Genomic DNA, 55263 nt, shown 5'->3' with positions numbered 1-55263 from the left:
CCGCTCCTCGCCGCCACCCGGCAGGGCTCCACCGAGCTCGCCCGCCTGCTGCTGGAGGCGGGCGCCGACCCGGACGCGCAGGACGGCATCCGCGACTCGGCGTTCCTCTACGCGGGCGCGGAGGGGCTGGACGACATCCTGCGGCTCACCCTCGAGCACGGCGCGGACGTGACGAGCACCAACCGGTACGGCGGCACCGCGCTCATCCCCGCGAGCGAGCACGGGCACGTCACCACGGTGCGCATCCTGCTGGACGCCGGCGTGCCGGTCGACCACGTCAACGACCTGTCGTGGACGGCGCTGCACGAGGCGATCGTCCTCGGCGACGGGTCCGCGGACCAGGTCGAGGTGGTGCGCCTCCTGCTCGACGCCGGGGCCGACGCCACCGTCCGCGACGGGCAGGGCGTGCTCCCGCGCGACCTGGCTTCGGAGCGCGGGTACGACGCGATCGTCGCGGAGCTCGACCGGCCGCGCTGACCCCGCTCCCCCGAGGGGCGCCCGCTCAGGCCCGGGCGACGATCGCGTCGGCGAACGCGTCGAGCGTGGCGGCCGTGCCGGAGTGCTGCATCCACAGGGACGGCTCGGCGAGCTCGAGCTCGATGACCATCGGCGTGCCGTCGTCGCCGGTCACGAGGTCCACGCGGGCGTAGAGGAACGGCTGCTCGCCGCCGACCTGCTCGCGCGCGACCGCGAGCGCCTTCTCCGCGACGTCGACCTGCTCGGCGGACGCGACCGCGGGCTCCATCCGCTCGGCGGCGTAGAGCGCCTCGCTGGCCTCCGCCGGCCCCGTGAGCAGCGCGTGCTTGCGCACCGCGTGCCGCAGCTCGCCGTCCACGAAGACGAGCCCGGTCTCCCCCGTGGTGTCCACCGACGTGACGTACGGCTGGATCATCACCGCGCGTCCCCGGTCGAGCAGGTCCACCGCGTGCTTGATCGCGAGGGCCCGCGACTGCGCCGAGACCGGCTGGTAGCGGCCCGCGTCCTGGGCACCGGCGCTGACCACCGGCTTCACGACGAAGTCGCCGAAGGCGGGCATGCGCGTGTGCACCGCGCGCTTCGACAGGTGCCGGTCGGGGTCGAGCCAGATCGTGGGGATGACGGGCACGCCCGCCTCCTCGAGGGAGCGCAGGTAGCCCTTGTCGGTGTTCCAGGCGAGCACGTCGGCCGGGTTCTCCAGGCGCGGCACCTGCCGGGCCCAGTCGAGGAACTCGTCGCGGCGCGGCGAGTAGTCCCAGGTGGAGCGCACGACGACGAGGTCGTAGACCGACCAGTCCACGTCCGGGTCGTCCCACACGACGGCCTCGGCCACCACGCCGCGGTCGGTGAGCGTCGCGAGGAGGGGGCGGTCGTCGCTGTCGAGGCGGGGCAGGGCGGAGCAGGTGGCGAGGCCGATGCGCGTCGTGGTCACGCGCCGAGCCTAGTCGGCGGCGGCCGCCGTGCCCGCCGTGCCACCCGTGCCGTCGGTGGGCGCCGCGGCGTCCGCGGCACGGCGCAGGCCGCCGAGGATGCCGGCCGCGGTGAGGGAGCCGACGACGGTCCCGTCGGCGTCGGCCACCGGCACCCGCCCCTGGGACGACGTCGGCAGCGCCGCCACGGCCTCGAACGCGTCGGCCAGGCTGGCGCCGAGGGGAACGGCCGGCGGCGTGGGCTGCACGACGAGGGAGGCGTCCTCCAGGTCCGCGCGCTGCACGGCGGCGAGCGCGAGCATCCGCTGGTGCGCGCCGGCGCCGACGAAGTCCCGCACGCGGTCGGTCGCGGGGTGGGCGAGGACGGTCAGCGGGGACGCGACCTGCTCCAGGTGCCCGCCGCGGGAGAGCACGGCCACCCGGTCGCCCAGGCGCACCGCCTCGTCGACGTCGTGCGTCACCAGCACCACGGTGGAGCCGACCTCCGCGAGGATGCGGGACACCTGGTTCTGCAGGTCCCGGCGCCGCTCCGGGTCGACGGCGCCGAACGGCTCGTCCATGAGGAGCACGGGCGGGTCGGTGGCCAGCGCCCGGGCCACGCCGACCCGCTGCCGCTCGCCGCCCGAGAGCTGGTGCGGGTAGCGCCGGCCGTACTGCTCCGCAGGGAGGCCGACGAGCCCGAGCACCTCGTCCACGCGGTCGCGCACGCGCTGCCGCTCCCAGCCGAGCAGCCGCGGCACGGTCGCGACGTTCGCGGCGACCGTGCGATGCGGCAGCAGGCCGACGTCCTGGATGACGTAGCCCGTGCGGCGCCGCAGCGCCACGGGGTCCATCTGCGTGACGTCCTCCCCGTCCACCAGCACGCGTCCCGACGTGAGCTCCACGAGGCGGTTGATCATCCGCAGCGTGGTCGACTTGCCGCACCCCGACGGGCCGACCAGGGCGAGCACCTCCCCGGGCTCCACGGTGAGGCTCAGCCCCTCGACCGCGACCGTGCCGTCCGGGTAGGCCTTGCGGACGGCGTCGAGCTCGATGCCGGCGGACAGCCGGGCGGGCGACCGGGTGGGCACTGTGGCGGGGGCGGGCATGGCTGCGAGGCTATCGAGGGCGTCCCACACCCCGGCCCGCGGCGCGCCGGGGCGGTGCCCGGCCCGGCGTCGGGGGCTGCCGCTACGGTCGAGCCCATGGTCACCGCCGCCGCCACCGCCGCGGACAACCCGTGGTTCTCCTGGTCGTACGTGACCGAGAACGCCGACGTGCTGTGGGCGCGCACCACCGAGCACGCGCTGCTGACGATCGAGGCGGTCGCCATCGCCGCTCTGGTCGCGATCCCCCTGGGGCTGCTCGCGTCGCGGGTGCGCTGGCTCGCGGGCCCCCTGCTCGGCACCGCCTCGATCCTCTACACGGTGCCGTCGCTCGCGCTCTTCGCGATCCTCGCGCCGATCATGGGGATCGGCCGGCAGCCGGTGCTGCTCGGCCTCGTGCTGTACGCGCTGCTCGTCATCCTGCGCAACACGGTGACCGGGCTCGACGGCGTGGACCCGGCCGCCGTGGACGCGGCCCGCGGCGTCGGGCACGGACCGCTGCAGGTGCTGGCGCGGGTGCGGCTGCCGAACGCCCTGCCGAGCATCGTGGCCGGGCTCCGCCTGGCGACCGTCACCACAGTCGCCCTCGTCACGGTGGGCGTCGTGGTGGGCTACGGCGGCCTCGGCCAGCTGATGTTCCAGGGCTTCCGCAACAACTTCTACCGGGCGGAGATCATGACGGCGACGATCGCCTGCGTGCTGCTCGCCCTCGTCCTCGACCTGCTGCTGTGGGCCGCGGGACGAGCACTCACCCCCTGGCTGCGCGGGAGGTCCGCATGAGCGCCTTGGCACCACCCTTCGTCGCGGCGGAGGGCACGGGCGTCGTCGGCGAGGCGATCACCTACCTCAACGACCCGCTGAGCTGGACGGGGCCGGGCGGCATCCTCGAGCTCGGCCGCGAGCACCTGGCCCTCACGGCGGCGGCGGTGCTCGTCGCCGCCGTGGTGGCACTGCCCGTGGGCGCGTGGCTGGGCCACGGCCGCCGCGGCGGCGGCGTCACCGTCTGGCTCACCAACGCCAGCCGCGCCGTCCCGACCCTCGGCATCATCCTGCTGCTCGCCACGGCGGGGCTGTTCGGCGACGGCGCCACCGTCGTGGCCGCGGCCCTGTTCGCCGTCCCCGTGCTGCTCGTCAACACCTACGAGGGCGTGCGCGGGGCCGACCCGTCGGCGCGCGACGCCGCGGTGGGCCTCGGCATGCCCGGCCGGCAGGTGCTCACCCGGGTGGAGCTCCCGCTCGCCACCGCCCTCGTCGCGGCGGGGGTGCGTACCGCCGTCGTGCAGGTCAGCGCCACCGTGCCGCTCGCCGCGCTCGCCGGCGGCGGCGGGCTCGGGCAGATCATCGCGCTCGGGATGGGCACCCAGCGCTACGGGCAGGTCCTCGCGGGCGGCATCCTCGTCGCCGCCCTCGCCCTCGTGCTCGACGGCGTGTTCGCCGTGGTGCAACGCCTCGTCACTCCCGCGCCCCTGCGGGCCGCTGCCCGGCGCTGAGCAGGCCGATCCACCACAAACCGGTTGCCACCACCGGACCCCCGCGGTCGAATAGGGCGGTTCCCCTCATCTCCACCCGCACCACCCACGCCGGTCCCCTCCCACGGACGGAGAGCACGATGACCCCCCACCGCACCACCACTCTGCGCCGCACGACGGCCGCCCTGGCCGCCGTCGTCGGCGCCGCCGGGCTGCTCGCCGCCTGCGGCGACCCCGGCTCGGCCGGGGGCGGCGGATCCACGTCCGCCGCCTCGGGCGACACCGCCGCGGCCACCTGCGAGGCCGTCCCGGGCGACGCGCTCGTGGTGCTCGAGGACGACAAGAAGCTGCAGACCGTCGACAACATCATCCCGGCCGTCAACGCGGACCTCGCGTCCCAGGCGCCCGACCTGATCCCGCTGCTCGACACCGTGTCGGCCGCGCTCGACACCGACACCCTCATCGGGCTCAACAAGGCGGTCGACATCGACCGCAAGACGTCGGAGGACGTCGCCGCCCAGTTCGTCGAGGACGCCGGGCTCGCCGCCGACGACGCGTCGCAGGGCGAGGGCGTCACGGTCGCGATCGGCGCGGCGGACTTCGCCGAGAGCGCCACGCTGGGCAACATCTACGCCGACGTGCTCACGAGCGCGGGCTACGACGCGACCGTCACCACCATCGGCAACCGCGAGACCTACCTGCCGGCCCTGCTGGAGGGCAAGCAGGTGCAGATGGTGCCCGAGTACGTCGGCACCCTCACGGAGTTCCTCAACAAGGACGCCAACGGGGCCGACGCCGAGCCGAAGGCGAGCGGCGACCTGGACGCGACCGTGGCCGCGCTCACCGAGCTCGGCGACGCGGCGGGCCTGACGTTCGGCACGCCGTCCCCGGCGCAGGACCAGAACGCGTTCGCCGTCACGCAGGCGTTCGCCGAGGAGCACTCCCTCACCACGCTCAGCGACCTCGCCGAGGCCTGCGGCGGGCTCGTGCTCGGCGCCGGGCCCGAGTGCACGGAGCGGCCGTTCTGCCAGCCGGGCCTCGAGGAGACGTACGGCCTGACGTTCTCCGAGTTCCGCTCCCTGGACGCGGGCGGCCCGCTCACCAAGGCGGCGCTGCAGAAGGGCGAGATCACCCTCGGCCTGGTCTTCAGCTCGGACGGCTCCCTGTCGACCTCGGCAGGCTGACGGTTCCGAGACGGACGAAGGGCCCCGAGCGAGCTCGGGGCCCTTCGTCGTGCCGGGGTGCCGTCAGTGCTTGGCGACGGCCTTCTCGGCGCCGGCGCCGGTGAGCGAGCGGACCTCCATCTCGGCGAACTTCTCCGGGTGCGGCTTCTCCTTCGACAGGAAGGTGCCGACGATCCCGAGCAGGAAGCCCAGCGGGATGGACACGAGGCCCGGGTTCGTCAGCGGGAAGACGTCGAAGTCCGCCGACGGGAACATCGCCTTCTCGTTCCCGGACACCGTGGGCGACAGGACGATCAGCACGATGCAGGAGATCAGGCCGCCGTAGATGCTCCACAGCGCGCCCGAGGTGTTGAACCGCTTCCAGAACAGCGAGAACACGATCGTCGGCAGGTTGGCCGACGCCGCCACCGCGAACGCGAGCGCCACGAGGAACGCGACGTTCTGGTTCTGGGCGAAGATGCCGCCCACGATGGCGATGATGCCGATCACGACCACGGTCCACCGGGCGATCCGCACCTCGGAGTCGGGCTTGACGTCCCCCTTCTTGATGACGTTCGCGTAGATGTCGTGGGAGAAGCTCGCCGCCGCGGTGATCGTCAGCCCGGCCACCACGGCCAGGATCGTCGCGAAGGCGACCGCGGAGATGAGCCCGAGCAGGATCTCGCCGCCCAGGGCGAAGGCCAGCAGCGGTGCCGCCGAGTTCACCCCCCCGGGGGCGTTGTTGATCGCCTCCGGCCCCACCAGCGCGCCCGCGCCGTAGCCGAGCACCAGCGTGAACAGGTAGAAGATGCCGATCAGCCAGATCGCCCAGACCACCGAGCGCCGCGCCTCCTTGGCCGTCGGCACGGTGTAGAAGCGCATGAGCACGTGGGGCAGGCCCGCGGTGCCGAGCACCAGGGCGAGCGCGAGCGACAGGAAGCTCAGCTTGGACGTGCCGTCCACGCCGTACTGCTTGCCCGGCTCGAGCAGCGCCTGGCCGCCCGGACCGGCAGCCTCCACGGCGCCCCCGAGCAGGTCGGACAGGTTGAAGCCGAACTTGGCCAGCACCCAGACGGTCATGATGGCGGCGCCCGCGATGAGCAGCACGGCCTTGATGATCTGCACCCAGGTGGTGCCCTTCATCCCGCCGACCAGCACGTAGAGGATCATCAGCGCGCCGACCACGGCGATGACGAGGCTCTGCCCGGCTCGGCTGTCGACGCCCAGCAGCAGCGCGACGAGGCCGCCGGCGCCGGCCATCTGGGCGAGCAGGTAGAAGAAGACCACGAGCAGGGTCGCGAGGGCGGCCGCCATCCGCACCGGGCGCTGACGCAGCCGGAAGGAGAGCACGTCGGCCATCGTGAACTTGCCGGTGTTGCGCAGCAGCTCCGCCACCAGCAGGAGCGCCACGAGCCACGCGACGAGGAAGCCGATCGAGTAGAGGAAGCCGTCGTAGCCGTTGAGCGCGATGGCGCCGCAGATGCCGAGGAACGACGCGGCCGACAGGTAGTCGCCCGCGATGGCGGTGCCGTTCTGCGGGCCGGTGAAGTTGCGGCCGCCGGCGTAGAAGTCGGCGGCGGACTTGTTCTGCCGGGAGGCCCGGAACACGATCACCAGGGTGACCAGGACGAACGCCCCGAAGATGCCGATGTTCACCCAGGGGTTGCCGATGTCCGTGGCCTCGGCGGCGGAGACGACGGGGGTCCCCGCGAGGGTCTGGGTCACGATGCCACTCACAGCTCGCCCTCCTCGATCTCACGGCGCAGCGCGTCGGCCCGCGCGTCGAACTTCTTGTTCGCCCAGCGGGCGTAGAGCATGGTGATGACGAACGTGGAGACGAACTGCCCGAGCCCGAACAGCAGCCCCACCGTGATGTTGCTGTCGCCCAGCCGGATGCTCATGAAGTCGTGGGCGTAGTTTGCGAGCAGGACGTAGACGAAGTACCAGACGAGGAACAGCGCCGTCATCGGGAACACGAAGTTCCGGAAGGCGCGCCGCAGCCCCTGGAACTCGTCCGACCGCTGCACCCGTTGGTACTCGGTCTCTCCCGGTGGCGGCCCCGCGGTGGACAGGTCGCTCATGATGCCTCCGTTGGCTCAGGCGTCCGACGGGGCCACGCTGCCCCGTTCGAGAACGTTTCGCGTGGCACACCTTGCTAGAGCCGAGCCGTGTGGCGCAAGTCACTTCCCGGGCGCGTCCGCAGGTCGGCGGCGCGTCGGTCCGGGAGCCGGGCTCAGCGGCGCACGTACTCCAGGTCGGTCGCGCCCCGGCCCGCGGCGGAGCCCTTCTTCTCGAAGCTCGTGAGCACGCGCCCCTCGAAGCGCGGCGCGCGCTCCCCGGGCCCGTGGGCGTTGCGGAAGGCGTCGGAGGCCTCGAGCACCTCGAGCATCTGGTCGGCGTAGTGCGACCAGTCGGTGGCGAGCCGCCACACCCCGCCGGGCCGCAGCACGCGGGCGACCACCTCGGCGAACGCCGGCGTGACGAGCCGCCGCTTCTGGTGCCGGGACTTGTGCCACGGGTCGGGGAAGAAGACCCACAGCTCGTCGACCGACGCCTCCGGCAGCGCCGTGGCCAGCAGCTCCGCGGCGTCCGCCTGGACCAGCCGGAGGTTGTCGAGCTCGTTGCCGGGCGCGCCGCCGTCCCGTCCGGGGTCGGCACCCGCGTGCCCGGCGCGCACGATCGTCTGGGCCAGGCCAGGCGTGTACACCTCGACGGCGAGGTGGTCGCGCTCGGGGTGCGCGGCGGCCGCCGCGACGATCGCCTCGCCCTGCCCGGACCCGATCTCCACGACCAGCGGGGCGGTGCGGCCGAAGACCCGCGCCGGGTCGAACGTCCAGGACGGGTCGACGGACGTCACCGCGGCACCGCGCGGCACGTCGACGAGGTACCGGTCGCGTCGGGTGTCCCACGCCTTGCCCTGCGCGGTCGTGAGGCGCGCGCTGCGCCGCACGAAGCTCACGGGCTGGCGGCGGTAGCGCGGGTCGACGGGCTCGGACGTCACGGGATCAGGCACGCCCCCAGGGTAAGCGGGGCACCGGGCGCCCAGAATCAGGCACCCAGAATCAGGCACCCAGAATCAGGCACCGAGTGTCAGGCGCCGGTGCTCAGGAGCTGAGCTCCACGAGCGCGAGCAACGCCGTGCCGTACGCCTCGGCGGGGTCGGCCGCCGTGAAGGTCCGCGCCTCGCCGAGCAGCTCCACCTCGACGTCGTAGCGCTCCGCCCCGCCCTGCTCCCCCGCGCCCGGCGTGGTGCGGGTCAGCCCCCGGAAGGTGGAGCGCAGCAGGTCGCGCAGCTGGTCCTCGCGCGGCAGCCACAGCGCGTCCTCGATGGCCACCGAGTCGAGCGCCCACTCGGTGGTGCCGTTGAACCCGAGGATGGTGCCGGTCGGATAGTCGTGCGCCTCGATCGTCATCGTGCTGACGGTGAACACCTCGGCGGACAGGTCGGCGGCGTCGATGCGGAACCTGTCGCCGTCGGCGGGGCGCCACACCAGCCCCGCGTCGCGCAGCCGGGCCGCAAGCTCGGTGGAGATCATCGCCCCATCCTGGCCCCTCACCCGAGACCGAGCACGCGCTGCACGAACCAGACGAGCCCCACGACGGCGACGGCGGCGGCGACCACCGCCGTGACCCACCGCCCCGCCCGCGGCGCCCGCCGACGCAGCAGCACCAGCAGCGGGAAGAGCACGGCGATGATGCCGAGCTGCACCGCCTCGATGCCCACGTTGAAGACGAGCAACGACCCGAGCAGCCCCCACGACCAGGGCTCGTCGAGGCCCAGCGCGCCCGCGAAGCCCAGCCCGTGCACGAGGCCGAAGGCGAACACGACGGCGATCCGGGTGACGTCGGACCTCGACAGGTCGTGCCAGCGCCGCCAGACCTGCCGACGTGGCTCGGTCGCGACGTCGCCCAGCACCTCGAGCCGCGGCGGCGCGCCCGGCCGCACGGCCCAGAGGTGCCCGGCGGCCACGGCGGCGATCGAGAGCGCGATGACCGGCTCGACCACCGCGCCGGGCGCGCTCACGGCGCCGGTCGCCGCGAGGAGGAACGTCACGGAGTGCGCGACGGTGAACGACGTCGCCACCAGGACGACGTCGCGCAGGCGACGGGAACCGACGATCAGGGCCAGCAGGAAGAGCAGGTGGTCGGGGCCGAGCAGCAGGTGCTCCGCGCCGAGCACGAAGAACTCCCCCAGCCGGTGCCACGTGCCCTGCCCGCCCGTCGTGACGGTCGGGTGGGCCGGCGTGAGCACCGCCGAGCCCGCCTCGCCGTCGAGGTCGTAGGTCACCATCGTCTCGGTGGTGTGCACGAACGACTCGGCGTCCGGGAAGAGGGCGCTGAACAGCGTGTGCGTCCCGGGGCGTCCGCCGTCCCCGGCGGGGCACGCGTAGTCGAGCGCGACCGTGGCGTAGGCCTTCCCGCCCCGGTCGCCGACCGTGGGGGCCGCCGCGAGCGCCGGGGCGCAGAGGTCGTCGCCCGCCGCCACCTGGAACCGCTCCGTGACGTAGGAGGCGACCTCGTCGGCGTGCTCGGCGAGCTGGGCCACCTGCGCTGCCGGGCCGCGCGCGTCATAGGCCTCGGCCGTGAGCCACGCGGACTTCATGAGCAGGTCGTACTCGAGGTCGAGCTCGACGTGCACGTCGGTGTCATCGCCCGCCGTGACCCGCGCGTACGCGTCGGTCGTGGCGTCGTGGGCCACGGCCGGGCCGGCCGCGACGACCGTGCCGACGACCGTGCCCACGACGGTGAGCCCGAGGACCGCCAGGACGGCGCCGCGACGCGACGCCGTCCTGGCCGGGGTGGTGGACGTCACCGCTTGCCGCCCCGGGTGGTGAAGAAGGCCGGCTCGGCGGCGGCGACGCCGGCGCCGCGCGTGGTGGCCGTGACGATCCACGCGTACTGCCTGTCCCGCTCGAGCCGGTCCCAGCGGACGGACGCGACGTCCCCCGAGGCCACGGCCTTCGTCCCGATCACCCGCGTCGGGGCGTAGACCGCGAGCGAGTCGGTGACCAGCGACGTGGTGCGGGTGGTGAGGTCCACGGGAAGCACCATGTTGTCGGCCGTCGAGTCGTACCTGGCCAGCGGGTCCCACTCGTCGGCCCCGAAGTCGTCGAGGAACGGCGAGTAGGTGTCGACGCTCATCTCGGCCCGGGCGACGTCGAACTGCAGCAACCGGAAGTACGAGGCGCCGAACCGCAGCCGCTCGGCCGGGTCGTAGCCGCCGATCGTGCCGAGGCCCACCCGCTCGGCGGGCACCGTGAAGGCCTGGTAGTCCGCGAGCAGCTCCACCACGCCGTTCGCGATCTCGCCGACCGGCTTCACGTTGGTCGTGACGCCGTGCACGTGCCCGGCCAGCACGAGGAACACGTTGTCGTTCGGCTCGACCACGTACTTGTACAGCGGCGAGCCGTCCGGGGCGGCGAAGCCCGCGTTCCGGCCGTCCTTCTGCGTGCTGGCGGCGAGGTACGCGTGGGTCATGAGGATGCCGTTGCGGTCGGGGTACCGCTCGAAGATCCCGTCGGCCCACTCGGCCTCCTCGCGGGTGACGCCGTACCCCATGCCGACGGCGACGAAGTCCAGCCCGCCCGCGGAGAACAGGACGTAGTGGTTGGAATTGTCGCCCTCGCGCCAGGAGCGGTACTCGGCGTCCTCCCAGGACTCGGCCGCGGCCTCGTACCGGTCGGGGCCGAAGTACTGGTTGTACAGGTCGGCGCCGCCGTCCGCCCCGGACCAGTTGTCGTGGTTGCCCGCGACGGCGGAGTTGGGGATGCCGTCGATCTTCGCCTGCTGACGCGAGGAGACCTCGAACTCGCCCGTGACCTGGTCCCGCATGGCGTCGTCCTGCGGCTCACGGATGTTGTTCTCGATGAGGTCACCGGTGTGCGAGACGAACGAGATCTTGCGCTCGTCGGCGTTCGCGGCGATCCACTCGGTCACGCCCGCGTACGCGGACTCCCAGATCTCCCGCTCCTCGGCGGTCTCCTGCTCGACCGCGCCCTCGGACAGGTACTGGGTGTCCGTCAGGTGCGCGATGGAGAAGTCGAAGTCCGCGGGGTCGGCGAAGCCCTCGGGGCCGGCGTCGAGGTCGTCGGCGAACGGGTCGGTGGCCGTCACCATGACGTGCACGACGCCGCGGTCGCGGTGCTCCGGACCGGCCGGCGCCACCAGCACCGTGTCGCCGTCGGCGGAGCCGCGCGACGCCGCGAGCGCGTCCCACGCCTTCGCCTTCGTGTCCCACACCAGCAGCGAGACCTCGCGCGCCGGGTCGGCCGTGCCGCTCCAGCGCACCACCGGGTGCTCCTCGCGGGACTTCACGCGGACGTCGAACCGCTGGTAGGCGACGGCGTCGGCCTGCGGGGAGGCGAGGGTCTTCCCGTCGCCGGCCGCCAGGCCCTTCGCGGACGCCTTCTTCGCGCCGCGGGGGTCGAGCTCCGTCGGGACCGCGTCGGCCGTGCCCTGCCGGACCTCGCCCGGCAGCAGCACGTCCGCCTGGGCGAACGTCGCCGTGACGGTGCCGTCGTCCGGGCCGGCGACACGCGCCGACAGCGTCACCGGAGAGTCGACGTCGGTCGTGCCGCCGGCGGGGGCGAGGTCGGTCGGGACGTCGGGCACTCCGGCGCTCGTGAAGGTGATCTCGCGCGTCGCCGTGTTGCCGAGCGAGTCCGCGGTCGCCACCTCGAGGGTGTGCTCGCCCGCGGTCAGCCCCGGGCCGACCGGAGCGCCCAGCGCGACGGCCTCGCCGTCGAGCGTGACCTCCGCGTCCCCGACCACCCCGTGCGCGTCGTCGAGCTCCACCGCGAGCGGCACGGCGGATGTGATCCGCGCGCCGTCGGCCGGGGCGGACGACGCGACCCGCGGCGCCGAGTTGTCCGTCTCCAGGACGCGCGTGGCGGTCTCGCCGGTGGTGGACACCGCCGCGAGCTCGTGCTCCCCGTCCTTCAGGTCCGCGGTGTCCACGTCCGCGCGCACGCCGCGCGCCGGGGCGTCCACCAGGAAGTGCAGGTCGACCTGGCGGAAGGAGTTGAGGTTCGAGCCGCAGGTGCCGTCGCCGAGCCCGTACGACCCCGCCGCGTTCTGCTGCTGCGCCGTGCCGTCCGCCGGCGTCAGGACGACGTCGGAGACGGTGAAGTCGTCGAGGTTGCAGTCGTTCGCGAACGCGCCCGCGACCACGTCGATCTCGTTCCAGCCGGGCAGGAGCCACTCGTTCGGGAACGTGATCTCCCCGCGCCCGCCGACGATGGTCTGGTCGATGCGGCGCTCGATGCCGTTGATCCGCAGCGCGTTGGTCGCGGAGCCGTCGAGCGAGTTGGACCCGACGACGAACGAGACCGTGGCCTCGCCGTGCCCCAGGGCGGGGAACGCGGTCACGCCGGGCGCGTCGATCGTCCACACCAGCTCGACCTTCGCCAGCGCGGTGCCGGACGAGCCGCAGCTCCCGTCGCCCATGGCGTAGGAGGCCTGCAGGTCGGCCGGCGGGGTGACCGTGCCGTCCGCGAGGCTCAGCGCCAGGCCCGACGCCGTGAAGTCGTCGAGGTTCGCCCCGCACGACGCGGAGACGTCGCCCGCCACCAGCGCGATCGTGTTCTCGCCCGGGTGCAGCAGGCGGTTCGGCACGCCCACCTGGACCCGCTCGGAGACGAGGTCGCGGCCGCCGTCGCCGCGCAGGTCGAGCCGGGTGCCGTTGACGAGCAGGTGGTTCTGGTAGCGCGTCTCGATCGCGTTCGTGCCGACGTCGAACGAGAACACCGACACCCCGTCGCCGAGGGTCGTCGGGCCGGCGGCGGGCTCGCCGTCGACCGTCAGCGCGGCGGTGCCGCCGTCGCCGTCGGCGGGTGCGGACGCCGTGACGCTCTGCACCCCGCGCGTGAGCGTCCCGTCCTCCGGGGCAAGCGCCGGTGCGCCGACCGGGGAGTTGTTCACGCGCACCGTGTGGGTGGCGGTGGCCCCCGAGCGGGTCGTCGCGACCACCTCGTGCGCGCCGTTGGCGAGCGTCGTCGTGTCGACGTCGGTGGCGAGCCCCGTGGTCGCACCCGGCGCGGACCCGACCTCGAACGTCGCCGTCGCCTCCTTGACGGAGGAGGTGTTGCTGCCGCAGGAGCCGTCGCCCATCGAGTAGCCGAAGGAGTTCCCGGCGTCACCGGCGGTCTCGCCGAGCAGCTCGAGCTGCAGCTCCGAGATCACGAAGTCGTCGAAGTTCACGCCGCACGACGAGTCCAGGCCGCCCGCGTGGACCTCGACCGTGTTGGTGCCCTGGACGAGCCACTCGTTCGGCACGGGGACGGAGACGCGCTCCGACACCCAGGTGCGGTCCTGCTCGACGCGGTGGCCGTTGACCACGAGGTAGTTGCCGAACGCGACGTCCGCGGAGTTGCTCCCGACGTCGAACGTCAGGGCGGACGTGCCCGTCGTCGCCTGGAGGCCGGGCAGGTCCGCGCCGTCCACGGTGATCCGGCCGACCGGGTCGCCCGCGGTGGTCGGGTCGGCCGCGAACCGCACCGTGCCCTCGACGTGGGCGCCGTCCTCCGGGGCCAGCGTGGGCGCCGTGCCGGGCTTCCCGGGCTTGCCCGGCTTCTTCCCGCGCTCCGCGGGCGCGCCCTCCGGCCAGCCGGGGAAGCCGGGGAACCGGTCGGCCGCCGCCGTCGCGACCAGGTCGGGTGTCTCGGGAGCCGCCGTGGCGGGCGCGACGCCGGCGCCGGGGAGCGCCAGCGCCGCGGCCACCAGACCGGCGGCGAGGGTGGACGCCCGTAGGCGTCGCGAGGGGTTCGGCCGCATCAGCGTGCCGTCCTTCCTGTCGTCGATGAGGGAAGGGCGCTCCCGCCAGGCAGCCCGGGCTCACCCGGGACCACAGCGTGGCGGCGGCGGGTGAACTCCCCGGTGCGTGCCGGGGGCGACCGGGAGAACTCTGGACGACCACTGGACGCCACCTGCTCCGGGCACGACGAAGCCCCGCCCGGCGCTGCCGGACGGGGCTTGGTGGTGCGCCATCAGGGACTCGAACCCCGAACCCGCTGATTAAGAGTCAGCTGCTCTGCCAATTGAGCTAATGGCGCGTGGCCAGAGGACGCCCGCAGGCTCGCACCAGGAGGTCCTCACGCGACGAGGTCCCCGCGGTACGGGGACCTCGTGCTGGTGCGCCATCAGGGACTCGAACCCCGAACCCGCTGATTAAGAGTCAGCTGCTCTGCCAATTGAGCTAATGGCGCTGGCGGGGTGAAACATTACCAGCCGTGCGGGGCTGCAGAGAAACCGTCGCAGCCGGTCAGCGCTGTGACCTGCACGACAGGTCATCGGAACGCCTGGTGGCCGGTCAGGTGCCGGCCCAGGATCAGGGTGTGCACCTCGTCGGTGCCCTCGTACGTGCGCACCGCCTCGAGGTTCGCGGCGTGCCGCATCGGCGAGTGCTCCAGGGTGATGCCGTCGCCCCCGAGCACGGTGCGGGCGGTCCGGGCGACCTCGATCGCGGACCGCACGTTCGCCAGCTTGCCGGCCGAGATCTGGTGCGGCTCCAGCCGCCCGTCGTCCTTGAGCCGCCCGAGCCGCAGCGCCAGGAGCTGCGCCCGGGACACCTCCAGGGCCATGTCGACCAGCTTCGCCTGCGTGAGCTGGAACGCCGCGAGCGGGCGGCCGAACTGGACCCGTTCCCCCGCGTGCCGCAGGGCGGCGTCGAGGCTGTCGCGCGCGGCCCCGGCCGCGCCCCACGCGATGCCGTAGCGCGCCTCCGCCAAGCAGGCGAACGGCCCGGCCAGGCCGGGGTGCTCCGGCAGGACGGCGTCGGCGGGCAGCCGGACGTCGTCGAGCACGACGTCGCACTGGACCGACGCACGCAGCGACAGCTTCGGCTCGATGGGCGTCGCGACGAAGCCGGGCGTCGTCGTCGGGACGAGGAAGCCGCGCACCCGCGGCCGCGCCTCCTCGACGCCCTCGGTCGGGTCGGAGGCACGCGCCCACACCACGGCGACGTCGGCGACCGACGCGAGCCCGATCCACCGCTTGCGTCCCGACAGCACCCACCCGTCGCCGACGCGCGCCGCCGTCGTCGTCATCGAGGCGGGGTCGGAGCCGGCGCCGGGCTCGGTGAGCGCGAAGCACCCGATCGTCTCGCCCGCCGCCATCCCCGGCAGCCAGCGCTCCCGCTGCGCGGGCGACCCGTGCTTCGCGATCGCGGTCATCGCGAGCGAGCCCTGCACCGAGACGAAGGTGCGGATCCCGGAGTCCCCCGCCTCCAGCTCCGCCATCGCCAGGCCGTACTCGACCGCCGACCGGCCCGCGCAGCCGTGGCCGTGCAGGTGCATGCCGAGCAGCCCCGCCTCGGCGAGGCGGGGCACCAGGTCGAGCGGGAACACGCCGTCCGCGAACCAGCGCGCGACGTGCGGGCGGACGTGCTCGTCGACCAGCGCCCGCACCCGGTCGCGGGTCTCGCGCTCGGTCGGGCTGAGCTCGTCGTCGAGCGCCAGCAGGTCCAGGGGGTCACCCGTCATGACGTCACTGTGGCAGACGCCACCGTGCCAGCGGCGAACGTCAGAGGTACAGGCCGGTCGCGCCGCCCTCGTCCTCGGTCTCCGTGACGCCGTGCACGTCGCGCTCGCGCAGCAGCACGTAGTCCGTGCCGCCGAGGTCCACCTCGGCCCGGTCCTCCGGGTCGTAGAGCACGCGGTCGCCCACGGCGACCTGGCGCACGTGCTCGCCCTTGGCCACCACCTGCGCCCACGCGAGGCGCTTGGCCCCTGCCGCGGTCGCGGGGATCACGAGGCCCGCCGTCGACTGCCGCTCGGCCGAGTCCACCTCCGGCTGCACCAGCAGGCGGTCGTGCAGCATGCGGATGGGCAGCGGCTTGCTGTCGGGCGTGGTGCGGGGCGCGCGGTCGGTCACGGGCTCCACGCTAGACGACCCGGGCGTCTAGGCTCGACGCCGAGCGCGCGCCCGCGAACCTGCCGCGAACCCTGTGGCCGCGCACTGCACGACCCCGACACCTTGGAGCACCCGTGACCCGTCTCGCCGTCGGCGACGCCGCCCCCGCCCTCGAGCTGCCCGCCGTCCTGCCCGACCCCGACGGCACCGGCCGCACCACCGGCACGTTCTCCCTGGCCGAGGCGCTCGCCGAGCCCGGCCGCCAGGGCGTCGTCGTGTACTTCTACCCCGCCGCGATGACTCCGGGCTGCACCACCGAGGCGTGCGACTTCCGCGACTCCCTCGCCTCCCTGCAGGGCGCCGGCTACGCCGTCGTCGGCGTCTCGCCGGACGGCGTCGACAAGCTCGCGACGTTCGCCGAGCGCGACGCCCTGACCTTCCCCCTCCTCGCCGACACCGAGCACGAGGCGCTCGAGGCCTGGGGCGCGTGGGGGGAGAAGAAGAACTACGGCAAGACGTACGTGGGCGTCATCCGCTCCACGGTCGTCGTCGACCCGGAGGGCAAGGTCGCCGTCGCGCAGTACAACGTCAAGGCCACCGGCCACGTCGCCCGGGTGCGCAAGACGCTCGGCCTGGACTGAGCGAGCGGCCGCGGGCAGCCGCCGCGCCCTCAGGACGCGAGCACGGCGCTCGGGGGCGGGACGGGCTTGCCGAGCCGGACGACGCCGTCCACGGCATCGCCCTGCCGCGCGAACCCCTCGCTCTCGTAGAGCCTGAGGTTGCGCTCGCTGCGCGCGCCGGTGCTCAGCACCACCCGCTCGTACCCCGGCGCGAGGCCGGCCTGAGCGCGACGCAGCAGCCATCGCCCGACGCCGGCGCCGCGCACGTCGGGCGCCACGGCGAGGCGGCCGACGTGCGCCTCCGTGCCCTCGCGCCGGGTGCGGACCATCCCGAGCAGCCGCCCGTCGCGCCACAGCCCCGTGACGTCCCAGTCCGACAGCCAGCGCCGCACGTCGCCGAGGGTCTCGTGCAGCGGCGCCAGCGCGAGGGTGTCGTTGGCCAGCGCCTCCTCGACCCAGCAGCAGCGCTGGAGCACCACCACCTCCGCCGCGTCGCGGGGCGTCAGGCGCCGGACGTACGAGCCCGGGACCGGGCCCTCGTCGGCCCCGTCGGCCGCCGCCTCGCGCAGCGGACGCAGGGCCTGCGCCAGCCGGGCGACCTCGTGCAGCACGCGGGGGGCCGCGCCGTCCCACCGCGCGTCGGGCCGGACGCGTCCGTCCTCGACGGCGTCGCCGATCCGGAGCGCGACGGTCGCCCCGGCCGGTACGAGCCGCAGCGTGGTCACGACCTGCTTGGCATGCTGGACGGAGCGGGTCCCGGCCGACGTGTTTCCGTAGCTGACGAAGCCGATCGGCTTCCACGCCCACTCCCGGCCCAGGTAGTCCAGCGCGTTCTTGAGCGTGGCCGGCATGCCGAAGTTGTACTCGGGCGTCACCACGACGAAGCCGTCCACCGCATCCACCAGCGCACTCCACCTCCGGGTGTGCGCCTCCCGGTAGACGCCCGACGACGGGTGCTGCTCCTCGTCGAGGAGGGGCAGGGCGAGATCCGCGAGCGACACGGGGACCAGCTCGACGCCGAGGCGCGCCGCGTCCGGTGCGACGGTGCGGCCGAACCACTCCGCGACCGCCGGACCCAGGGCCCCGGGCCGGGTGCTGCAGGTGAGGAGCATGACGCGCACAGGATTCGTTGACACGTTGATGAACGTAGATCCTAGAATGATGACATGTCAACGACTTCGCGTGACACGCGGCCCGGGTCGGCCGCGCCCTGGCTCGACGAGCACCAGGAACGCGCCTGGCGGGCCTTCCGGCGGATGACGACCTCCGTCCGCGCGGGCACCGCGCGAGACCTCGCCGACACCGGCCTCTCGGAGCCCGACTACGAGGTGCTGAGCACGCTCGTCGAGCGCCCCGGGACCACCAGCACCCTGCACGAGCAGGCCGCGAAGATGGGGTGGTCGCGCAGCAGGTTGTCGCGGCACTCGAGCCGCATGGAGGTCCGTGGGCTCATCGCCCGGGCACCCGACCCCGCGGACGGCCGAGGCTGCCTGCTCGTCCTCACGGCGGCCGGGCGCGAGGCGCTGCGCGCCGCGACGCCGACCCACCTGGAGTCCGTCCGCCGACGGTTCGCCGACCGCCTCGACGCGGACGACCTGCGCGACCTGCTGCGCATCGCGGACAAGCTCGGTGACAGGTCTGAGGAGGCCGCTCCCCTCGACGGCTGACCGCGTCGGGCGGGCCCGGTGCCGGAGACGGGAGTCGAACCCGCACGCCCTGGGGCACGGCGATCTAAACGCCGCATGTCTGCCTGTTCCATCACTCCGGCTTGGCGCGCGTCAGTCTAGGCGAACGACGACGGCCGCCCCGGATCTCTGCGGGGCGGCCGTCGCGGGTGCTGCGGCGATCAGGCCTGGGGCGAACCGTTGTTCGCGGCGGCGATCTGGGCGCGGACCTCGTCCATGTCGAGGCCCTTGACGGCGTCCACGACCTGCTTGAGCGCAGGCGCGGGCAGCGCGCCGGCCTGGTTGAAGACGAGCACACCCTCGCGGAACGCCATGAGCGTCGGGATGGCGCTCACACCCGCGGCGGCGGCGATGCGCTGGTTCGCCTCGGTGTCGAGCTTCGCGTGCACGACGTCCGTGTTCTCCTCGGACGAGGCCTCGAAGACGGGGCCGAACTGCTTGCACGGGCCGCACCACTCGGCCCAGAAGTCGACCAGCACGATGTCGTTGTCGGTGACGGTCTTCTCGAACGTGTCGTCGGTGAGCTCGACGGTGGCCATGGGTGTCCTTCCGATGGGGGTCTCCTCGGCACAGCATCGGCGCCGCCCCCAGTATTCCCGTCACGGCCTGCCCGCGCGCTGGCCCGCCGTCCGGGCTGGTAGAAACGACATGTGACGGACACGGCCGAGTTCCCCCCCGACGACGAGTTCTATCCCGACGAGTCGCAGCCCGCGGGCTGGCTCACGCCGGAGGACCTCGCCGCCGTGCGGGCGCAGCTCCCGCTGGTCTACGTCGACGCCGTGCCCGTGCGCGTGGACGACTCGGGCGACGTGGTCGCCGTCGGGCTGCTGCTGCGCGTCACCCCGCTCGGCACCATGACGCGCGCGCTCGTCTCCGGACGCGTGCTGTACCACGAGCGGGTGCGCGACGCCCTGCTGCGGCACATCGAGAAGGACCTCGGGCCGGTCGCGCTGCCGCAGGTCCCGGCGTCGCCGCAGCCGTTCACGGTGGCGGAGTACTTCCCCACGCCCGGTATCACGCCGTACCACGACCCCCGCCAGCACGCCGTCTCCCTGGCGTACGTCGTACCGGTGACGGGCGACTGCCGCCCGCAGCAGGACGCGCTCGACCTCGCGTGGCTCACCCCCGAGGAGGCGTGCAGCGACACCGTGCAGGCGGAGATGATCCACGGGCAGGGCACGATCGTGAAGCAGGCGATGGCCTGGGTGGGTCGCCTGTCGTGAGCCGGCGGGCGGCGGGCGCCGCGCACCTGCTCGTCGCTGTCTCCGCGCTCGGCGGAGTGCTCATGGAGCTCGTCGTCGCGCTGGTCGACGGGCCGGGCGCGGCAGGCACCACGGCCGAGCGGCTCGTCCGGCTGTTCTCGTACTTCACGATCCTGTCGAACGTCGGCATCGGCGTCGTGTCCGTGCTCCTCGCCGTCGACCCGACCCGCGACGGCCGTCTGCTGCGCGTCGCGCACCTCGACGCCCTGCTGTGCATCGTCGTCACCGGCATCGTCTACAACACCGTCCTGGCGGGCACGGTGGAGGGCCTCACGCAGGCGGGCCAGCTGTCCAACGTGCTGCTGCACGTGGCGTCCCCCGTGCTCGCGGTGGTCGTGTGGCTGCTCGCCGGCCCGCGGCCGCGGGTGGACGCGCGGACGGTGGGCTGGTCCGTCGTCGGGCCGCTCGCCTGGATCGCGTACACCTTCGTGCGCGGCGGGATGGTCGGCTGGTACCCGTACCCCTTCCTCGACGTGGGCGCGCTGGGCCTCGCGCGGGCGCTCGTCAACGCGGGCCTCGTCGCGGCGATGTTCCTCCTGCTCGCGCTCGTCGCGCGCTGGGCGGACCGGCGGCTGCCCGCCGCGCCGGGCGGGCGATGAGTTCCCGGTCCCGCGCTGGCCCCACCCCGGGCGGACCGGGTCAGGCCCCCAGGTCCAGCACGGGCCAGTCCGCCAGGTCCGCGCGCATCCGCCGGTCGTGGGTGGCGACGACGACGGCGGCGGGGGTGGCGACCAGGGCCCGGGTCAGCTCGTCCACGAGGTCCACGGACAGGTGGTTCGTCGGCTCGTCGAGCAGCAGCAGGTGCGGCGCGTGCAGCAGCGCCCGCGCGAGCTCGAACCGGCGCCGCTGCCCGGCCGACAGCTCCGCCAGCGGCCGCTCGAGGTCCTCCTCGCTCAGCAGCCCCAGCGCCGCCACCGGCACGACGTGCTCCGGGTCCAGCTCGCCGCGCTCCAGCAGCCCGAGCGCCTCGGCGGCGTAGGCGTCGAATCCGGTCTGCGGCGCGTCCTCGCCCCGCGTGGCGCCGGGGGGACGCGCGGGCGCCGCCTCCTGGACCACGACGCCCAGCCGGGCGCCGGGCGTGACCGAGCGGGTGCCGCGGGCCAGCGCCATCCGGCCCGCGAGCGCCGCGAGCAGCGTCGACTTCCCCGTCCCGTTCGGCCCGACGACCAGCAGCCGGCCCGACGGCGGCACCGCGACGCGGGTGCCGGGCAGGTCGAGCCGCACGCCGCCGTCGTCGGCCAGCACCCGCGGCGAGCGCAGCTCGACCAGGGGAGCGCCCGGGTCCCACCCCGGCGACATCGACGGCAGGTCCGGGAACGTGAGTCGCGCTGGCGGCACGGGGACCTCGACGGCCTCGGCCTCGAGCTTCTCGATCAGCCGGTCGGCGGCCTTGACGTGGATGCGGGCCCGCGTCGCGCGGCGGTGCTTCTGCGACCCCTTGGGCGGCCGCCACTCGTCGGACAGCCCCTCGTACGACGCGTCCAGCCGCTCGGCGAGCACGCGGGCGCGCTCCTGCTCCGCGCGGTAGCGCTGCCGCCACCGGTGCAGGGCCTGGTTCTTCGCGAACCGGTACGCGAGGTAGCCCGGCTGCCCGTACAGGACGGGCTTGCCGTCCATCGACGGGTCGAGGTCGAGGATGGCGGTCGCGACGTCGTCGAGCAGCTCGCGGTCGTGCGTCACGACCACCACGCCGCCCTGCCACGCGACCAGCTCGCCGGTGAGGAACTCGATCGCGGAGTCGTCGAGGTGGTTGGTGGGCTCGTCGAGGAGCAGGAGGTCGGCGCGCTCCGCGAGCCGGCACGCGAGGCGCACCCGGTACCGCTGCCCCACGGACAGGGTGTCGAGGCGCCGGTCGGGGTCGCGCACCGCGCCGAGGCGGGTGAGCGCGACGTCGACCCGCCGGTCCGCGTCCCACGCGGCCAGGTGCTCGGCACGGGCCAGCAGCCCGGACAGGCGGCGAAGGTCCCCGGTCTCGTGGTCGAACGACGCGGCCTCCTTCTCGATCTCGGCCGCGAGCGCACGCAGGTCGGCGAGCGTGCGCCGCACGAGGTCGCCCACCGTCTCCCCCGACGTCGTCGCGAGCTCCTGCTCCACCAGCGCGACGCTCCCCTTGCGCCGGAGCTCTCCGCGGCCCGGCCTGAGGTCGCCGGCCAGGAGGTGCAGCAGGGTCGACTTGCCGGACCCGTTCTCCCCCACGACGCCGAGGCGGGTGCCGTCGGAGACGCGGATGCTCACGCCGTCGAGCACCGGTCGGCCGGGGTAGGCGAACGCGAGGTCCGTGGCGGTGAGCTGCACCGGACAACCCTACGTGCGGCTCGCATAGGGTGGCCGCATGACTTCCCCCGCTTCCGAGGCCGCCACGCCTGATGTCACCCTCCGCGCCGACGGTCGCACGCCCTCCCAGCTCCGCCCCGTCACGATCACGCGCGGCTGGACCCAGAACGCCGAGGGCTCCGTGCTGGTGGAGTTCGGCAGCACCCGCGTGCTGTGCACGGCCTCGTTCACCGAGGGCGTGCCGCGCTGGAAGAAGGGGTCCGGCGAGGGCTGGGTCACCGCGGAGTACGCGATGCTCCCCCGCGCGACGAACGAGCGCAGCCAGCGCGAGTCGGTCAAGGGCAAGATCGGCGGCCGCACGCACGAGATCTCCCGCCTCATCGGCCGCGCGCTGCGCGCCGTCGTCGACGTCTCCGCCCTCGGCGAGAACACGATCGTCCTCGACTGCGACGTCCTCCAGGCCGACGGCGGCACCCGCACCGCGGCCATCACGGGCGCGTACGTCGCGCTCGCCGACGCCGTCGCGTGGGGCACCCGCCACGGCCACGTCACCGGCGGCAAGAAGGTCCTCACGGACTCCGTCGCGGCCGTCAGCGTCGGCATCATCGACGGCAGCCCGATGCTCGACCTGCCCTACGTCGAGGACGTGCGGGCCGAGACGGACATGAACGTCGTGACGACGGGCTCGGGCACGTTCGTCGAGGTGCAGGGCACCGCCGAGCACGCGCCGTTCGACCGCGCCGAGCTCGACGCCCTCCTCGACCTCGCCGTCGCCGGCACCGCCGAGCTCACCGAGCTCCAGCGCGCCGCGCTGGCGCAGGAGCTGTGACGATGCCCGACGCGACCGTGACCGTCCCCGCCGGCGCCCGCCTCGTGCTGGCCACGCACAACCGCGGCAAGCTCACCGAGCTGCGCGCGATCCTGCGCGACCAGCCCGGCCTGGACGCCCTGCCCGACGAGGCCGTGGTGTCGGCGGCCGACGTCGGCGCCCCCGAGCCGGTCGAGGACGGCGTGTCGTTCGTCGAGAACGCGCTGATCAAGGCCCGCGCGCTGGCCGCGGCGACCGGCCTGCCCGCCGTCGCGGACGACTCCGGCCTCAGCGTGGACGTCATGGGCGGCGCGCCCGGCATCTTCTCCGCCCGCTGGTCGGGAAGTCACGGCGACGACGAGGCGAACCTCCGGCTCCTCCTCGCCCAGCTGGGCGACGTGCACGACGAGCACCGCGCGGCGGCGTTCGTGTGCGCGGCCGCGCTCGTGACCCCGGACGGCCGCGAGGAGGTGTGCCTCGGCGAGATGCCCGGCACCCTCGTGCGCGCCCCGCGCGGGAGCAACGGCTTCGGCTACGACCCGATCCACGTGCCCGTCGAGCAGGCCCCGGCCGCCGACGGCACGCCCGGCGCGCGCACGTCGTCCGAGCTCACCCCGGCGGAGAAGAACGCCATCAGCCACCGCGGCAAGGCGTTCCGCGCCCTCGCGCCGGCGGTCGCCGAGGCCCTCGCCTGACCACCTGCCCGTTGTGAGCGTGATTTTGGCCCTGTTTCGAGTCCGAAACAGGGCCAAGATCACGCTCACAACGATCAGGGAGTGGTGCCTCGGCGGGCGGCGAGGGACGCGAGGGCGCGCCAGCCCAGCATCGTCACGCCCAGGAAGACGGCGGTGACGATCGCGAAGGACACCTCGACGCCGCCGATGCCGAGCACCGGCCGCAGCACCAGGCCCAGCACGACCGTGGCGAACCACACGGCCACGCCGGTGGGCCAGACCTGCGCGGGGGCGCGCCAGGCGCGCGTCGCGAGCCAGCCGACGGCGAGGCCGACGACGAACGGCAGCCCGACCAGCGCGACGTGCCCGACGCCTGCGGTGTCGTGGCTGAGCGTGCCGACCACGGTGAACACGAGCACGCACACGAGGTCGCAGACGGCGGCGGGCCAGGCGGGCCGTGCCGTCGGGGTCGTCGGGGAGGCGGGGGCCGGGGCAGCGTTCACGGGGCCGAGGCTACCGCTCACAGCGCGTGCACCCCGCCGGCCGTCGCCACGGCGACCGGTCCGTCGTAGGCCGACCGGGCCTCGGCGATCGCGACGTCCGGCGCGTTCCACACCGGCAGGTGGGTGAGCAGCAGGCTCCGCACCCCGGCGGCCGCGGCGGCCTCGCCCGCCCGCAGGCCGGTGAGGTGGATGCCGCGCTCGACGCCGTCGTCGCGCCCCTCCTGGAAGGCCGCCTCGCACAGGAACAGGTCGGCGCCGCGGGCGCCCTCGACGAGGCCGTCGCACGCGTCGGTGTCCCCCGAGTAGACGAGCGTGACCCGCTCCCCCGGGCGCACCGACGACGGCCCCGTCACGCGGATGCCGTACGCCTCGACCGGGTGGTACACCGCGAACGGCTCCAGCTCGAACGGGCCGACCTGCACCGGCGTCCCCGGCTGCCAGGCGCGGACGTCGTACTCGCCGTCCATCGACTCCCCCGCGGCCAGGCCGTACATCGCCGCCGCGCGGTCCGCGGTCGTGCTCGGCCCGAGCACCGGCAGCCGGCGCCCGACGCCCGTGCGGGTGCCGCCCCGCTCCGGGTGGTACCGCAGGTACACGTACAGCCCGGACAGGTCCGCGCAGTGGTCGGGGTGCAGGTGGGACAGCGCGACGGCGTCCAGGTCGAGCGGGTCGACGTGCCGCTGCAGGGCGCCGAGCGCCCCGTTGCCGAGGTCGAGCACGACGTTCCAGTCGCGCTCGCCGTCGTGCGCCTGCAGCAGGTAGGCGGACGCGGGTGACGCCGGCCCGGGGAAGGACCCCGAGACCCCCACGGTGACGAGCCTCATGCGGCCTCCACCAGGGTCACCTCCGGCCCCAGGAACCGGCGTGCGAGCCGCTCGAACGGCTCGGTGTCCCCGGTGGCCAGGAACCGGTGCACGGGCGGGGCCGCGTCGGGCGAGCGCTCCAGCCCGTGCTGCACGAGGTTGCGGTACACGTCCTTCGCCGTCTCCTCGGCGCTGGACACGAGCGTGACGTCCTCGCCCATCACGTAGGAGACGGCGCCCGCCAGCAGCGGGTAGTGCGTGCACCCCAGGACGAGCGTGTCCACGCCCGCGGCCTTCACCGGGTCGAGGTAGCGGTGAGCGACCTCCAGGACCTCGGGCCCGGACGTCAGCCCGCGCTCGACGAGCGGCACGAAGTCCGGGCACGCCTGCGTGGTGATCTCCAGCCCCGGCGTCACGTGGAAGGCGTCGTCGTACGCGCGGGAGTCGATGGTGGTCTTCGTGCCGATGACGCCGATGCGGCCCGTCCGGGACGTGAGCACCGCCCGTCGCGCGGCGGGCCGGATCACCTCGACGACGGGGATGCCGCGCCGCACGGTGTACCGCTCGCGGGCGTCGGGCAGCGCCACCGCGGTGGCGGAGTTGCAGGCGATGACCAGCATCTTCACGCCCTCGTCGACCAGCCGGTCCATCACCGCGAGCGCCATCGCGCGCACGGCAGCGAGCGGCTTCGGCCCGTACGGGCTGTTCGCCGTGTCCCCCAGGTAGAGCACCTGCTCGTGGGGAAGCTGGTCGAGGATGGAGCGCGCGACGGTCAGCCCGCCGACGCCGCTGTCGAAGATCCCGATGGGGGCGTCGTTCACGCGAGGAAGCCTAGTCGCGACGGACCGTCACGACCCCGAGGAGTGAGCGGCGACACGGCGTGGCGCCCGCCACAGCGATGCTCCCGCCTGCGCTGATACGCCGTCCGCCACCCGCGCCGTCAGGCCTCCGCGCGCCCCGCCCTCAGCTCCGCGAGCATCTCGTCGACCAGCGACTCCTGCGCGAACCCGGCGGCCACGAACACCCCGCCCCAGTAGCGGCGCTCGCGGCCCGACAACCCGACCCGCTCCCAGCCGGCGTACTCGTCCGGGGCGTCGTCGGTGTCCTCGTCCGGTTCGTCGTCCGCATCGTCGGTGTCGTCGACGTCGTCGTCGATGCCGGCCAGGACGTCGTCGTGCAGCGTCTCGACGTCCGCGTCGTCGACCAGCCCCAGCCGCTCCGCCAGCACGAGCCGCACGTCGGTGAGCGCGCCCGCGAACTCCTGCGCGGACTCGCGCGGCACGACGAGCTCCGCCCCGTCGCGCGGGTCGTCCGGCAGCTCGTCCGGGGAGTCGATCGCGTCGGCGAACGCGACGAGCCGGGCCACCTTCCCGGCCGCGAGGTCCGTCTGCGTCAGGTGCCGGAACTCGGCGGCGACGTCGGCGTCCTCGTCGTGCGCGTCGGGCAGCAGGCGCTGCACCGCCGGGTCCTGCGGCACCCGCGCGACGCCCGTGAACGCGACGCCGTCGCCGACCTCGATCCCGGGCTCCAGGCCCGACTCCGCGCGCACCAGCTCCGCGACGTCCCGCGCGACGCGCCCGAGCACCTCCCGCTCGACGTCGTCCCACCGGGCGACGTAGCCCGCCGGCGCGGACCGGAACGGCGTCATGCCGCACCCCCGTCGTGGCCGGAGGCGCCGCCGGCGCCGCCGTCCGAGGCGCCCGACTGCCGCAGCGTGGCCCACAGCCCGAACCCGTGCATCGCCTGCACGTCGACCTCCATGCGCTCGCGCGGCCCGGACGACACCACGGCGCGCCCGTCGTGGTGCACCTGCAGCATCAGCTTCTGCGCCTTCGCCGGCGGGTAGCCGAAGTAGCTCTCGAAGACGTAGCTCACGTACGACATGAGGTTCACCGGGTCGTTCCACACGATCGTCACCCAGGGGTCCGCGACGGCGGCCGCCGCGTCCTCCCGGGTGTCGACCTGGGTGTCCCCCGCCGCCTCGGTCGCCGCGGCCGCTGTCGCGAGCCTCGCGCCCCTCGTCGTCTGCCCGTTCACGCGCCCAGCGTAGGCACAGCCGTCCACCGGTCGTCGACCGTCCGCCTGGCGGGCTTCACCCTGCCGGACCAGCGCGGGAGCCCTACCGTGTCCCCATGACCGACGAGCCCCGGGGCGGCGCCGCCCCGTCGCTGCAGGCCGTCCCGGCCGCCCCGCTCCCGTCCGTCCGCCCGTCGGTCGCCCTCCTCACCGACCGGTACGAGCTGACGATGCTGCAGGCGGCCCTCGCGGACGGCACCGCCCACCGCCACTGCGTGTTCGAGGTGTTCACGCGGCGGCTGCCGGCCGGGCGGCGGTACGGGGTCCTCGCGGGCACCGGGCGCATCCTCGAGGCGCTCGCGCACTTCCGCTTCGGCGACGCCGAGCTCGCCTACCTCGAACGCGCCGGCGTCGTCGACGACCGGACCCTCGACTTCCTGCGCGGCTACCGCTTCACGGGCACGATCCAGGGCTACGCGGAGGGCGAGATCTTCTTCCCGGGCTCGCCGGTGCTGCAGGTCGAGGGCACGTTCGCCGAGGCCGTGCTGCTCGAGACGCTGATCCTGTCGATCCTCAACTACGACTCCGCCATCGCGTCGGCCGCGTCGCGGATGACCAGCGCCGCCGTGGACCGCCCCGTGCTCGAGATGGGCTCGCGCCGCGCGCACGAGCAGGCGGCCGTGGCGGCCGCGCGCGCCGCCGTCGTCGGCGGCTTCACGGGCACGTCGAACCTCGAGGCGGGCATGCGGTACGGCCTCGACACCATCGGCACCGCGGCGCACGCGTTCACGCTCCTGCACGACGACGAGCGCTCGGCGTTCGACTCCCAGATCGCGTCGCTCGGGTCGGGCACCACCCTGCTGGTCGACACCTACGACGTCCGGCGCGGCGTGGAGAACGCCGTCGCCGCGGGCGGGACGTCGCTCGGCGCGGTCCGCCTCGACTCGGGCGACCTCGGCGTCCTCGCCGTCGAGGTGCGCCGCCAGCTCGACGAGCTGGGCGCCACCGGCACGAAGATCGTCGTGACGTCCGACCTCGACGAGCACGCGATCGCCGGGCTCGCGGCGATGCCCGTGGACGTGTACGGGGTCGGGACGTCGCTCGTCACGGGCTCCGGCGCGCCCACCTGCGGCATGGTCTACAAGCTCGTCGCGCGCGCCGACCCGTCCGGGGTGCTGCAGCCGGTGGCGAAGGCGTCCACGCACAAGACGAGCCAGGGCGGTCGCAAGGGGGCGGCGCGGCGCTACGGGCCCGACGGGCGCGCGGTCGAGGAGGTCCTCGTCACCGGCCCGGACGACCTCGTCGTGTCCTGGTCCCCCGAGGACGGCGGACAGGTCGGCGAGACCGCCGACGGCGAGCGCCCCGACCTGCGCAGCCTGCTCGTGCCGCTCGTCGTGGACGGCGCCGTCGACTCACGCTGGGTGGGTGCCTACGGCGTGCAGAACGCGGCCCGCCACCACCTCCAGGCGCGCGCGGAGCTGCCGCGCGGCGGCCGCCGGCTGTCCGCCGGCGACCCGGCCATCCCCACCGTGGACCTCGTCCTGCGCTAGAGGTGGGGTGCGGCTATCGCTTCCCGACGAACCAGCCCCGCACCATCTCGACGCGCGCGGCGAGCTGGTCGGCCGTGGCCAGAGGGACCTCGGGCCCGCCGCACCGGCGACGCAGCTCGTTGTGCACGGAGCCGTGCGGGGTGCTGCTCTTGCGCGCCCACGCGGACACCAGCTTGGACAGCTCCTTGCGCAGGTCGGCGGCCCGGCGGTGCTCCGCCTCCGACTGCTCGAGCGCGGCCTCCGACGCTGTCGCGCCGCCGCGCCCGCGCACCTGCTGCGCCTGCCGCTGCCGCAGCAGCGTGGTGACCTGGTCGGCCTCGAGCAGGCCCGGCAGGCCGAGGAAGTCGAGCTCCTCCGCGGAGCCGACGTCCGCGCCCGTGCCGAACTCGCCGCCGTCGAACAGGACCCGGTCGAACGAGGCCTGCGCCTCGAGCGCCTCGAAGGAGCCGAGGAGCTCCCCCGACGCCTTCTCCTCCTTGTTCGCCGCCGCGAGGAGCGCCGCCTCGGGGTCGTACTCGATCCCCTGCTCCTCGGCGGTCTTGGGGCGGTCGAGCGCGTGGTCGCGCTCGAGCTCCATGCCGTTGGCCAGCTCGAGCAGCAGCGGCACGCTCGGCAGGAACACGGACGCCGTCTCGCCGCGCTTGCGGGCCCGCACGAAGCGGCCGACCGCCTGCGCGAAGAACAGGGGCGTCGAGGTGCTGGTCGCGTACACGCCCACCGCCAGGCGCGGCACGTCCACGCCCTCGGACACCATGCGCACGGCGACCATCCACCGCGAGTCGCCCTGCGCGAACTCGTCGATGCGGGCGCTGGCGCCGTCGTCGTCGGACAGGACAACGGTCGGGCTCTGACCGGTGAGCCGGGCCAGGTGGCCCGCGTAGGCGCGCGCGTCCGTCTGGTCGGTCGCGATGACGAGGCCGCCGGCGTCGGGGACGGCGCGGCGCATCTCCGTGAGCCGCTTGTCGGCCCCGGCGAGCACCGACGGGATCCACTCGCCGTTCGGGTCCAGCGCGGTGCGCCACGCCTGGGCGTGCATGTCCTTCGTCATCGCCTCGCCGAGGCGGGCGCTGACCTCGTCGCCGGCCTTGGTGCGCCAGCGCATGTTGCCCGAGTACGTCATGAACAGCACGGGCCGCACGACGTGGTCGCGCAGCGCGTCGCCGTAGCCGTACGTGTAGTCGGCCTTGGACCGGCGGATCCCCTCGCGGTCCTCCTCGTACGTGACGAACGGGATCGGCGCGGTGTCCGACCGGAACGGCGTGCCGGTCAGCGCCAGACGGCGCGTGGCGTCCTCGAACGCCTCGCGGACGGCCTCGCCCCAGCTCAGGGCGTCGCCGCCGTGGTGCACCTCGTCGAGGATGACGAGCGTGCGCGCCGCCTCGGTCCGGGCGCGGTGCAGCGCCGGCTTGGCCGCGACCTGCGCGTACGTCAGGGCGACGCCGTCGTAGTGCGAGCCGTGCCGGCCCTGGCTGTTCTTGAACGACGGGTCGATCCGGATGCCGACGCGCGCGGCGGCGTCCGCCCACTGGTGCTTGAGGTGCTCGGTCGGCGCGACGACGGTCACGCGGCGCACGATGCCCGCCTCGAGCAGCTCCGTGGCCACGCGCAGGGCGAACGTCGTCTTGCCGGCTCCGGGCGTCGCGACCGCGAGGAAGTCCCGCGGGTCGCGGCGCCGGTACAGGTCGAGCGCCTCGGCCTGCCAGGCACGCAGGTTGGACGCCGTGCCCCAGGGCGCGCGGCGCGGGAACGCCGGGCTGAGGTGCGACGCCGCGGACGACGACGGCGACTGCGGCAGCGGCTTGACCGGTTCCGCAGCGGCGGCGAACAGATCAGGGGTGGACTCGGGCTCGGGAAGCGGCTGCGCGCTCACTTGCCGGAGTCGCCCTCGCCGCCCTCGCCGTCCTGCGGGTCGCGGAGGCCGTCGTAGATCTCCTTGCAGACCGGGCAGACCGGGAACTTCGACGGGTCACGACCCGGCACCCACACCTTGCCGCAGAGCGCGATCACGGGCTTGCCCGACAGGGCCGACTCCATGATCTTCTCCTTGCGCACGTAGTGCGCGAAGCGCTCGTGGTCGCCCGGCTCCGCGGCCTGCTCGCGGGTGTCGGGGCGCTCCAGCACGCTGGTGCCGGCCCCGGTGTCCTGCGAGGGGTCGGCGGGCGGGGTGGAGAGGGGATCGCTCATGCCGGGCAGTCTACGACGGACCCCCCGACGCTCCCCCGCCCCGCCGGCCCCCGTGCCGCGGATCCGGGCACGGATCACAGGCCCTGCCAACCAGGCTTGGAGGCGAACGTCTGGCGGTAGTAGTCGCCGAGCTGGAGCCGGGAGGCGGCCGCGTCGTCGACCAGCACCGTGGCGTGCGGGTGCAGCTGCATCACGGTGCCGGGCCACATCGCGGAGATCGGGCCCTCCACCAGCTGGTGCACCGCCTCGGCCTTCTGCCGCCCGGTGGCCAGCAGCACCAGGTGCCGTGCCTGCATGATCGTGCCCAGCCCCTGGGTGAGGCAGTGGGTGGGCACCTGCTCCACGTCGTCGTCGAAGAACCGCGCGTTGTCCACGCGAGTCTGCGCCGTGAGCGTCTTGATGCGCGTGCGCGACGCCAGCGAGGACCCCGGCTCGTTGAACGCGATGTGGCCGTCCGTGCCGATCCCCAGGATCTGCAGGTCCACCCCGCCCGCGTCCTCGATCGCCCGCTCGTACGCGGCGCACGCCGCCGGGATGTCCTCCGCGAGGCCGTCCGGCCCCGACACCTGCTCCGCGGGCCACCCGACCCGCGAGGCGATCTCCGTCTCGATCACGTTGCGGTACCGCTGCGGGTGCCCCGCGTCCAGGCCCACGTACTCGTCCAGCATGAAGCCCCGGGCCTCGGCGAACGACAGCCCATCCTCGCGGTGACGACGCGCGAGCTCGTCGTACACCCTCAACGGGCTCGACCCCGTCGCCAGCCCCAGCACCGTGCCCGGGTTGCGGCGCAGCAGCGCCTCGATCGCGTCGGCCGCCAGCACGGCCAGCTCCTCCGCGGGGGCGATCACGACTTCCATGGGGGCTCCAGTCTCTCGGGGGCGGGATGAGGTCCATCATCCCGTCGTCGTGCCGTCATCGTGCGTGGTCCGTGCGCGGTCCGTGCGCGGTCCGCGCCGGTGCCCGCGGACGGGTCAGTCCTCGGCCACCGCCGGCGTGTTGAGCATCGGCGTGAGGCGCGCGTCGAACTCCTGCGCGAGGGTCGCGACGTCACCGCCGTCGGCGATGCGGCCGAACAGGTCCTCGTACACCCCGGCGTCCTCGATCGAGGCCCACCCGGGCGCAGGCGGGGTGAGCTTCGACGCGGCGGCGGTGCGGACCATGAGCCGGCCGTACCTGTCGCCCTTCATGAGCTCCTGGGCGTCCTCGTTCGCGGGCCCGAGCCCGGCGGCGGCGAGCTTCTCCTGGTATTCGTCGGAGAAGACGACGCGCAGCACGTCCTCGGCCAGGTCGGGGCTCGGCGACGTGGCCGAGACCGCGATGTTCGACCCGCCGGCGAAGACGGGTGCCGGGCCGCCGTCCAGGCCGGGCAGGGCGAAGATGCCGAACGTGTCGGTGTCCTTCATCCCGTCGCGCACCAGCTCGCCCTCGTCGTTGCGCACGAGGTGGCCGATCGACCACCGCGCCCACGCGGGAGCCATGATCGTGGCGGCGGCGGGCGGCGCCTCCTCGACACCGTCGTTGAGGAAGTCCCAGTACTCGACGTCCTTCTCCGTGGACGGCAGGTACGACGCGTTCTCGTACACGTCCTGCCACATCTCGAGGCCCTCGACGGTCTTCGGGTCGGACAGGGTCGAGACCCAGCCGTCGCCCTCCTTCACCGCGAGGTCTCCGCCGGCGGCGAACACCCAGGAGATGCCGTTGCGCCAGTCCTGGCCGCCCATCGCGAACCCGGCGTGGTCGTCGTCCGTGAGCGCCTTGACGGACTCGCCGAACTCGGCCAGCGTCGTCGGCTTCTCGAGCCCCGCCGCGCCCCACACGTCCTTGCGGTAGAAGACGTACCGCGAGCCGAAGTAGTACGGCAGCGCGTAGTGGCGGCCGTCGACCGACCCCGCGTCGACGAACGACTGCAGCAGCTTGTCCCCGCCCAGCTCGTCGTACAGCTCCGGCGAGATCTCGCGGAACGCGCCCGTGGTGGTGAACGTCGGGGACTGCGTGTTGCCGATCTCGACGACGTCCGGCGTGGTGGCCGGGTCCTCCAGCGCCTCGGTGAGGTCGGCGACGAGGTCGCCCCACTCCTGCTGCTCGATCGTCAGGGTGGCGCCCGGGTGCTCGTCCTCGAACTTCTGCACGAGGAACTCGCGGAGCTCCGGCGTCGTGTCCTCGCCGACCAGCCACATCGTGAGGTCCTTGTCCGGCGCTGCCGGCTCCGCCCCCGTGCCGAGCACGGAGCACCCGGTCAGCGCGACCGTGAGCAGGCCCGCGGTCACGGCCGCGGCGATGGCCCCGGTCCGGCGCGCGGTCACGACGCCACCCCGTTCAGCGGGGCACGGCCGGCGACCGTGCGCCCCACGACGGCGGCGCCGACGGCGCCCACGGGCACGCGGCCCGGGGCCAGCCGGACGCGGTCGGCCAGGTGCAGCGAGCCGAGGAACCCGGAGTCCCGCGACTCGCGGACCAGCGCGGCGCGCACGGCGTCGAGGAGAGGCTCGCCGAGCTGCGCGACGCCGCCGCCCAGCACGACGTGCTGGACGTCTACCGTGAGGACCAGCATGCGCACGGCCGCGGCCACGGCCGAGGCGTAGGCGTCGCGCGCCTCGAGCGCCGCGGGGACGCCGCGCTCCGCCGCTTCGAACAGCTCCACCGGCGCGGGGCGGCCGGTGCGGACCGGCCAGAGCCGGGCGACGGCCGTCCCGGACGCGTACAGCTCGAGGCAGCCGCGCTGCCCGCACGGGCACACGGGGCCGGACGGGTCCACCGGTACGTGCCCGATCTCGCCGGCCGCGCCGCCGAAGCCGCGCCGCAGCTCGCCGTCGAGCACGAGGCCCGCGGCCAGGCCCGTACCGAGCGCGAGGAACGCGAGGTCGACCCGCGCCCGCGGCGTGCCCGCCGCGGCGGCCTCCAGGTGCGCGGCGCCGAGCGCCGCCACGTTGAGGTCGTTCTCCAGCCCGACGGGGATGCCGCCGAGCTCGTCGCCCAGCAGCCGGGCGAGCGCCAGCGGCGAGGCGTCCACGCCCACGTTCACGGCGTGCCGCACCGTCCCGGCGGCCGGGTCGACGAGACCGGGCATGCCCACGCCCACGCCGACGACGTCCGCGAGCTCGACGCCGGCCTGCCGCGCGACGCCGCGCACGGCGCGGGCCGCGCCCGCGACGACGCCGGCGGGGCCGCGCTCGGTGGCCAGCCGGGCCTGCGCCACGGTGGCGCCGGCAGCGTCCAGCAGGACGGCGAGGGTCTTGGTCCCGCCGATGTCGAGACCGACGGTGGGGCCCGCGGGGCCCGGCGGGTTCAGGGGTGTGGCGTCGTCCACGTCAGCCCTTCACCGCCCCGGCGACCAGGCCGGACGTCATCCGGCCCTGCACGAAGAGGAAGAAGACGATCACCGGCACGGCGATGAGCGTCGAGGCCGCCATGACCTCGCCCCAGTCGATGCCGCGGTTCGCCGACGCCGACAGGAAGCTGCGCAGCCAGATCGGCAGCGTCTGCCGGCTCTCGGCCGGGAGGATCACGAGCGCCGTCGTGAACTCGTTCCACGCCTGCAGGAACGCGTACACCCCGGACGCCACGAGTCCCGGCGCGAGCAGGGGGAACGTGATCCGCAGGAAGGCCTTGGTGCGTGAGAGGCCGTCGACCATGGCCGCCTCCTCGAGCTCGGCCGGGATGCCGGCGACGAAGCCGCGCAGCATCCAGATCGTGAACGGCACGAGCATCGCGGTGTACAGGACCGAGATGCCGAGCACCGAGTTGAGGCCGAGCACGGGCGCGCTCGCGCCGACGGTCGACAGCATCTTGTACTGGGCGATGAACAGGCCCTCGGCGGGCAGCATCTGGATGAACAGCACCGCCAGCACGAAGCTGGTCCGCCCGCGGAAACGCCACCGGCTGATCGCGAGGGCGGCGAGGAAGGCGAAGGCCAGGACGAGCACGATCGTCACGAGCGTGACCATGAGGCTCATCCGCAGCGCGCCGCCGAAGCCGGAGCCTGTCAGGACGCTGCCGAAGTTCGCGAGGGTGAAGTGCGTGGGCAGGAAGCTCGGCGTGTCCGCCCGCAGCCGCGCGTCGGGCGTCACGGCCGACAGCAGCATCCAGTAGACGGGGAACGCCCACACGAGGGACAGGACAACGCCCAGGGCGCCCAGCAGGATCTTGCCGACCCGCGGTCGGGGGCGGCGCGCCACCGCGGCGGCGTCGCGCACGGCGGGCGCGGCGGCCGGCGCCGCCACCCCGGTTCCGGTCTCGGTCGCGGCGGTCACGCGGCGTCCTCCTTCATGAGGCTGCGCACGTACGGCGCGGCGAGCAGCACCGTGAGCAGCAGGACGAAGATCGAGACGGCGGCGGCGCCGGAGAAGTCCTGGCTGCCGATGCCGAGCTCGTAGATGAAGTTGCCCAGCAGGTTCGTCTCGGAGATCGGGGCGCCGGCGTCCTGCAGCAGGCGGATCTGCGCGAACACGCGCAGGTCCCAGATGATCTGCAGCAGCAGCACGATGGCGAGCACCGGGCGCACCAGCGGCAGCAGGATGTGGCGCAGGATCTGCGCGGGGCTGGCGCCGTCGAGCCGGGCGGCCTCGAGGACCTCCTCGGAGACCTGCGTGAGGCCGGCGTACAGCGACATCGCCACGAACGGCACCGACATCCACACGATGACCAGGGTCGCGACGACGAAGAACGTCAGCGGCTGCGCGAGCCAGGCGTAGCCCTGGTACTGGTCGAGGCCGATCTGCACGAGCAGCCAGTTGACGACGCCGGCGCGGTAGTCGAACAGCCACCGGAAGACGGTCACCGCGGCCACGAGCGGCGTCGCCCAGGCCAGCAGGAGCACGACCTGCATGGTGATGCGCACCGCGCCGTGCACCGCCTTCATGAGCAGCGCGAGGCCGAGCCCGATGGCCACCGTGAGGAACGCGTTCACGAGGCAGAAGATCAGGGAGCGCGTCACGACGGGCAGCAGCCGCTCGTCGGAGAAGATCCGCGCGTAGTTGTCCAGCCCGGCGAAGGTGGGGGGCGCGCCGAACTGCTGCATCATCCCGTATTCCTGCAGCGAGGTCACGACCTGCCAGTACACGGGGTAACCGAGACCGACGAGGAGGATCAGCACCGCGGGGAGCAGCAGGAGGTAGGGGGTGGCCGGCTGGCGCCGACGGCGGATCGCGATGGTGGACGCGGGTGTCGCGATGGTCATGCGGTCCTCCTTCCCGGTGGTCGTGGATGACGGGCGGAGCGGTGGAGCTGGTGGGGGGACCAGCGAGGTGGCACCGCTCCGCCCGTCAGGGGTGGGGCTGAAGGGGTCAGCCCGCCTGGCCGTTGAGCATCGGCGTGAGCTTCTCGTCGTACTGCTTGGCGAGAGCCGTCACGTCACCGCCCTCGGCGATCTTCTGGAAGAGCTCCTCGTAGACCGAGGCGCCCTCCACGGCGGCCCAGCCGGGTGCGGCCGGGGTGAGCTTCGACGCCTCGGCGGTCGCCACGGCGACCTCGCCGAACTTGTCCGGGTTGCCGTCGGCGTCCACGGTCATGAGCTTGTTGAAGTCCGTGTTGGCCGGGCCCAGGCCCGCCTTGGCGAGCATCGTCTGGTACTCGTCCGAGTAGATGATCCGCAGCAGGTTCTCGGCGAGCTCCGGGTGCTGCGACTTCGCGGACACCGCGACGTTCGAGCCACCGGCGAACACGGGGGCCACGCCGCCGTCGACGCCGGGCAGGGCGAAGATGTCGAACTTCTTGTCGTCCGCCATGCCGTCGCGCACCTCCTTGCCGTCGTCACCCTTCGTCAGGTCGCCGATGGACCAGCGGGCCCAGCCCGGCGCCATGATGGTCGCGCCCTCGGGCGCGCCGCCGTCGGTGCCGTCGTTGATGAAGTCCCAGTACGCCTCGTCCTTGGCCGTCGCCGGCAGGTTCGACGCGTTCTCGAAGACGTCCTGCCACTGCTCGAGGCCCTTGACCGTGTTCGGGTCGGACAGCGTGGAGGTCCACTGGTCGCCGTCCTTGACGGCGAGCTCGCCGTCGTTCGCGAAGACCCAGGAGATGCCGTTGCGCCAGTCCTGCCCGCCCATCGCAAACCCGGACTGCTTCTTGGAGGTGAGCTCCTTGACCGAGTCGCCGAACTCCTCCAGCGTCTTGGGGACCTCGAGGCCGGCCTTCTGCCAGATGTCCTTGCGGTAGAACATGTAGCGCGAGCCGTAGTAGTAGGGCAGCGCGTACTTGGTCTCGTCGATCGAGCCCGCGTCGACGAACGACTGCAGCAGCTTGTCGCCGCCCAGCTCGTCGTACAGCTCCGGCGAGATCTCGCGGAACGCGCCCGCGTAGGTGAACGTCGGCGCCTGCGTGTTGCCGATCTCGACGACGTCCGGGGTGTTGGCGGCGTCGGGCAGCGCGGTCGTGAGCTTGGTGACCAGGTCGGTCCAGTCCTGCTCCTCGATCGTCAGCGTCGAGCCGGGGTTCTCCTCGGCGAACGTGTCGACCAGGTACTTGCGCAGGTCGTCGTTGGTGTCGGCGCCGGCGAGCCACAGGGTGATGTCGCCGGCCTCGGGGGTGCCGCCGGACTCGCCGGTCCCCTCGTCGTCGGCGGGCGCGCACGCGGCGAGCGCGAGCGCCAGGGTCAGGCTCGTCGCCACGCCGGTGGCGACCACACGGGTCCTCTTCACTGGGGATTCCTCTCGATCTTTCTGGGGTCGATCCGAGCACCGCGGCGCCGGGGGCGGCGCGCGCGGTGCGGGCAGTTCGTCGGGGTCAGGAGACGCCGAGCTGGGCGGCCAGCACCAGGACGGCCGCACCGGCGAGGACGACGTCCTCGTCGAGCGTGGCCATCCGCAACCGCAGCCCGGCGGCCGTGGCCGGCATCGTGCGGTCCGTCAGGGTCTGCAGGGCGGCGGTGCGCAGCGCGCCGTCGAGCAGGTCGGCGGGGCCGCTGAGCAGCACCTCGCCGAGGTTCAGGGCGCCCACGACGGGCGCGAGCGCGACGCCGAGGGTGCGGCCGACGCCGGCGAGCGCCTCGTCGGCGGCGGCCGGGTCCAGCCCGGCGACGGCGCGGCGCAGGGCCGGTGCGGCAAGCACGGTCTCGAGGCAGCCGCGGCGCCCGCAGGCGCACGGCTCGCCGTCGTCCACGACCGTGACGTGGCCGAGCTCGCCCGCGGCGTCGGCCGAGCCGTGCACCCGGGAGCCGTCCACCATCACGCCGGCGCCCACGCCCTGCCCGACCGTGAGGACGAGCATCGAGTCGGCGGCGCCTCCGTAGGTGTACTCGCCGAGGGCGGCGGAGTTCGCGTCGTTGGCCACGTGGACAGGAAGGGCCAGCCGGTCGGTGAGGATCGCGGCCAGCGGCAGGTCGGTCCACTGCCGGTTGGGCGCCTCGACGACACGGCCGGAGTCGTCCACGACGCCCGGGGAGCCGACGCCCACCCCGATGACGGGGCGCGTGGCGGCGGAGATCAGGGTCCGCGCGAAGCGGGTGAGCAGGTCCACGAGCTCGTCGCCGACGTGGCCGGCGACCGGCAACGAGCGGCGCACGACGGCCTCGCCCGTGAGCGTCATGACCGCGCCGCGCATGACGGCGTCGTCCGACAGGTCGACGGCCACGATCTGGTAGGCGTCGGTGCGCATCCCCACGAGGATCGCGGGCTTGCCGACGCGGCGGCCCGGCTGCACGCCCAGCTCCTCGACGAGCCCCTCGGCGAGGAGGACGTTCACCAGGTCGGAGATGGTCACGCGGGTCAGGGAGGTGGCTCGTGCCAGGTCGGCCCGGGAGGTCGGCCCCTCGTGGAAGAGGTGCTGGAGCACCAGGGAGCGGTTGTGCGCCCGGGCGTGCTCGGGGAGCACCTTGGAGGTGGCTCGCAGGCCGGCACCCAGACCTCGTCGTGCTGTGCGCGTCGTCGGCGTGGACATGTTTGTTAGTACAGCGTCTTAACTAGCCCTCTGTCAATCTGCGATCTCCCGCGCGCGGGAAGGCGTGACCGGATCGTGACGGACGACCCGTGCCGGGGCCCGCGCGAGAACGACGGGACGACCGGCAGGACGACATCGGCCAAGGTCACGGTCTCGGCACGGTCGGGTCACGATCGAGCGGACCGCCCCCGGATGCGACGCCGCCGCACCCTACGCTCGGAGCCATGCCCGCCACCCCGCGCCAGGCCCGGACCCGCCGCGCACCGCTCCGCACGGCCCTGGCAGCGATGCTCCTGCTGGTCATGACGGCCTGCTCGTCGGGCGGCGGCGACGCAGGCGGAGCGTCCTCCGGCGTGGAGGCCGACGGCACCGTCGCTGACGTCGGCGCCCCGGAGCAGGCGGCGGACGGGGGTGCCGTCGCGGAGGGCGCCGCGGAGCCCGGCGCCGCCGCGGCCCGCGAGATCGTCACCACCGGCCGCGCGACCGTCGTCGCGGACGACCCAGCGGCGGCGGCGACGCGGCTCGCGCGACTGGTCGAGGAGGCCGGCGGCCGCGTCGAGCGACGTTCGGAGACGGCCGCCACCGACGACTCCCCGGGATCGGCGTCGCTGACCCTGAGGGTCCCCGCCGACCGGATGACCGGCGCCGTCGAGGCCCTCGACAAGCTCGGCACCGTCGAGAGCGTCGACGTGGACAGCACGGACGTCACCGGCGAGGGGCAGGACCTCGACGCCCGCATCGCCGCGCTGACGACCTCCACGGACCGGCTGCGCGAGCTCATGAAGTCCGCCGGGAGCACGGAGGACCTGCTCCAGGTGGAGCAGGAGCTGTCCGAGCGCCAGGCGGACCTCGACGCGCTCACCGCGCAGCGCCAGCGCCTGTCCGACCAGGTGGCGATGTCGACGCTCGACGTCGAGATCGTGCCCGAGCCGGTCGCCGCGGCCCAGTCGCGCGGCGGGTTCCTCGGCGGCCTCGCCTCGGGCTGGGGCGCCCTCGTCACGACGGTCCAGACGGTCGTGCTGGTGCTGGGCGTGCTGCTCCCCTGGCTCGCCCTCGGCGGGATCGGCTACCTCGGCTACCGCTGGCTGCGCAGGCGCACGCGGCCCGAGGCCGGCGCCGACGGCGGCCCGACGGACCGCCCGGGCGACGACGGCCCCGGCGACCCGGACGCCCCGCGCCCGGCCTCGCCCGACGAGGCCCCCGAGCCGGTGCCCGCCGGCCGCTGACCGGTCGGCCGCTGCTGCGGCTCACCCCCGGCCCGGCCGCTCCCCCGGCTCCGCGCCGTCGCGTCCCTCGACCCAGCCGCCCATCCCGGCCCAGCCGGCGGCCGCGCGCTCGGCGCCGAGGTCCCGCGGCCAGCCCGCGACCCCCGGGCGCTGCTGCCAGGGCCGCGGCCCGTCGAGCGGACGGTACTCGACGCCCGCGGCGTCGAGCCGGGCGAGGTGACCGTCGCGCAGCCGCTCGTCGAACCCCGGCGCCGCGGGGTTCCACACCGCCTCCGCGAACGCGGCGAGGCGCGGGAAGGCCGCGTAGTCGACCCGCCGCGCCGAGTCGAGGTGCTCGCTCCAGAGCTGCGCCTGGGCACCCAGCACCGTGCCCGGCAGGTCGCCGGCCAGCTCGGGGCGCGCCTCCAGCAGCCCGGCCGGCAGCGGCTCGAACGCCCGCACGTCGGCGACCGTGCGCACGAAGCCGACGGGGACGGGCTCGTCGTCGCCGTCGGCGGCGCGGTGGTCGAGGTACACCTGCTGCTCGGGGGCCATCACGACGTCGTGCCCGGCCGCGAGGGCGTCCGCGGCCACGGCGTGGCCGCGCCAGCAGGTGACCACGACGTCGCGCGGCAGGTCGGGCCCGAACGCCTCGTCCCACACGACGGCGCGGCGCCCCTTCGACCGCAGGTGCTCGGCGAGCCGCGCGAGGAACCACCCGTGCAGGCGGGCCACGTCGCCCTCGCCGTCGGGCCCGACGAGGCCGAGGCCGGCGGCGCGCGCCACGATGTCGGGGCGCTCGCGCCACGCCGTCGTCGGCACCTCGTCCCCGCCGAGCGCGACGAACGGCGAGTCGAAGACCTCGCACACCTCGTCGAGCACGCCCGCGAAGAAGTCGACCGCGGCGTCGGACGGGTCGATCACGTCCTCGCTGATGCCCCAGGTGGTGCGCACCTCGTGCGTGCCGGGGCGCGCGGCCAGCTCCGGGTAGGCCGTGAGCAGCGCCTGCACGTGGCCGGGCGAGCCGATCTCGGGGACCACGGTGACGCCGCGCTCGCGCGCGTAGGCCACGATCTCCCGCAGGTCGTCGCGCGTGTAGCAACCGCCGTGGGGCCGGCCGTCGTAGCGCTCTGCGCGCCAGGTGCCGACGCCGGACTCGTGCCGCCACGACCCCACCTCCGTGAGCCGCGGGTACCGCTCCACCTCGATCCGCCATCCCTGGTCGTCGGTGAGGTGGAGCTGCAGCACGTTGAGGTGGTGGGCGGCGGCGAGGTCGACGAAGCGCAGCACGTCCGCCTTCGGCAGGAAGTGCCGCGCCACGTCGAGCAGCACACCGCGCCAGCCGAACCGGGGCCCGTCGTCGACGGTCACGACGGGCAGCGCGAGGGCCGCGCGGCCGGCGCGGCGAAACGCCTGGGGGCCGGCCAGCTGCCGCAGCGTCTGCGCGGCCGCGTGGGCCCCCGCGGCGGCGCCCGCCGCGACCCGCACGACGGCGTGACCGCCGCCGTCGGCGACGGTCACGCGGTAGCCGTCGGCGGGGAGGGCGGTGTCGACGCCGAAGGTCACGTCCGCGTCCGGGTCGCTCGGGCCCGTCGGCACCAGGTCCAGGCCGAACGCGTCCTCGCTCGCCCGGCGCCACCACCGGGCGGCGTCGCGCAGGTCCGGGTCGGCGGCGACGCGCGCGCCGTCGCGCAGGGCCAGCGCCTCTCCGTCGGTGCGCAGGGACACGGGGGCGGGGACGACGTCGGCGGCGTACGGCATCCGGCCACCCTAGGAAATGTTCGGGCTCCGAAGCAATGGGGTCTCCGCTCGTGCCCGGACGCACGACAGGCGGGCCACCGAAGGGTGGCCCGCCTGTTCGCGGGGGTGGAGCTGCCGGGAATCGAACCCGGGTCCGGTGGCGCTATTCGAGGACTTCTCCGGGCGCAGTCTGCTGTGATTTTCTCGGCCCCCGCACTCACGCAGACAAGGTGCGGACGGGCCCAGTCACCTAAAAGTCCCCGCCGCCCCGGTGACGAGGGCGACGAGCAGTGGCTCTCTAGATGACGTGAGCTACCGGGTCGAGAGCGATCCCGGGCTCACGGACTTCGGAGCTCGCTCAGGCGGCGAGGGCGAAGTCGGTGCGCTTGTTATCGGCACCTATAGGTTTGCAGGCAAGCGTTCACGAGATGAGCCTGCATCCTCGGCCCGCTTCTCCTCGAAGCACGACCACCGTCGAAACCGATCAGCCCCTATGCATTTGTCAAACCGGGTCTGCCGACCCCGACGGCCACAGCGAACCGTGCCGACGCCGTCCAGTCTAGTGGATCAACCACCGCGGGTGCGCCCTTATTTCCGCTGGCCGCGCCGCGAGGAGGACCCGGTCAGCCGAGCAGCTCCTGGTGCCGGATGGCGCGCTGCGCCTCGCGCATGTCCTGCTGCTCGCGCAGCGTCTGCCGCTTGTCGTACTCCTTCTTGCCGCGTGCCAGCGCGATCTCCACCTTGGCGCGGCCGTCCAGGAAGTACAGGCTCAGCGGGACGAGCGTGTGGCCCTTCTCCCGGGACTTCACGCCCAGCCGGTCGATCTCCTCGCGGTGCAGCAGCAGCTTGCGCTTGCGGCGCGGCGCGTGGTTGTTCCAGGTCCCCTGGAAGTACTCGGGGATGTGCACGTTCTCGAGCCACGCCTCACCGTTGTCGATCGCCGCGTACCCGTCGAGCAGCGACGCACGGCCCATGCGCAGCGCCTTCACCTCGGTGCCGGACAGCACGATCCCGGCCTCGACCACGTCCTCGATCACGTAGTCGTGGCGGGCCTTCTTGTTGTTCGCCACGATCGTGCGCGGGTCGCCCTGCTTCTTCTTGGCGCCCTTGGCCTTGTTGGACACGGTCTCCTCCTCCCGGGTTCGCGGTCTCGCGACGATCCAGGATACGGGAGCCTGGCGCCGCGGCCAGGGCTTTTCCTCGCCCCGCGAACGCTCGGCGGGGCGTCAGTTCAGCCAGCCGCCCATCGGGTCCGTGGTGCTGCCGTTGACGTAGACCTCGAAGTGCAGGTGGCACGCCGCCGACGTCCCCGTGGACCCGGAGTAGCCGATGATCTCGCCCTTGCCGACCTTCTCGCCCACGCTCACCGTGTCGTAGGTCAGGTGCAGGTACCGGGACATCACGTTGTCACCCCGGTACGAGCCGTGGTTGATGAGCACGTTGTTGCCGCCGCCGGACGTGTAGTGCGCCTGCTCGACGTAGCCGCTCTGGGCCGCGTAGATGGGCGTCCCGCAGTACGTGCGGATGTCGGTCCCGGCGTGCAGCCGCCAGTAGTGCAGCGTCGGGTGGAACCGCATCCCGTACGAGCTGGTCACCACGTGGTAGTTCGTCGGCCAACCGAGGAACGGCCCGGACGAGGTCGACCCCCCGCCACCGCCGCCCCCACCGCCGCCGCCGGAGCCGCCACCGTTGCTGGAGCCGCCGCCACCCCCACCGCCGCCGTTGCTCCGGCGCTCGGCAGCCGCCTTCTTGCGGGCCGCCTCCTCGGCCTTGCGGCGCTCCTCGGCGAGCCGGGCGTCGCGGGCCTTCTGCTTGGCGATGATGTCCTTGAGCTGCGCCTCGAGGCTCTGCTGCGCCTGCTCGTTCGCCTTGAGCTCCTCGAGGGCGTTCGCCTTCTGCGCCTCGATCGACGCCTTGAGCTTGCGCTGCTTCGAGATGAGGCGCTCGACCTCGGCCTTGCGGTCCGCGGCCTCCCGCTGCGCCTTCTCCGCGGCGACGACGTTGGCGTCGGCCTCCCGCTTGAGGTCCTCGATCGCCGACCGGATGGCGTCGAGGCGCGCCTGCTGGTTGCGGGCCACCGCCTCGGCGTCCTGCAGGTCGGTCAGGGTGCGCGCCTGGCTGCGCGCCGCCGACGACGAGACGGCGAACTCCTCGAGGAAGTCCTCGGTGGACTGGGCCCCGGTGACGATGCCCAGGGTGCTCGTGTCGTCGCCGTTGCGGTACGCCTGTCGCGCCATCTGCACGACGTCGGCGCGCGCCGCGTCGACCTTGCCCTTGCCGGCCTCGATCTGGCCGGAGACGGCGGCCTCCTCGGCCTCGGCGTCGGACAGGCGCTGCGCCAGGATCGCGGCCTTGCGCCGCGCCTCCTCGAGCCGTGCCTCCGCGGCCGCCAGCTCGGCCTGCGCCACCGGGAGGCGGCCCTCGACCTCGTTGAGGTCCAGCACCGCCTGCCGGTACTTGGCGTTGGTGTCCTCGAGCTCCTCCTGCAGGCTGTCACGCTCGCGCTCCTTCGCGCGCTGCTTCGCCTCGGCGGCGGCCCGCTGGTCGTCGATGTCGTCCGCGGCCGCCGAGCGTGCGGACACACCGGCGGACACCGTCGCCGACGTCGTCGCACCGCCCAGCACCAGGACGGCGGCCACGAGCCCGCCGACCGCGCGCCGGCCGACGCCGGGGGATGTCCTCAGGGTCGTCATCTGCGATCTCACACCCTCGTGTACCGGTTGAGCGTCACCACGGACGACACCACCGCCAGGAGCACGGCGATGCCGATGAGCAGCGGCGCGACGAACAGGACGTCTCCCACGTCCACGTACGCGACCCAGTCGACGGAGTCCTGCAGCCAGTCCGTCACCAGGTACTGCACGGCGAGCCAGAGCCCTCCCACGGCGAGCAACGCGCCCACCAGCGCGGCGATCGCGCCCTCCAGCATGAACGGCAGCTGCACGAAGAGGTTCGACGCGCCGACCAGGCGCATGATGCCGGTCTCGCGTCGGCGCGAGACGGCGGAGAGCCGGATCGTCGTCGTGATGAGCAGCACCGCCGCGAGCAGCATCACACCCGCGAGCCCCGCGGCCAGCAGCGACGCGCGCCCGAGCGCGAGGAACAACGGCTCGAACACCTCGCGCTGATCCTCGACGACCTCGACGCCCGCGCGACCCTCGAGGACGTCGTCGACCACCTGGTACTGCTCCGGATCGACCAGCTTGAGCCGGAACGACGCCTGCATGTCGTCCTCGGTGAGCTGGGTGCCCTGGTAGCCGTCCGGGTAGAGCTCCGTGAACGCCTCGAACGCGTCCGCCTTGCTCTCGAAGTAGGTGGCGGCGACGACGTCAGACAGCTCGGTGTCGATGACCTTCTCGAGCCCGGCGATCTGGTCCTCGGTGGCCTCGCCGTCCGCGCACGTCGGCGCGGTGGAGCCGTCCGGGCAGAGGAAGACGGAGACCTCGACGAGGTCGTACCAGTCGCCCTTGAGCTTGGTGACCTGCGTCTGCAGCAGCGCCGCCGCGCCCACGAAGGTCAGGGACACGAACGTCACGAGGACGACCGAGACCACCATCGACAGGTTGCGCCGCAGGCCCTGGAGGACCTCGGTGAGGACGAACTGGAGCCGCACCCTCAGGCCTCCCGTCCCGCGCGCACGCGCTCGTGCTCGCGCAGCACCTGCTGCACCACCTCGTCCGCGGACGCGCCCGCCGGCTCGGGAACCGAGCGCCTCGGGGCCGGGGGCGGCGCGGCCGGCGCCTCGGGGGCCACGGGACCCTGACCCTGCATGGTCTCCTGCACGGTCTCCTGCACGGTCTCCTGCACGGTCTCCTGCACGATCCCCTGCTCGGTCTCGTGCGCAGCCTCCTGCGCCGCTGCTCTCGCGGCCGCCGCCTCGGCGGCCCGCTCGGCCTCGAGGTCCGCCGGCTCGGGCGAGACCTGGACGCGCTGCACCGCCCGCTCTCCGCGACCCGGGGCGTCGAGCACCGGCGTCTGCCCCACCTGCGGCAGGATCGACTCCCGCTCGCCGTAGACCGCGTCGACCTCGTCGCGCACCACCGACCCGGTCGACAGCTCGACGACGCGCTTGCGCATCTCGTTGACGATCTCGTCGTCGTGCGTGGCCATGACCACGGTGGTGCCGGTGCGGTTGATCCGGTCGAGCAGCCGCATGATGCCGAGGGACGTGGTCGGGTCGAGGTTGCCCGTCGGCTCGTCGGCCAGCAGGATCTGGGGCCGGTTGACGAACGCCCGCGCGATCGCGACACGCTGCTGCTCGCCGCCGGACAGCTCGTGCGGGAGCCGCTTCTCCTTGCCGTCGAGGCCCACCATCTCCAGCACCTCGGGCACGGTGGTGCGGATCGTGTGCCGCGGCTTGCCGATCACCTGCAGGGCGAAGGCCACGTTCTCGTAGACCGTCTTGCCGGGCAGCAGGCGGAAGTCCTGGAAGACGACGCCGATGCTGCGTCGCAGGGAGGGCACCTTCCAGCTCGACAGCCGGGACAGGTCGCGACCCGCGACGTACACGGTGCCGCCCGTGGGCCGCTCCTCGCGCAGCACGAGCCGCAGGAACGTGCTCTTGCCCGAGCCGGAGGCACCCACGAGAAAGACGAACTCACCGCGCGCGACGTCGACGGAGACGTCGTCGAGCGCGGGCCGCGCCCCTCGGGCGTAGACCTTCGAGACGTTCTCGAACCGGATCACGACGTGCCTCTCCCCTGCCAGTCGACCGTGCGGCACCCGCGACGGCACGACGTCACGTCGCACCTAGGCCGGGGCCGCCCGATTCCCGAGAGTCGCACCCGGTGGGGAGGGTGGCGCGAAGGACACGCCGGTGTGTCGTGGGTCAGGAATGACGCCCGAGGCACCCGTTCAGGGTCTCCCGGCGGCGTCGTCGGCCGGACGGAGCCCGTCAGGCGGCGTCGGCGCCGCCCGAGCGGCGCCAGCGGATCCCGGCCTCGATGAAGTCGTCGATGGCGCCGTCGAACACAGCCTGCGTGTTCCCGGACTCGTGCTCGGTGCGGAGGTCCTTGACCATCTGGTACGGCTGCAGCACGTACGAGCGCATCTGGTCGCCCCAGCTCGCCTTGATGTCGCCGGCGAGCTCCTTCTTCTTCGCCGCCTCCTCCTGCTGCCGGATGAGCAGCAGGCGGGACTGCATGACGCGCAGCGCCGCGGCGCGGTTCTGGATCTGCGACTTCTCGTTCTGCATCGACACGACCGTGCCCGTGGGGAGGTGGGTCATGCGCACCGCGGAGTCCGTCGTGTTCACGGACTGCCCGCCGGGGCCCGACGAGCGGAACACGTCGATCTTGAGCTCGGACTCGGGGATCTCGATGGAGTCGGTCTGCTCGATGAGCGGCACCACCTCGACCGCGGCGAACGACGTCTGGCGGCGGCCCTGGTTGTCGAACGGCGAGATCCGCACCAGGCGGTGCGTGCCCGCCTCGACGGACAGGTTGCCGAACGCGTACGGGGCGTTCACCTCGAACGTGGCCGACTTGAGCCCGGCCTCCTCCGCGTAGGAGGTGTCCATCACCTTGGTCGGGTAGCCGTGCCGCTCTGCCCAGCGCAGGTACATCCGCATGAGCATCTCGGCGAAGTCCGCGGCGTCGACGCCGCCGGCGCCCGCGCGGATCGTCACGACGGCCTCGCGGGCGTCGTACTCGCCGGACAGTAGGGTGCGCACCTCGAGCGCGTCGAGGTCCTTGCGGATGACGGCGACCTCGGTCTCGGCCTCCGTCAGCGAGTCCTCGTCCTCCATCTCGAGCCCCAGCTCGACCAGCGTCTCGACGTCGTCGATCCGGCTGCCGAGCTTCTCGACCCGCTGCAGCTCGCCCTGCGCGGTGGACAGCGCGGACGTGACCTGCTGCGCCTTCTCCGGGTCGTCCCACAGGTCGGGGGCGGAGGCCTGCTGCGTGAGGTCGTCGATCTTCGCCTGCAGCGCGGTGGGGTCGCTCACGGCCTCGATGGACTCGAGGGTGGCGCGCAGCGCCTTGATCTCTGCGGGGAAGTCGATGGTGGCCACGATCCTCAAGGTTACCCGCCACGCGAGGCTTCCCCGCCCGACGATGTCCGTCGGCTGCCCGTCGGCTGCCCGCCGCCGGCGTCAGCCCCGCTCGGGCAGGGTGCGGCCGAACATCTGCGCGGTGTCGCGGGCGCTGGGCGTGCCGGCGTCGGGGTCGGCGCCCGCGGCGACGAGCGCCGCGACCACGTCGTCGGAGCCCTTGAAGACGGCGCCCGCCAGCGGGGACTGGCCGCGCGCGTTGACCCGGTCCACGTCGGCGCCCCGCTCGGCGAGCCCGCGCACCAGGGCGGCGTGCCCGTGGTACGCCGCCAGCATGAGCAGGGTGTTCCCCGCCGCGTCGTCGTGGTCGGCCGCGACGCCGGCGTCGACGAACTCGAGGAGCAGGTCGGCGCCCGCGCGCGCGAGGTCGAACATCTGGTCCAGGTCCACCGGCAGCTTGTCGGCGGGCGGCGTCTCGTCGGTCATGCGCGCGAATCTACCGGGCGGGGCTTCCTGTCCGGGTCGATGCTGAGGATGGGAGCCGTGGAGGAGGTCGACCATGACGACGTACCGGTGGCGCGGGCTCGGGACCGGCAGCGTCGAGCACCTCGACCTGCTGGCGCGCGACGACAGGCTCCGCGCCCGCTCCGTCGTCGACCTCGGGCCCGTGCGGCTCGAGTACGCGATGGAGCTCGGCACGGGGCCGGGCGACTCTTGGAGGTTCCGGGTGCTGCGGCTGCGGTCGTCGGACGGCCGCCAGCTCGACCTGAGCCGGGAGGCCGACGACGACTGGCGGGTGGACGGCGCCGCCCGGCCCGACCTCTCCGAGGCCGTGGACGTGGACCTCTCGTTCAGCCCGTTCACGAACACGCTGCCGATCCGCCGCCTCGACCTCGCGGTCGGGGCGGCGGCCGACATCGTCACGGCGTACGTCGACGGGGAGACCTTCGAGGTCTCTCCCGACCCGCAGCGGTACACCCGGCTGGACGCCGACCGGTACGTCTACGAGTCCCGCGACGGCGACTTCCACCGCGAGATCTCCGTGGACGCCGACGGCCTCGTCGTGGACTACCCGGGCCTGTTCACCCGCCTCGCCGACGACGGATGAGCGGACCGGTCAGGCGGCGACGATCTCTCGGCCCGGGCCGAAGACCTCGTGGTGGATGCGGTCGGCGGTGACGCCGCGGCCGAGCAGGGCCGACTGCACCACCGCCATGAAGAGGGCCGGGCCGCAGAGGTAGGCGTCGGCGTCGTGCGGGACGTCGACGCCGTCCAGGTCGATGTAGCCCGAGCGCAGCCGGTCCTGCACCGGGCGGGTCCCGAGGTCCTCGTACCAGCGGTGCAGCTCGGCCGTCGGGAGGTCGTCGACGAGCGCGCGGAGCTCGGCGCGGTGCGCGTGCCGCGCGGGCGAGCGGTCGGCGTGCAGCACCACGACGCGGCGCGCGGTGCCGACGTCGCGCAGGTGGTGCAGGAAGCCGATCATCGGCGTGATGCCGATGCCCGCGGAGACCAGCACCAGCGGGTTCTCCCCGTCGACGAGGGTGAGCTCGCCGAACGGGGTCGAGACCTCGAGGGCGTCGCCCTCGAAGACGTTGTCGTGCAGGTGGTTGGAGACCTCGCCGGCGGGCGCGACCCGCGCCGGGTCGAGCCCGGGGAGGATCGCCTTCACCGAGACGGCCCAGGCGCCGGGCGACCCGCCGCCCGTGAGGCTGTACTGGCGGATCTGCCGCGCGCCGTCGGGCAGGGTGACGGCCACCGAGACGTACTGCCCGGGGCGCGCGGCAGGGAGCGGGGCGCCGTCCGAGGAGACGAGCTCGAGAGAGATCGTGTCGGGCGACTCCTGGACCCGGCGGCGGACGTAGACCGTGCGCCAGACGTCACCGGGCGCCACCCCCGCCTCGGCGTACAGGCCGAGCTCGATCTCGACGAGCGCGTCGGCCATGTCCCAGTAGACCTCGTCCCACGCCGCCGCGACCTCGGGCGTGACGGCGTCGCCGAGCACCTCGACGATGGCGGCGAACAGGTGCTCGTGCACGATCGGGTACTGCTCCGGGAGGATCCCGAGCGAGGCGTGCTTGTGCGCGATCCGGGCCAGGACGGTGCGCGGGTCCGGGCCGTCGTCGACGAGGAGGGTCGCGTAGGCGGCGATGGCCCCGGCGAGGGCACGCTGCTGGTCGCCGCGGGCCTGGTTGCCCCGGTTGAACAGGTCGCGCTCCAGCTCGGGGTGCGCGGCGAACATGCGCCGGTAGAAGATCGGCGTGATGTCGCCGATCGCGCCGCCGATCACGGGCAGCGTGGTGCGGACGACGGCGGCGGACTCGGGGGTGAGCATGCGTGACTCTCCTGTCTCTTCCTTCGGGGATCTCCGCGCCCGGTGGGTGCGCCTCGTGGGTGCGCCCGGCGCGGACGTCAGCCGGGCGGGCGCGCACCGATGGTGAGCAGCAGGTCCCGGGTGGGTGCGGCGGAGACGTCGGCGATCGTCACCGGGTCGAGGGCCGCGAAGAAGGCCTCGCGGGCGCGGGCCAGCGCGCCACGCAGCCGGCAGCCGCCGCGCAGCGGGCACGGGTTCGCGCCCTCGCACTCGACGACCTCGCCGTCGCCCTCGAGGGCGCGCGCGACGAACCCGACGGACAGGTCGCGGGCGCCGTCCGCGAGGCGCAACCCCCCGGCCCTGCCTCGGCGGGCGTCGACGACGCCGAGGTGGCCCAGCCGCGTGACGACCTTCGCGGCGTGCGTCGCCGGCACGTTCAGCTGCTCGGCGAGCGCGCGCGTCGTCGCCGTCTGCTCGGCGTCGAGCACGGCGAGGCGCATGACGATCCGCAGGCCGAGATCGGTGAAGGCGGTGAGCTGCACACCCGCAGGCTAGCCAAATCGGCATCTTGGATGCGCCTTTTGCGGTGTGGGAAGTTCCACACTCCGTCGGCGGGCTCTCGCGGGCCGCGGTGAGCCGCCCCCGGGCTCAGCCCGCGCGGGCTGACGACGTCGCGGCGACGGTGAACCCGCCGCCGAACGCATCCGTGAACCACCGCAGCAGCGGCGGGCGCGACGTGGCCGCCAGCCCGACCTGCGCCGTCCGCCCGTCCGGCGAGGTCGCCTCCACCAGGCGCAGGCCGTCGAGCCCTTCCGCCTCCCCCGGGTGCGCGGCGAGGTAGTCGCGCACCGACTCCTCGACGTCGGCGTCGGTGAGCGTCAGTACCGCCTCTCCCTGCGAGGACGGCATGTCGTCGTAGAACCGCTCCGGGGGCACGGCGTCGGCCGCGTCCGCCGCGACGGCGTCCGTGAGGTCGTACAGGTGCTTGCGGTCGAGGTGCACGGCGGTCGCCGACGCCACCGTGCCGACCAGCATCAGCGCCAACGCCACCACGCCGGCCGTGAGCAGCATGATCCGGCCGTCCTCCGGGCCCGCCCCGGCCTGCGCGCCGCGCTGCGGGTGTCGCCGGGTCACGGCCGCGCCGTCCCGTACTCGTCGACCGTCGCGACGTGCGTCGCGGTGACCGGGATCTCCAGCGGCAGCCAGCCGCGCAGCGCCTCGGGCACGAACGGCAGCGGCACCGCCAGCCGCGTCCGCACCCCCACCGTCGCGCCCGGCGTGAGGCACGGGTCGGCCGAGCACTCCAGGGACACGGAGCCGTCGGCGACGGCGAACCCCTGGTCCTCGAACGCGAGCCCGGCCGCCGCACGGGCCCGCTCCGCGCCCGACTCCGAGGAGTCGGCCGTCACCATCGCCCGGCCCGCCTCCCGCGCCGCGCCCTCGACGGCGAACGCGCCGGCCTGCACCTGTGCGACCGTGAGCACCAGGTACACCAGCGGCACCAGGAGCAGCACCGCCGTGCCGAGGAACTCCACCAGCGCGGCGCCCGCCTCGGGGTCGGGCCCCTCGGGCTCCTCCAACGGTTCCGCCCGGGGCCCGCGCGACGGCCGCTGAGCCGGCGCGCTCACGCCTCCTCCAGCGCGTGGCCCTGGAGCGTGAGCACCCCGGACGGTCCGATCAGACCGACCACCGGGAGCGGCACCTGCACCGTCACCTCCACGACGTCGAGGCCGTCCTGCACGGCGCGGCGCACCGAGACGTCGTCGGCGTACCGGGACCCGAGCGCGGCGGTCAGCAGCTCCTGCGTCCGGGTGGCACCGCTCGCCAGGTCGCGGTCGGCGCGCGCGGCCACGCGCGCGCCCTCCGCGGCGGCGTCGATCGCGAGCGCGCGCACGTGCATCGCCAGCGCGACCTGCACCACGGCGAGGAACAGCGCGAGCACCAGCGCGGACACCATGACGAACTCCGCGACGGCGGATCCCCGCTCGCCGTCCCGCCGCCCCGTGGCGGGTGCGGGCGCGGCCGGTGCCGTCACGTGCTGTCCTCCTCGACCGGCGGCGCCCAACCGGGCCGCGGGATGAGGCAGAACGGGTGACCGGCGGGGTCGGCGTACACGTCACCCTCCCCCGCGCCCGGCGCGGCGGCGGTGAGCCGGCGGGCACCGAGCGCGAGCACCCGCGCGTGCGCGTCCGCCACGTCGTCGACCATGACGTCCAGGTGCATCTGCTGCGGCCGTGCCGGGTCGCCCCAGTCCGGTGCCTGGTGGTCCGGGGCGCGCTGGAACGCGAGGCCGGAGTGCCGGTCGCTGTGCGCCACCACGACGAAGTCGTCGTCCGCGTACGTCACGTCCTGGCCGAGCACGGCCGACCAGAACTCCGCGAGGCCCCGCGGGTCCGGGCAGTCGATGATCAGGTGGTGCAGCCGGCCGATCGCCACGTCACGGACCCGTGACGCTCGTGATCGCCCGCGTGAACGTGTCCTCGAGCAGCGGGCCCGCGATCGCCCACAGCGCCACGACCAGCCCCGCCGTCATCAGCGTCACGAGCACCCAGCCCGGCACGTCGCCGCGCTCCGGGTCGTCGACCTCGGGGCGCCCGGGCGCCAGGTCGTCGTTCTGGTCGTGCGTCTCGTCGTGCATGGTCGGTCCTTTCGGTGGCACCGCGCGGAGGCGGCGGGGTCGGGTGTCGGCGCGCACGTTCACAACCCGATCTGCAGGGTGGCGAGTGACGGGAAGACGGCGAAGACGACGGTGATCGGCAGGATGAGGAAGACCACGGGCACGAGCATCGCGACCTCCTTCTTGCCACCTGCTTCCATGAGGGCCCGGCGCCCGGACTCACGCACGTCCTGCGCCTGCGCGCGCAGCACGTCGGCGAGCGGGGTGCCGCGCTCCAGCGCGACGGCGACGCCCTCGGCGAAGCGGGTGAGCGACGGCAGCCCGGTCCGGTCGGCCATGGCCGTGAGGGCGCTCGCGATGGGCGCCCCGGCGCGGACGTCGGCGAGCATCGTGGAGATCTCGCCGGACAGCTCGCCTCGGGCGGTGGCGGCGACCCGTTCGAGCGCGGGCACCGGCCCCTCGCCCGCCGTGACGGCCAGGGCGAGCAGCTCGGCGACGGTCGGGAACTCGGCGAGCATCCGCTCCTCGCGCCGGTGGACGGCACGGCTCAGCCACTGGTCGCACAGGACGAACCCGCCGGCGCCGCACAGCAGCACGAGCGCCGCCAGCGGGACGGGTGCGGACCCGCGCGTCGCGGCGAGGAGCAGCGCGAGCACGAGCCCGCCCGCGAGCCCCAGCGCCGTCGAGACGACCTGCCGTGCCCGGAACGCCTCGACGCTCTCGCGCCAGCCCGCACGGTCGAGCCGCCGGCGCACGTCCGCGCGGGACGACCCGAGGCGCTCGAACCAGTGCGCGGCGTCCGCGACCCAGGGAGCCAGCAGCCGCTCGACCACGGGGAACGGGGTGTGGGCGGGCTGCTCGCGGAGCAGCCCGGACGTGGCGTCACGCGGGCGCAGCGCCGGGGCCAGCCGCTCGTCGAGGGTCGCCCGGCGGGCACGGATCCGGGAGATCACGAGCAGGAGGCCGAGGCCACCGAGCAGCCCCACGACGGCGCCGACGCCGGAGACTCCGGGGACCGTCATCGCAGCACCCGGCCTTCCTCGGGCAGCCGCCCGATCCGACGCATCAGCCAGTACGCGAGCACCGACGTGGCCGCCCCCGCCGCGAGGACCGCGACTCCCGCCGCCGAGTTGTACGCCTGCGCCGTCTCAGGCCGCGTCGCGAGGAACGCCAGGACCACCCAGGGGCCGGCGGCCGCGAGCCGGGCGCCGTTGACCGTCCACGACTGCCGCGCCTCGAGCTCGCCCCGCGTCCGCGCGTCCTCGCGCAGGAACGACGACAGGGTGCGCAACAGGCGGCCCAGGTCCGTGCCACCCACCTCGCGCGTCAGCCGGAGCGCCTCCACGATCCGGTCCGCCACCGGGTCGGCGAGACGGGCCTTGAGCAGGTCGAGGCACTCCCCGAAGCGCCCGGTCGCGCGGTAGTCCGCCGCGAACCGCGCGAACGGCTCGCGGAGCTCCACCGGCCCGCGCTCGCTCAGCTGTGCCACCGCCTCCGGCAGCGAGAGCCCGGCCCGCACGCCGGACGCGAGGTGGTCGACCACCTCGGGCCAGACCTCGCGCAGGTCCCGTCGCCGCTTCCTGGCCCGCACCCGCACCAGCAGCTCGGGCGCTGCCGCCGCCATCAGCGCGAAGCAGGCCGCGATGGCGGGCGAGCGGGTCAGCGCCAGCCCGGCGAGCAGCACGACGACGCCCGCCGCCGCGCTGAGCCACCACAGCGCGGCCGGGGTCACCGACGGAGCCCCCGCCTGGACGAGCAGGTCCTGGACGGCCGCGGACCGCCCGGCACGCCGCCGCGGGCGTGCGGGCGCCTCCCAGCACGACAACCACACGCACGCCAGGCCGGCGCCGAGCAGCAGCCCCACGACGACGCCCATCAGCGGCCCCCGACCAGCAGGGCCCGGACGTCGAGGCCGGCACGCGCGAAGCGCTCCTCGCCGGGCGGGAAGCCGTCGCCGCGCACCAGCTCGCCGCCCTGCTCGGCGGGTAGGCGGTGGAAGAGTCCGGCGGTCTCGACCCGGTCCCCCTCGACGCGACCCGTGACGGCGACGACCTCACGGACCTGTCGCGCGCCGTCCGCGGCGACGTCCAGGTGCACCACCAGGTCGATCGCCGACGCCACCGTCGGGACGACGAAGCGGTCGGAGACGTTCTCGCCCGCGAGCAGCGGCAGCGTGCACATCTTCGTGACCGCCTCGCGCGCCGAGTTCGCGTGCACGGTGCACATCCCGGGGATGCCGGCGTTGAGGGCCACGAGCATGTCGAAGCTCTCGGCCTCGCGCACCTCGCCGATGACGATGCGGTCCGGCCGCATCCGCAGCGCCTCCTTGACCAGCCGGCGCAGCGGGATCTCGCCCGTGCCCTCCAGGCTGGGCTGCCTGCACTGCATGGCCACGTGGTCGCGGGCGGCGAAGCGCACCTCGAAGACCTCCTCGCAGGAGATCACGCGCTGCCCCGCGGGGATCGAGCCGGCGAGGGCGTTGAGCATCGTCGTCTTGCCCGCCTGCGTCGCGCCCGAGACGAGCACGTTCAGCCCCGCGCGCACCGAGGCGTCGAGGAAGGCGGCCGCGTGGGTGGTGAGGGAGCCCAGCCGCACCAGGTGGTCGAGGTGGTCCGCGCGCACCAGGTGCTTACGGATGTTGACGGCCATGTGCTCGCGCGTGACGTCGGGGATGACCACGTGCAGGCGCTCGCCGCCCGGGAGCGAGGCGTCGACGAACGGGCTGCTCAGGTCGAGGCGGCGGCCGGACGCCTTGAGCATCCGTTCCACGAGGTCGCGCACCTGGCCTGCGGTGAGGATCGTCGTCGTGAGCTCGGGGACGCCACGCCGGGCGACGAACACCTTGGCGGGAGAGTTGATCCAGATCTCCTCGACCTCGGGGTCGTCGAGGTAGCGCTGCAGCGGGCCGAGGCCGCCGAGCGCGTCGACGACGGCGCGCGCGGCGCCCTGCGGGTCCGCGAGCGCCGGGACGACGCCGCGCGTGGCGCGCTCGGTGTAATCGGCGGAGGCCTCCGCGACGAGGCGCTCCAGCCCGGCCCGGTCGCGGACGGGGTCGAGGGCTCGACGGCGCACGAGCTCGCGCACCTCGTGCTCGAGGAGCGCGGCAGCGTCGGCGGGCGCCAGCGTGTCGATCGACACTGATCCGTCCTCTCGTCGGTGCCCTCATCGGCGGCGAAAGCGGC

General features: G+C 74.0%; 56 protein-coding genes, 3 tRNA genes, 1 other RNA gene and 1 pseudogene (1 of these 61 running past the window's edge). 13 read left to right on the top strand and 48 right to left on the bottom strand.

The features are described from left to right. On the top strand, positions 1–477 hold the 3' portion of the coding sequence (locus ACH443_RS04325) for an ankyrin repeat domain-containing protein (RefSeq protein WP_430589557.1). The gene continues 135 nt to the left of window position 1, outside the view; 477 of the gene's 612 nt are visible here — the last part of the coding sequence; its start codon lies beyond the left edge, outside the window; it ends in the stop codon at positions 475–477. A 25-nt stretch (positions 478–502) separates the two neighbouring features. On the opposite strand, the gene ACH443_RS04320 is transcribed toward ACH443_RS04325, so the two are convergent. Both ACH443_RS04320 and ACH443_RS04315 read right to left on the bottom strand, forming a co-directional pair. Further along, positions 503–1408, bottom strand: a complete 906-nt coding sequence (locus ACH443_RS04320; protein ID WP_429762409.1) for an ATP-grasp domain-containing protein — start codon at positions 1406–1408, stop codon at positions 503–505. A gap of 9 nt (positions 1409–1417) precedes the next feature. After that, positions 1418–2494 carry an ABC transporter ATP-binding protein gene (locus tag ACH443_RS04315; protein ID WP_430589556.1) on the bottom strand — a complete coding sequence of 359 codons (1077 nt, stop codon included), beginning with the start codon at positions 2492–2494 and terminating at the stop codon, positions 1418–1420. Between the two features lie 96 nt (positions 2495–2590). Here ACH443_RS04315 and ACH443_RS04310 point away from each other — a divergent pair, with 96 nt between their 5' ends. The 3 genes from ACH443_RS04310 (at position 2591) to ACH443_RS04300 (ending at position 5144) form a co-directional block, all read left to right on the top strand. Further along, positions 2591–3271, top strand: a complete 681-nt coding sequence (locus tag ACH443_RS04310; protein ID WP_429762411.1) for an ABC transporter permease — start codon at positions 2591–2593, stop codon at positions 3269–3271. Then, entirely contained in the window at positions 3268–3981 is a 714-nt protein-coding gene (locus ACH443_RS04305; RefSeq protein ID WP_430589555.1) for an ABC transporter permease, read from the top strand. Before ACH443_RS04310 ends, ACH443_RS04305 begins: the two co-directional genes overlap by 4 nt. Before the next feature lie 119 nt (positions 3982–4100). Then, complete coding sequence (locus ACH443_RS04300) at positions 4101–5144, top strand: glycine betaine ABC transporter substrate-binding protein (protein ID WP_430589554.1); 1044 nt, start codon at positions 4101–4103, stop codon at positions 5142–5144. Between the two features lie 63 nt (positions 5145–5207). On the opposite strand, the gene ACH443_RS04295 is transcribed toward ACH443_RS04300, so the two are convergent. The 10 genes from ACH443_RS04295 to ACH443_RS04250 all read right to left on the bottom strand — a co-directional run bounded on the left by ACH443_RS04295 (position 5208) and on the right by ACH443_RS04250 (position 15938). After that, positions 5208–6848: a solute symporter family protein gene (locus ACH443_RS04295; RefSeq protein WP_429762688.1), complete on the bottom strand. Its 1641-nt coding sequence runs from the start codon at positions 6846–6848 to the stop codon at positions 5208–5210. An 8-nt stretch (positions 6849–6856) separates the two neighbouring features. Beyond that, positions 6857–7204 (bottom strand): DUF485 domain-containing protein, encoded by a 348-nt coding sequence (locus ACH443_RS04290; RefSeq protein WP_429762414.1) that lies wholly within the window; start codon positions 7202–7204, stop codon positions 6857–6859. Between the two features lie 152 nt (positions 7205–7356). Then, positions 7357–8136 (bottom strand): tRNA (guanosine(46)-N7)-methyltransferase TrmB, encoded by a 780-nt coding sequence (gene trmB, locus ACH443_RS04285; protein WP_429762415.1) that lies wholly within the window; start codon positions 8134–8136, stop codon positions 7357–7359. Between the two features lie 91 nt (positions 8137–8227). Then, positions 8228–8659, bottom strand: coding sequence for a pilus assembly protein CpaE (locus ACH443_RS04280; protein ID WP_430589553.1), 432 nt, complete (start codon positions 8657–8659; stop codon positions 8228–8230). A gap of 17 nt (positions 8660–8676) precedes the next feature. Next, complete coding sequence (locus tag ACH443_RS04275) at positions 8677–9936, bottom strand: HupE/UreJ family protein (RefSeq protein ID WP_430589552.1); 1260 nt, start codon at positions 9934–9936, stop codon at positions 8677–8679. Beyond that, positions 9933–13895, bottom strand: a complete 3963-nt coding sequence (locus tag ACH443_RS04270) for a metallophosphoesterase (protein ID WP_430589551.1) — start codon at positions 13893–13895, stop codon at positions 9933–9935. The genes ACH443_RS04275 and ACH443_RS04270 overlap by 4 nt, the downstream gene beginning before the upstream one ends. Before the next feature lie 202 nt (positions 13896–14097). Beyond that, positions 14098–14173 (bottom strand) — tRNA-Lys (locus ACH443_RS04265). 77 nt (positions 14174–14250) lie between these two features. Further along, positions 14251–14326, bottom strand: a tRNA-Lys gene (locus tag ACH443_RS04260). An 81-nt stretch (positions 14327–14407) separates the two neighbouring features. Continuing rightward, positions 14408–15601, bottom strand: coding sequence for an acyl-CoA dehydrogenase family protein (locus ACH443_RS04255; RefSeq protein ID WP_430589550.1), 1194 nt, complete (start codon positions 15599–15601; stop codon positions 14408–14410). A 40-nt stretch (positions 15602–15641) separates the two neighbouring features. After that, positions 15642–15938, bottom strand: coding sequence for a GroES family chaperonin (locus tag ACH443_RS04250; RefSeq protein WP_429762689.1), 297 nt, complete (start codon positions 15936–15938; stop codon positions 15642–15644). Positions 15939–16105: 167 nt separating this feature from the next. On the opposite strand from ACH443_RS04250, the gene ACH443_RS04245 reads away from it, so the two are divergent. After that, positions 16106–16612, top strand: a complete 507-nt coding sequence (locus ACH443_RS04245) for a peroxiredoxin (RefSeq protein WP_429762420.1) — start codon at positions 16106–16108, stop codon at positions 16610–16612. A gap of 29 nt (positions 16613–16641) precedes the next feature. Here ACH443_RS04245 and ACH443_RS04240 read toward each other — a convergent pair whose 3' ends face one another. Next, on the bottom strand, positions 16642–17727 hold the full coding sequence (locus ACH443_RS04240) for a GNAT family N-acetyltransferase (protein ID WP_430589549.1): 1086 nt from the start codon (positions 17725–17727) through the stop codon (positions 16642–16644). A gap of 30 nt (positions 17728–17757) precedes the next feature. Between ACH443_RS04240 and ACH443_RS04235 the strand changes: the two genes are divergently transcribed. After that, the gene (locus tag ACH443_RS04235; protein ID WP_430589548.1) at positions 17758–18258 is read left to right on the top strand and encodes a MarR family winged helix-turn-helix transcriptional regulator; all 501 of its coding nucleotides are present in this window, start codon (positions 17758–17760) and stop codon (positions 18256–18258) included. A 19-nt stretch (positions 18259–18277) separates the two neighbouring features. Here ACH443_RS04235 and ACH443_RS04230 read toward each other — a convergent pair. Then, positions 18278–18359, bottom strand: a tRNA-Leu gene (locus ACH443_RS04230). 78 nt (positions 18360–18437) lie between these two features. Beyond that, positions 18438–18815, bottom strand: a complete 378-nt coding sequence (gene trxA / locus ACH443_RS04225; RefSeq protein ID WP_429762423.1) for a thioredoxin — start codon at positions 18813–18815, stop codon at positions 18438–18440. A gap of 111 nt (positions 18816–18926) precedes the next feature. On the opposite strand from trxA, the gene ACH443_RS04220 reads away from it, so the two are divergent. After that, a complete protein-coding gene (locus ACH443_RS04220; RefSeq protein WP_429762424.1) occupies positions 18927–19499 on the top strand; it encodes an NUDIX hydrolase family protein in 573 nt (190 codons plus the stop codon). After that, on the top strand, positions 19496–20137 hold the full coding sequence (locus ACH443_RS04215; protein ID WP_429762425.1) for a Pr6Pr family membrane protein: 642 nt from the start codon (positions 19496–19498) through the stop codon (positions 20135–20137). Before ACH443_RS04220 ends, ACH443_RS04215 begins: the two co-directional genes overlap by 4 nt. Positions 20138–20177: 40 nt before the next feature. On the opposite strand, the gene ACH443_RS04210 is transcribed toward ACH443_RS04215, so the two are convergent. Continuing rightward, positions 20178–21833 (bottom strand): ATP-binding cassette domain-containing protein, encoded by a 1656-nt coding sequence (locus ACH443_RS04210; protein ID WP_430589547.1) that lies wholly within the window; start codon positions 21831–21833, stop codon positions 20178–20180. A 37-nt stretch (positions 21834–21870) separates the two neighbouring features. Between ACH443_RS04210 and rph the strand changes: the two genes are divergently transcribed. Beyond that, positions 21871–22641, top strand: a complete 771-nt coding sequence (gene rph, locus ACH443_RS04205) for a ribonuclease PH (RefSeq protein WP_430555760.1) — start codon at positions 21871–21873, stop codon at positions 22639–22641. Positions 22642–22643: 2 nt separating this feature from the next. Beyond that, positions 22644–23315 carry an RdgB/HAM1 family non-canonical purine NTP pyrophosphatase gene (rdgB, locus tag ACH443_RS04200; RefSeq protein ID WP_430555759.1) on the top strand — a complete coding sequence of 224 codons (672 nt, stop codon included), beginning with the start codon at positions 22644–22646 and terminating at the stop codon, positions 23313–23315. 74 nt (positions 23316–23389) lie between these two features. Here the strand turns inward: rdgB and ACH443_RS04195 are convergent, their stop codons facing one another. The 5 genes from ACH443_RS04195 to clpS all read right to left on the bottom strand — a co-directional run bounded on the left by ACH443_RS04195 (position 23390) and on the right by clpS (position 26637). After that, entirely contained in the window at positions 23390–23797 is a 408-nt protein-coding gene (locus ACH443_RS04195) for a DUF3054 domain-containing protein (RefSeq protein WP_430589546.1), read from the bottom strand. 17 nt (positions 23798–23814) lie between these two features. Then, positions 23815–24621: an MBL fold metallo-hydrolase gene (locus ACH443_RS04190; RefSeq protein WP_429762430.1), complete on the bottom strand. Its 807-nt coding sequence runs from the start codon at positions 24619–24621 to the stop codon at positions 23815–23817. Next, a complete protein-coding gene (murI, locus tag ACH443_RS04185; RefSeq protein WP_429762431.1) occupies positions 24618–25421 on the bottom strand; it encodes a glutamate racemase in 804 nt (267 codons plus the stop codon). Before murI ends, ACH443_RS04190 begins: the two co-directional genes overlap by 4 nt. 119 nt (positions 25422–25540) lie before the next feature. Beyond that, positions 25541–26248: a DUF2017 family protein gene (locus tag ACH443_RS04180; RefSeq protein ID WP_430589545.1), complete on the bottom strand. Its 708-nt coding sequence runs from the start codon at positions 26246–26248 to the stop codon at positions 25541–25543. Beyond that, entirely contained in the window at positions 26245–26637 is a 393-nt protein-coding gene (clpS, locus tag ACH443_RS04175; RefSeq protein ID WP_430555757.1) for an ATP-dependent Clp protease adapter ClpS, read from the bottom strand. Before clpS ends, ACH443_RS04180 begins: the two co-directional genes overlap by 4 nt. Positions 26638–26732: 95 nt before the next feature. On the opposite strand from clpS, the gene ACH443_RS04170 reads away from it, so the two are divergent. Next, complete coding sequence (locus tag ACH443_RS04170; RefSeq protein ID WP_429762434.1) at positions 26733–28166, top strand: nicotinate phosphoribosyltransferase; 1434 nt, start codon at positions 26733–26735, stop codon at positions 28164–28166. A gap of 13 nt (positions 28167–28179) precedes the next feature. Here ACH443_RS04170 and ACH443_RS04165 read toward each other — a convergent pair whose 3' ends face one another. The 9 genes from ACH443_RS04165 to ACH443_RS04125 all read right to left on the bottom strand — a co-directional run bounded on the left by ACH443_RS04165 (position 28180) and on the right by ACH443_RS04125 (position 38219). Beyond that, entirely contained in the window at positions 28180–29994 is a 1815-nt protein-coding gene (locus ACH443_RS04165) for a DEAD/DEAH box helicase (protein WP_429762690.1), read from the bottom strand. A gap of 38 nt (positions 29995–30032) precedes the next feature. Beyond that, entirely contained in the window at positions 30033–30350 is a 318-nt protein-coding gene (locus tag ACH443_RS04160; protein ID WP_380244530.1) for a DUF3039 domain-containing protein, read from the bottom strand. A 74-nt stretch (positions 30351–30424) separates the two neighbouring features. Further along, entirely contained in the window at positions 30425–31207 is a 783-nt protein-coding gene (gene nagB, locus ACH443_RS04155) for a glucosamine-6-phosphate deaminase (RefSeq protein WP_429762435.1), read from the bottom strand. Between the two features lie 114 nt (positions 31208–31321). Beyond that, positions 31322–32653, bottom strand: coding sequence for an extracellular solute-binding protein (locus ACH443_RS04150; protein ID WP_429762436.1), 1332 nt, complete (start codon positions 32651–32653; stop codon positions 31322–31324). Then, positions 32650–33657 (bottom strand): ROK family protein, encoded by a 1008-nt coding sequence (locus ACH443_RS04145; RefSeq protein WP_429762437.1) that lies wholly within the window; start codon positions 33655–33657, stop codon positions 32650–32652. The genes ACH443_RS04150 and ACH443_RS04145 overlap by 4 nt, the downstream gene beginning before the upstream one ends. 1 nt (position 33658) lies before the next feature. Next, the gene (locus ACH443_RS04140; RefSeq protein WP_429762438.1) at positions 33659–34600 is read right to left on the bottom strand and encodes a carbohydrate ABC transporter permease; all 942 of its coding nucleotides are present in this window, start codon (positions 34598–34600) and stop codon (positions 33659–33661) included. Then, complete coding sequence (locus ACH443_RS04135; RefSeq protein ID WP_429762439.1) at positions 34597–35526, bottom strand: carbohydrate ABC transporter permease; 930 nt, start codon at positions 35524–35526, stop codon at positions 34597–34599. The genes ACH443_RS04140 and ACH443_RS04135 overlap by 4 nt, the downstream gene beginning before the upstream one ends. Before the next feature lie 106 nt (positions 35527–35632). Next, positions 35633–36982: an extracellular solute-binding protein gene (locus ACH443_RS04130; RefSeq protein ID WP_429762440.1), complete on the bottom strand. Its 1350-nt coding sequence runs from the start codon at positions 36980–36982 to the stop codon at positions 35633–35635. An 85-nt stretch (positions 36983–37067) separates the two neighbouring features. Further along, the gene (locus ACH443_RS04125) at positions 37068–38219 is read right to left on the bottom strand and encodes an ROK family protein (protein WP_429762441.1); all 1152 of its coding nucleotides are present in this window, start codon (positions 38217–38219) and stop codon (positions 37068–37070) included. 224 nt (positions 38220–38443) lie between these two features. Here ACH443_RS04125 and ACH443_RS04120 point away from each other — a divergent pair, with 224 nt between their 5' ends. Next, a complete protein-coding gene (locus ACH443_RS04120) occupies positions 38444–39445 on the top strand; it encodes a DUF4349 domain-containing protein (RefSeq protein ID WP_430555754.1) in 1002 nt (333 codons plus the stop codon). Positions 39446–39466: 21 nt separating this feature from the next. On the opposite strand, the gene ACH443_RS04115 is transcribed toward ACH443_RS04120, so the two are convergent. The 8 genes and pseudogenes from ACH443_RS04115 to ACH443_RS04080 all read right to left on the bottom strand — a co-directional run bounded on the left by ACH443_RS04115 (position 39467) and on the right by ACH443_RS04080 (position 47639). Then, a complete protein-coding gene (locus tag ACH443_RS04115) occupies positions 39467–41185 on the bottom strand; it encodes a beta-N-acetylhexosaminidase (RefSeq protein ID WP_430589544.1) in 1719 nt (572 codons plus the stop codon). Positions 41186–41288: 103 nt separating this feature from the next. Then, positions 41289–41656, bottom strand: a transfer-messenger RNA (tmRNA) gene (ssrA, locus tag ACH443_RS04110). A 131-nt stretch (positions 41657–41787) separates the two neighbouring features. Continuing rightward, positions 41788–42288, bottom strand: a complete 501-nt coding sequence (gene smpB / locus ACH443_RS04105; protein ID WP_429762444.1) for an SsrA-binding protein SmpB — start codon at positions 42286–42288, stop codon at positions 41788–41790. A gap of 102 nt (positions 42289–42390) precedes the next feature. Further along, positions 42391–43857 (bottom strand): peptidoglycan DD-metalloendopeptidase family protein, encoded by a 1467-nt coding sequence (locus ACH443_RS04100; protein WP_430589543.1) that lies wholly within the window; start codon positions 43855–43857, stop codon positions 42391–42393. 8 nt (positions 43858–43865) lie between these two features. Then, positions 43866–44777 carry a permease-like cell division protein FtsX gene (gene ftsX / locus ACH443_RS04095; RefSeq protein WP_429762446.1) on the bottom strand — a complete coding sequence of 304 codons (912 nt, stop codon included), beginning with the start codon at positions 44775–44777 and terminating at the stop codon, positions 43866–43868. A gap of 395 nt (positions 44778–45172) precedes the next feature. Next, positions 45173–45850 (bottom strand): annotated as a pseudogene (gene ftsE, locus ACH443_RS04090) (cell division ATP-binding protein FtsE); the annotation flags it as partial. Positions 45851–46058: 208 nt separating this feature from the next. Continuing rightward, positions 46059–47174: a peptide chain release factor 2 gene (gene prfB / locus ACH443_RS04085; RefSeq protein ID WP_429762447.1), complete on the bottom strand. Its 1116-nt coding sequence runs from the start codon at positions 47172–47174 to the stop codon at positions 46059–46061. Between the two features lie 81 nt (positions 47175–47255). After that, positions 47256–47639, bottom strand: a complete 384-nt coding sequence (locus ACH443_RS04080) for an ankyrin repeat domain-containing protein (protein WP_430589542.1) — start codon at positions 47637–47639, stop codon at positions 47256–47258. A gap of 73 nt (positions 47640–47712) precedes the next feature. Between ACH443_RS04080 and ACH443_RS04075 the strand changes: the two genes are divergently transcribed. Further along, entirely contained in the window at positions 47713–48261 is a 549-nt protein-coding gene (locus ACH443_RS04075; RefSeq protein ID WP_430589541.1) for a putative glycolipid-binding domain-containing protein, read from the top strand. 9 nt (positions 48262–48270) lie between these two features. Here ACH443_RS04075 and ACH443_RS04070 read toward each other — a convergent pair whose 3' ends face one another. From ACH443_RS04070 to ACH443_RS04025, 10 genes are all read right to left on the bottom strand, one after another. Further along, complete coding sequence (locus ACH443_RS04070; RefSeq protein ID WP_430589540.1) at positions 48271–49485, bottom strand: globin domain-containing protein; 1215 nt, start codon at positions 49483–49485, stop codon at positions 48271–48273. Between the two features lie 77 nt (positions 49486–49562). After that, positions 49563–50006, bottom strand: coding sequence for an RrF2 family transcriptional regulator (locus ACH443_RS04065; protein ID WP_429762451.1), 444 nt, complete (start codon positions 50004–50006; stop codon positions 49563–49565). A gap of 106 nt (positions 50007–50112) precedes the next feature. Next, on the bottom strand, positions 50113–50598 hold the full coding sequence (locus ACH443_RS04060; RefSeq protein WP_429762453.1) for a hypothetical protein: 486 nt from the start codon (positions 50596–50598) through the stop codon (positions 50113–50115). Beyond that, positions 50595–51092, bottom strand: coding sequence for a pilus assembly protein (locus ACH443_RS04055; protein WP_430589539.1), 498 nt, complete (start codon positions 51090–51092; stop codon positions 50595–50597). The genes ACH443_RS04060 and ACH443_RS04055 overlap by 4 nt, the downstream gene beginning before the upstream one ends. Continuing rightward, a complete protein-coding gene (locus tag ACH443_RS04050; protein ID WP_430555748.1) occupies positions 51089–51499 on the bottom strand; it encodes a TadE/TadG family type IV pilus assembly protein in 411 nt (136 codons plus the stop codon). The genes ACH443_RS04055 and ACH443_RS04050 overlap by 4 nt, the downstream gene beginning before the upstream one ends. Then, entirely contained in the window at positions 51496–51900 is a 405-nt protein-coding gene (locus tag ACH443_RS04045; protein WP_430589538.1) for a VOC family protein, read from the bottom strand. The genes ACH443_RS04050 and ACH443_RS04045 overlap by 4 nt, the downstream gene beginning before the upstream one ends. A 1-nt stretch (position 51901) precedes the next feature. After that, entirely contained in the window at positions 51902–52102 is a 201-nt protein-coding gene (locus ACH443_RS04040) for a hypothetical protein (RefSeq protein WP_429762457.1), read from the bottom strand. A 59-nt stretch (positions 52103–52161) separates the two neighbouring features. Beyond that, a complete protein-coding gene (locus ACH443_RS04035; RefSeq protein WP_430589537.1) occupies positions 52162–53103 on the bottom strand; it encodes a type II secretion system F family protein in 942 nt (313 codons plus the stop codon). Continuing rightward, entirely contained in the window at positions 53100–53957 is an 858-nt protein-coding gene (locus ACH443_RS04030) for a type II secretion system F family protein (RefSeq protein ID WP_430553192.1), read from the bottom strand. Before ACH443_RS04030 ends, ACH443_RS04035 begins: the two co-directional genes overlap by 4 nt. After that, a complete protein-coding gene (locus ACH443_RS04025) occupies positions 53957–55219 on the bottom strand; it encodes a CpaF family protein (RefSeq protein WP_430589536.1) in 1263 nt (420 codons plus the stop codon). The genes ACH443_RS04030 and ACH443_RS04025 overlap by 1 nt, the downstream gene beginning before the upstream one ends. Between the last annotated feature and the right edge of the window lie 44 nt (positions 55220–55263).

The organism is Isoptericola sp. NPDC019571 (assembly GCF_044389385.1).
GTDB classification, from domain to species: domain Bacteria; phylum Actinomycetota; class Actinomycetes; order Actinomycetales; family Cellulomonadaceae; genus Isoptericola; species Isoptericola nanjingensis.
The sequence above is the reverse complement of the archived record's forward strand: the minus strand, read 5'-3'. Positions and strand labels throughout refer to the sequence as shown.

What these genes read in the sequence shown, in the direction of transcription:
- ACH443_RS04315 (WP_430589556.1), bottom strand. Translation starts at nt 2,494, where the DNA reads ATGCCCGCCCCCGCCACAGTGCCCACCCGGTCGCCCGCCCGGCTGTCC.
- ACH443_RS04310 (WP_429762411.1), top strand. Translation starts at nt 2,591, where the DNA reads ATGGTCACCGCCGCCGCCACCGCCGCGGACAACCCGTGGTTCTCCTGG.
- ACH443_RS04305 (WP_430589555.1), top strand. Translation starts at nt 3,268, where the DNA reads ATGAGCGCCTTGGCACCACCCTTCGTCGCGGCGGAGGGCACGGGCGTC.
- ACH443_RS04300 (WP_430589554.1), top strand. Translation starts at nt 4,101, where the DNA reads ATGACCCCCCACCGCACCACCACTCTGCGCCGCACGACGGCCGCCCTG.
- ACH443_RS04290 (WP_429762414.1), bottom strand. Translation starts at nt 7,204, where the DNA reads ATGAGCGACCTGTCCACCGCGGGGCCGCCACCGGGAGAGACCGAGTAC.
- ACH443_RS04280 (WP_430589553.1), bottom strand. Translation starts at nt 8,659, where the DNA reads ATGATCTCCACCGAGCTTGCGGCCCGGCTGCGCGACGCGGGGCTGGTG.
- ACH443_RS04270 (WP_430589551.1), bottom strand. Translation starts at nt 13,895, where the DNA reads ATGCGGCCGAACCCCTCGCGACGCCTACGGGCGTCCACCCTCGCCGCC.
- ACH443_RS04255 (WP_430589550.1), bottom strand. Translation starts at nt 15,601, where the DNA reads ATGACGGGTGACCCCCTGGACCTGCTGGCGCTCGACGACGAGCTCAGC.
- ACH443_RS04250 (WP_429762689.1), bottom strand. Translation starts at nt 15,938, where the DNA reads ATGCTGCACGACCGCCTGCTGGTGCAGCCGGAGGTGGACTCGGCCGAG.
- ACH443_RS04235 (WP_430589548.1), top strand. Translation starts at nt 17,758, where the DNA reads ATGTCAACGACTTCGCGTGACACGCGGCCCGGGTCGGCCGCGCCCTGG.
- trxA (WP_429762423.1), bottom strand. Translation starts at nt 18,815, where the DNA reads ATGGCCACCGTCGAGCTCACCGACGACACGTTCGAGAAGACCGTCACC.
- rph (WP_430555760.1), top strand. Translation starts at nt 21,871, where the DNA reads ATGACTTCCCCCGCTTCCGAGGCCGCCACGCCTGATGTCACCCTCCGC.
- rdgB (WP_430555759.1), top strand. Translation starts at nt 22,644, where the DNA reads ATGCCCGACGCGACCGTGACCGTCCCCGCCGGCGCCCGCCTCGTGCTG.
- ACH443_RS04190 (WP_429762430.1), bottom strand. Translation starts at nt 24,621, where the DNA reads ATGAGGCTCGTCACCGTGGGGGTCTCGGGGTCCTTCCCCGGGCCGGCG.
- ACH443_RS04180 (WP_430589545.1), bottom strand. Translation starts at nt 26,248, where the DNA reads ATGACGCCGTTCCGGTCCGCGCCGGCGGGCTACGTCGCCCGGTGGGAC.
- ACH443_RS04170 (WP_429762434.1), top strand. Translation starts at nt 26,733, where the DNA reads ATGACCGACGAGCCCCGGGGCGGCGCCGCCCCGTCGCTGCAGGCCGTC.
- ACH443_RS04160 (WP_380244530.1), bottom strand. Translation starts at nt 30,350, where the DNA reads ATGAGCGATCCCCTCTCCACCCCGCCCGCCGACCCCTCGCAGGACACC.
- nagB (WP_429762435.1), bottom strand. Translation starts at nt 31,207, where the DNA reads ATGGAAGTCGTGATCGCCCCCGCGGAGGAGCTGGCCGTGCTGGCGGCC.
- ACH443_RS04135 (WP_429762439.1), bottom strand. Translation starts at nt 35,526, where the DNA reads ATGACCATCGCGACACCCGCGTCCACCATCGCGATCCGCCGTCGGCGC.
- ACH443_RS04125 (WP_429762441.1), bottom strand. Translation starts at nt 38,219, where the DNA reads ATGTCCACGCCGACGACGCGCACAGCACGACGAGGTCTGGGTGCCGGC.
- ACH443_RS04120 (WP_430555754.1), top strand. Translation starts at nt 38,444, where the DNA reads ATGCCCGCCACCCCGCGCCAGGCCCGGACCCGCCGCGCACCGCTCCGC.
- ACH443_RS04115 (WP_430589544.1), bottom strand. Translation starts at nt 41,185, where the DNA reads ATGCCGTACGCCGCCGACGTCGTCCCCGCCCCCGTGTCCCTGCGCACC.
- ACH443_RS04100 (WP_430589543.1), bottom strand. Translation starts at nt 43,857, where the DNA reads ATGACGACCCTGAGGACATCCCCCGGCGTCGGCCGGCGCGCGGTCGGC.
- ACH443_RS04080 (WP_430589542.1), bottom strand. Translation starts at nt 47,639, where the DNA reads ATGACCGACGAGACGCCGCCCGCCGACAAGCTGCCGGTGGACCTGGAC.
- ACH443_RS04075 (WP_430589541.1), top strand. Translation starts at nt 47,713, where the DNA reads ATGACGACGTACCGGTGGCGCGGGCTCGGGACCGGCAGCGTCGAGCAC.
- ACH443_RS04070 (WP_430589540.1), bottom strand. Translation starts at nt 49,485, where the DNA reads ATGCTCACCCCCGAGTCCGCCGCCGTCGTCCGCACCACGCTGCCCGTG.
- ACH443_RS04040 (WP_429762457.1), bottom strand. Translation starts at nt 52,102, where the DNA reads ATGCACGACGAGACGCACGACCAGAACGACGACCTGGCGCCCGGGCGC.
- ACH443_RS04035 (WP_430589537.1), bottom strand. Translation starts at nt 53,103, where the DNA reads ATGACGGTCCCCGGAGTCTCCGGCGTCGGCGCCGTCGTGGGGCTGCTC.
- ACH443_RS04030 (WP_430553192.1), bottom strand. Translation starts at nt 53,957, where the DNA reads ATGGGCGTCGTCGTGGGGCTGCTGCTCGGCGCCGGCCTGGCGTGCGTG.